This is a genomic window from Thioalkalivibrio sp. AKL17, assembly GCF_000377885.1.
GTDB classification, from domain to species: Bacteria; Pseudomonadota; Gammaproteobacteria; order Ectothiorhodospirales; family Ectothiorhodospiraceae; genus Thioalkalivibrio; species Thioalkalivibrio halophilus.
Map to the genome: position 1 here is coordinate 57424 of NZ_KB898767.1, position 57207 is coordinate 114630.

The 57207-nt window shown below is 68.1% G+C and carries 50 protein-coding genes and 1 tRNA gene (1 of these 51 only partly in view); 29 read left to right on the forward strand and 22 right to left on the reverse strand.

Translation table 11 applies throughout. The features are described 5' to 3' along the window. The 4 genes from ccoO to D577_RS0108560 all read right to left on the reverse strand — a co-directional run. Positions 1-704: the 5' portion of a cytochrome-c oxidase, cbb3-type subunit II gene (gene ccoO / locus D577_RS0108545; protein WP_018947084.1), read on the reverse strand. It extends 31 nt beyond the left edge of the window; 704 of the gene's 735 nt are visible here — the first part of the coding sequence; its start codon is at positions 702-704; its stop codon lies off the left edge, out of view. Positions 705-723: 19 nt separating this feature from the next. After that, positions 724-2211 carry a cytochrome-c oxidase, cbb3-type subunit I gene (ccoN, locus tag D577_RS0108550; RefSeq protein ID WP_018947085.1) on the reverse strand — a complete coding sequence of 496 codons (1488 nt, stop codon included), beginning with the start codon at positions 2209-2211 and terminating at the stop codon, positions 724-726. A gap of 269 nt (positions 2212-2480) precedes the next feature. Further along, on the reverse strand, positions 2481-3359 hold the full coding sequence (bioC, locus tag D577_RS0108555) for a malonyl-ACP O-methyltransferase BioC (RefSeq protein WP_018947086.1): 879 nt from the start codon (positions 3357-3359) through the stop codon (positions 2481-2483). Beyond that, positions 3356-4117: an alpha/beta fold hydrolase gene (locus D577_RS0108560; RefSeq protein WP_018947087.1), complete on the reverse strand. Its 762-nt coding sequence runs from the start codon at positions 4115-4117 to the stop codon at positions 3356-3358. The genes bioC and D577_RS0108560 overlap by 4 nt, the downstream gene beginning before the upstream one ends. Positions 4118-4189: 72 nt before the next feature. Here D577_RS0108560 and plsY point away from each other — a divergent pair, with 72 nt between their 5' ends. Then, positions 4190-4834, forward strand: a complete 645-nt coding sequence (plsY, locus tag D577_RS0108565; protein ID WP_018947088.1) for a glycerol-3-phosphate 1-O-acyltransferase PlsY — start codon at positions 4190-4192, stop codon at positions 4832-4834. 18 nt (positions 4835-4852) lie between these two features. Here the strand turns inward: plsY and tsaD are convergent, their stop codons facing one another. Together tsaD and D577_RS0108575 are read right to left on the reverse strand one after the other, a co-directional pair. Continuing rightward, positions 4853-5872, reverse strand: coding sequence for a tRNA (adenosine(37)-N6)-threonylcarbamoyltransferase complex transferase subunit TsaD (gene tsaD / locus D577_RS0108570; RefSeq protein ID WP_018947089.1), 1020 nt, complete (start codon positions 5870-5872; stop codon positions 4853-4855). A 61-nt stretch (positions 5873-5933) separates the two neighbouring features. Then, positions 5934-7142, reverse strand: a complete 1209-nt coding sequence (locus D577_RS0108575; protein WP_026288988.1) for a class I SAM-dependent methyltransferase — start codon at positions 7140-7142, stop codon at positions 5934-5936. A gap of 93 nt (positions 7143-7235) precedes the next feature. Between D577_RS0108575 and D577_RS0108580 the strand changes: the two genes are divergently transcribed. The 3 genes from D577_RS0108580 to D577_RS0108590 all read left to right on the forward strand — a co-directional run bounded on the left by D577_RS0108580 (position 7236) and on the right by D577_RS0108590 (position 9878). Then, positions 7236-7958, forward strand: a complete 723-nt coding sequence (locus tag D577_RS0108580) for a pteridine reductase (protein ID WP_038036225.1) — start codon at positions 7236-7238, stop codon at positions 7956-7958. Between the two features lie 48 nt (positions 7959-8006). After that, entirely contained in the window at positions 8007-8276 is a 270-nt protein-coding gene (locus D577_RS0108585; protein ID WP_018869073.1) for an accessory factor UbiK family protein, read from the forward strand. Between the two features lie 90 nt (positions 8277-8366). Beyond that, entirely contained in the window at positions 8367-9878 is a 1512-nt protein-coding gene (locus D577_RS0108590; protein ID WP_018947092.1) for a YifB family Mg chelatase-like AAA ATPase, read from the forward strand. Positions 9879-9943: 65 nt separating this feature from the next. On the opposite strand, the gene D577_RS0108595 is transcribed toward D577_RS0108590, so the two are convergent. After that, on the reverse strand, positions 9944-10834 hold the full coding sequence (locus tag D577_RS0108595) for a c-type cytochrome (RefSeq protein WP_018947093.1): 891 nt from the start codon (positions 10832-10834) through the stop codon (positions 9944-9946). 203 nt (positions 10835-11037) lie between these two features. Between D577_RS0108595 and D577_RS0108600 the strand changes: the two genes are divergently transcribed. From D577_RS0108600 to D577_RS14500, 6 genes are all read left to right on the forward strand, one after another. Next, positions 11038-11114: transfer RNA gene (locus D577_RS0108600), tRNA-Arg, on the forward strand. A 219-nt stretch (positions 11115-11333) separates the two neighbouring features. Further along, on the forward strand, positions 11334-14912 hold the full coding sequence (locus D577_RS0108605) for an EAL domain-containing protein (protein ID WP_018947094.1): 3579 nt from the start codon (positions 11334-11336) through the stop codon (positions 14910-14912). Between the two features lie 7 nt (positions 14913-14919). Continuing rightward, the gene (locus D577_RS0108610; RefSeq protein ID WP_018947095.1) at positions 14920-15891 is read left to right on the forward strand and encodes an ABC transporter substrate-binding protein; all 972 of its coding nucleotides are present in this window, start codon (positions 14920-14922) and stop codon (positions 15889-15891) included. Continuing rightward, positions 15888-19760: a PAS domain-containing protein gene (locus tag D577_RS0108615; RefSeq protein WP_018947096.1), complete on the forward strand. Its 3873-nt coding sequence runs from the start codon at positions 15888-15890 to the stop codon at positions 19758-19760. The genes D577_RS0108610 and D577_RS0108615 overlap by 4 nt, the downstream gene beginning before the upstream one ends. A gap of 22 nt (positions 19761-19782) precedes the next feature. After that, complete coding sequence (locus D577_RS0108620; protein WP_018947097.1) at positions 19783-21645, forward strand: diguanylate cyclase domain-containing protein; 1863 nt, start codon at positions 19783-19785, stop codon at positions 21643-21645. A gap of 75 nt (positions 21646-21720) precedes the next feature. Further along, positions 21721-21855 (forward strand): hypothetical protein, encoded by a 135-nt coding sequence (locus D577_RS14500; RefSeq protein WP_018869066.1) that lies wholly within the window; start codon positions 21721-21723, stop codon positions 21853-21855. A 117-nt stretch (positions 21856-21972) separates the two neighbouring features. Here the strand turns inward: D577_RS14500 and D577_RS0108630 are convergent, their stop codons facing one another. The 3 genes from D577_RS0108630 to D577_RS0108640 all read right to left on the reverse strand — a co-directional run bounded on the left by D577_RS0108630 (position 21973) and on the right by D577_RS0108640 (position 26616). Next, positions 21973-22911 (reverse strand): DmsC/YnfH family molybdoenzyme membrane anchor subunit, encoded by a 939-nt coding sequence (locus D577_RS0108630; protein ID WP_018947098.1) that lies wholly within the window; start codon positions 22909-22911, stop codon positions 21973-21975. A gap of 26 nt (positions 22912-22937) precedes the next feature. Next, a complete protein-coding gene (locus tag D577_RS0108635) occupies positions 22938-23633 on the reverse strand; it encodes a 4Fe-4S dicluster domain-containing protein (RefSeq protein WP_018869064.1) in 696 nt (231 codons plus the stop codon). A gap of 73 nt (positions 23634-23706) precedes the next feature. After that, positions 23707-26616 (reverse strand): molybdopterin oxidoreductase family protein, encoded by a 2910-nt coding sequence (locus D577_RS0108640; RefSeq protein ID WP_018947100.1) that lies wholly within the window; start codon positions 26614-26616, stop codon positions 23707-23709. Between the two features lie 224 nt (positions 26617-26840). On the opposite strand from D577_RS0108640, the gene moaA reads away from it, so the two are divergent. Next, complete coding sequence (gene moaA / locus D577_RS0108645) at positions 26841-27830, forward strand: GTP 3',8-cyclase MoaA (RefSeq protein ID WP_018947101.1); 990 nt, start codon at positions 26841-26843, stop codon at positions 27828-27830. A 1-nt stretch (position 27831) separates the two neighbouring features. On the opposite strand, the gene D577_RS0108650 is transcribed toward moaA, so the two are convergent. Continuing rightward, positions 27832-29199, reverse strand: a complete 1368-nt coding sequence (locus D577_RS0108650) for an NAD-dependent succinate-semialdehyde dehydrogenase (protein WP_018947102.1) — start codon at positions 29197-29199, stop codon at positions 27832-27834. Positions 29200-29315: 116 nt separating this feature from the next. Between D577_RS0108650 and D577_RS0108655 the strand changes: the two genes are divergently transcribed. The 12 genes from D577_RS0108655 to D577_RS0108710 all read left to right on the forward strand — a co-directional run bounded on the left by D577_RS0108655 (position 29316) and on the right by D577_RS0108710 (position 42927). Beyond that, the gene (locus tag D577_RS0108655; RefSeq protein WP_018947103.1) at positions 29316-30269 is read left to right on the forward strand and encodes a complex I NDUFA9 subunit family protein; all 954 of its coding nucleotides are present in this window, start codon (positions 29316-29318) and stop codon (positions 30267-30269) included. Positions 30270-30285: 16 nt separating this feature from the next. Next, complete coding sequence (locus tag D577_RS0108660) at positions 30286-31509, forward strand: multifunctional CCA addition/repair protein (RefSeq protein ID WP_018947104.1); 1224 nt, start codon at positions 30286-30288, stop codon at positions 31507-31509. Positions 31510-31582: 73 nt separating this feature from the next. Next, entirely contained in the window at positions 31583-32239 is a 657-nt protein-coding gene (locus D577_RS0108665; protein ID WP_018947105.1) for a protein-L-isoaspartate O-methyltransferase, read from the forward strand. Positions 32240-32331: 92 nt separating this feature from the next. Further along, positions 32332-33729 carry a TolC family outer membrane protein gene (locus D577_RS0108670; protein WP_018947106.1) on the forward strand — a complete coding sequence of 466 codons (1398 nt, stop codon included), beginning with the start codon at positions 32332-32334 and terminating at the stop codon, positions 33727-33729. Further along, positions 33729-34310: an isochorismatase family protein gene (locus D577_RS0108675; protein WP_018947107.1), complete on the forward strand. Its 582-nt coding sequence runs from the start codon at positions 33729-33731 to the stop codon at positions 34308-34310. The genes D577_RS0108670 and D577_RS0108675 overlap by 1 nt, the downstream gene beginning before the upstream one ends. Before the next feature lie 3 nt (positions 34311-34313). After that, a complete protein-coding gene (locus D577_RS14360; RefSeq protein WP_018947108.1) occupies positions 34314-34460 on the forward strand; it encodes a hypothetical protein in 147 nt (48 codons plus the stop codon). A 15-nt stretch (positions 34461-34475) separates the two neighbouring features. Next, positions 34476-35327 carry a hypothetical protein gene (locus tag D577_RS0108685; protein ID WP_018869054.1) on the forward strand — a complete coding sequence of 284 codons (852 nt, stop codon included), beginning with the start codon at positions 34476-34478 and terminating at the stop codon, positions 35325-35327. After that, on the forward strand, positions 35327-36397 hold the full coding sequence (locus tag D577_RS0108690) for a homoserine O-succinyltransferase (protein ID WP_018947109.1): 1071 nt from the start codon (positions 35327-35329) through the stop codon (positions 36395-36397). The genes D577_RS0108685 and D577_RS0108690 overlap by 1 nt, the downstream gene beginning before the upstream one ends. A gap of 163 nt (positions 36398-36560) precedes the next feature. Beyond that, complete coding sequence (locus D577_RS0108695; protein ID WP_018947110.1) at positions 36561-37895, forward strand: MFS transporter; 1335 nt, start codon at positions 36561-36563, stop codon at positions 37893-37895. Positions 37896-37914: 19 nt separating this feature from the next. Beyond that, the gene (locus D577_RS0108700) at positions 37915-39834 is read left to right on the forward strand and encodes an ATP-binding cassette domain-containing protein (RefSeq protein WP_018947111.1); all 1920 of its coding nucleotides are present in this window, start codon (positions 37915-37917) and stop codon (positions 39832-39834) included. Positions 39835-40046: 212 nt separating this feature from the next. After that, positions 40047-42062, forward strand: a complete 2016-nt coding sequence (locus D577_RS0108705; RefSeq protein ID WP_018947112.1) for a methyl-accepting chemotaxis protein — start codon at positions 40047-40049, stop codon at positions 42060-42062. 112 nt (positions 42063-42174) lie between these two features. Continuing rightward, positions 42175-42927 carry a rhomboid family intramembrane serine protease gene (locus tag D577_RS0108710; RefSeq protein ID WP_018947113.1) on the forward strand — a complete coding sequence of 251 codons (753 nt, stop codon included), beginning with the start codon at positions 42175-42177 and terminating at the stop codon, positions 42925-42927. On the opposite strand, the gene D577_RS0108715 is transcribed toward D577_RS0108710, so the two are convergent. Beyond that, complete coding sequence (locus D577_RS0108715; protein ID WP_244263445.1) at positions 42924-45044, reverse strand: TonB-dependent receptor; 2121 nt, start codon at positions 45042-45044, stop codon at positions 42924-42926. The two genes, D577_RS0108710 and D577_RS0108715, sit on opposite strands and share 4 nt — an antisense overlap. A 113-nt stretch (positions 45045-45157) precedes the next feature. Beyond that, entirely contained in the window at positions 45158-46027 is an 870-nt protein-coding gene (locus tag D577_RS0108720; RefSeq protein ID WP_018947115.1) for a dienelactone hydrolase family protein, read from the reverse strand. A gap of 173 nt (positions 46028-46200) precedes the next feature. Here D577_RS0108720 and rpmB point away from each other — a divergent pair, with 173 nt between their 5' ends. Then, a complete protein-coding gene (rpmB, locus tag D577_RS0108725) occupies positions 46201-46437 on the forward strand; it encodes a 50S ribosomal protein L28 (RefSeq protein WP_024329587.1) in 237 nt (78 codons plus the stop codon). A gap of 12 nt (positions 46438-46449) precedes the next feature. Beyond that, positions 46450-46623 carry a 50S ribosomal protein L33 gene (gene rpmG / locus D577_RS0108730; RefSeq protein WP_018869042.1) on the forward strand — a complete coding sequence of 58 codons (174 nt, stop codon included), beginning with the start codon at positions 46450-46452 and terminating at the stop codon, positions 46621-46623. A 77-nt stretch (positions 46624-46700) separates the two neighbouring features. On the opposite strand, the gene D577_RS0108735 is transcribed toward rpmG, so the two are convergent. Next, positions 46701-46907, reverse strand: a complete 207-nt coding sequence (locus tag D577_RS0108735) for a hypothetical protein (RefSeq protein WP_018947116.1) — start codon at positions 46905-46907, stop codon at positions 46701-46703. A 71-nt stretch (positions 46908-46978) separates the two neighbouring features. Between D577_RS0108735 and D577_RS0108740 the strand changes: the two genes are divergently transcribed. From D577_RS0108740 to mutM, 3 genes are read left to right on the forward strand one after another with little or no spacing between them, the layout of a single operon-like run. Beyond that, positions 46979-48202 (forward strand): EAL and HDOD domain-containing protein, encoded by a 1224-nt coding sequence (locus D577_RS0108740; RefSeq protein WP_018947117.1) that lies wholly within the window; start codon positions 46979-46981, stop codon positions 48200-48202. Next, positions 48199-49155: a hypothetical protein gene (locus D577_RS0108745; RefSeq protein ID WP_018947118.1), complete on the forward strand. Its 957-nt coding sequence runs from the start codon at positions 48199-48201 to the stop codon at positions 49153-49155. Before D577_RS0108740 ends, D577_RS0108745 begins: the two co-directional genes overlap by 4 nt. Continuing rightward, on the forward strand, positions 49148-49975 hold the full coding sequence (mutM, locus tag D577_RS0108750) for a bifunctional DNA-formamidopyrimidine glycosylase/DNA-(apurinic or apyrimidinic site) lyase (RefSeq protein WP_018947119.1): 828 nt from the start codon (positions 49148-49150) through the stop codon (positions 49973-49975). The genes D577_RS0108745 and mutM overlap by 8 nt, the downstream gene beginning before the upstream one ends. A 14-nt stretch (positions 49976-49989) precedes the next feature. Here mutM and ggt read toward each other — a convergent pair whose 3' ends face one another. Genes ggt through coaD form a run of 3 tightly spaced genes read right to left on the reverse strand, consistent with a single transcriptional unit; the run spans position 49990 to position 52513 of the window. Further along, positions 49990-51720 carry a gamma-glutamyltransferase gene (gene ggt / locus D577_RS0108755; protein WP_018947120.1) on the reverse strand — a complete coding sequence of 577 codons (1731 nt, stop codon included), beginning with the start codon at positions 51718-51720 and terminating at the stop codon, positions 49990-49992. 15 nt (positions 51721-51735) lie between these two features. After that, positions 51736-51987: a YfhL family 4Fe-4S dicluster ferredoxin gene (locus D577_RS0108760; RefSeq protein WP_018936946.1), complete on the reverse strand. Its 252-nt coding sequence runs from the start codon at positions 51985-51987 to the stop codon at positions 51736-51738. 37 nt (positions 51988-52024) lie between these two features. Next, positions 52025-52513: a pantetheine-phosphate adenylyltransferase gene (coaD, locus tag D577_RS0108765; protein WP_018869035.1), complete on the reverse strand. Its 489-nt coding sequence runs from the start codon at positions 52511-52513 to the stop codon at positions 52025-52027. A gap of 148 nt (positions 52514-52661) precedes the next feature. On the opposite strand from coaD, the gene D577_RS0108770 reads away from it, so the two are divergent. Further along, a complete protein-coding gene (locus D577_RS0108770; protein WP_018947121.1) occupies positions 52662-52889 on the forward strand; it encodes a hypothetical protein in 228 nt (75 codons plus the stop codon). Positions 52890-53003: 114 nt separating this feature from the next. Here D577_RS0108770 and D577_RS0108775 read toward each other — a convergent pair whose 3' ends face one another. Genes D577_RS0108775 through D577_RS0108795 form a run of 5 tightly spaced genes read right to left on the reverse strand, consistent with a single transcriptional unit; the run spans position 53004 to position 57194 of the window. Beyond that, a complete protein-coding gene (locus D577_RS0108775; protein ID WP_018947122.1) occupies positions 53004-53753 on the reverse strand; it encodes a ThiF family adenylyltransferase in 750 nt (249 codons plus the stop codon). Beyond that, a complete protein-coding gene (locus D577_RS0108780; RefSeq protein ID WP_018947123.1) occupies positions 53740-54531 on the reverse strand; it encodes a TatD family hydrolase in 792 nt (263 codons plus the stop codon). The genes D577_RS0108775 and D577_RS0108780 overlap by 14 nt, the downstream gene beginning before the upstream one ends. Positions 54532-54546: 15 nt before the next feature. Further along, complete coding sequence (locus D577_RS0108785; RefSeq protein ID WP_019590540.1) at positions 54547-55578, reverse strand: NADP(H)-dependent aldo-keto reductase; 1032 nt, start codon at positions 55576-55578, stop codon at positions 54547-54549. 21 nt (positions 55579-55599) lie between these two features. Further along, on the reverse strand, positions 55600-56736 hold the full coding sequence (locus D577_RS0108790; protein WP_018947125.1) for an FIST C-terminal domain-containing protein: 1137 nt from the start codon (positions 56734-56736) through the stop codon (positions 55600-55602). After that, positions 56733-57194 (reverse strand): hypothetical protein, encoded by a 462-nt coding sequence (locus D577_RS0108795; RefSeq protein WP_018947126.1) that lies wholly within the window; start codon positions 57192-57194, stop codon positions 56733-56735. Before D577_RS0108795 ends, D577_RS0108790 begins: the two co-directional genes overlap by 4 nt. Positions 57195-57207 lie beyond the last annotated feature (13 nt).

Genomic DNA, 57207 nt, shown 5'->3' on the forward strand with positions numbered 1-57207 from the left:
TATTCACTGAAATCGACCATGGTTCCCAGAACCTGCATGTAGGCAACGATGGCGTCCATTTCGGTAATGGTGGCGCTGTTGCCGTCAAAGTTCTCGGCCTGGGCCTGTTCGATCAGGTTTTCCTCCGCCCGGTTGATGTCGAACATGCGGGCGTGTTCTTCGCCGTACTTCTCGACGTTACGCTCGTACTCCTCTTCCGTAAGGGAGTAAGGAACGCCCACGCGCTTCAGGGCAATCATCCGGTCCTCGAGATCGGACATGTCCAGAGGCGTCTCCGCCAGCCACGGGTAACCCGGCATGATGGATTCCGGCACCAGCGACTGCGGGTCGATCAGGTGCTGGACCTGCCACTCGTTGGAGTACTTGCCGCCCACCCGGGCAAGGTCCGGACCGGTCCGCTTGGAACCCCACTGGAACGGGTAGTCGTACTGCGACTCGGCCGCCAGCGAGTAATTGCCGTAACGCAGCATCTCGTCACGGAAGGGCCGCACCATCTGCGAATGGCAGGCGTAGCAGCCTTCCCGGATGTAGATGTCACGTCCCCGCTGTTCCAGCGGGGTATAGGGCCGGACGCCATCCACCTCTTCGACGGTATCGTCGATGTAGAACAGCGGGACGATCTCGACCAGGCCGCCGACACTGATGACGGCCAGAGTCAGAACGATCAGGAGTCCGGCGTTAGTCTCTACGCTTTCGTGCTTCATGATTCCTCTTCTCCCCTGATCAGGCCGTGCGGGCTTCGGCTTCGATGGCTTCCTGACGGGCACGGGCTTCCGCCTTGATGCCCGAGCGGACCGTCATGAAGATGTTGAACGCCATGATCACCATGCCCAGGAGGAACAGACCGCCGCCGATGGCACGCACCACATACGGCTGATGCAGGAACACCACGGACTCGGTGAAGGTATAGGCCAGGTTCCCGTACTGGTCGAAGGCGCGCAGCATCAGGCCCTGACCGATACCGGCCACCCACATCGCGGTGATGTAGAGCACGATGCCGACAGTGGCGAGGAAGAAGTGCACGTACACCAGCTTCAGGCTGAAGAGGTTCACGTTCCACAGGCGCGGGATCAGGTGATAGAGCGAACCGAAGCTGATCATCGCCACCCACCCCAGGGCACCGGAGTGCACGTGGCCCACCGTCCAGTCGGTGTAGTGGGACAGCGCATTCACGCTCTTCAGCGACATCATCGGACCTTCGAAGGTCGACATGCCGTAGAACGCCAGTGCGGTGATCAGGAACAGCATGATCGGGTCGGTGCGCAGTTTGTCCCAGGCGCCCGACAGGGTCATGATCCCGTTGATCATGCCGCCCCAGGACGGCAGCAGCAGCAGGATGGAGAAGGTCGCCGCCAGGGTCGAAACCCAGTCCGGCAGGGCCGTCCAGTGCAGGTGGTGCGCACCCACCCACATGTACAGGAAGATCAGCGCCCAGAAGTGGATGATCGACAGCTTGTACGAGTAGATCGGACGACCGGCCTGCTTCGGTACGAAGTAGTACATCATCCCGAGGAAAGCCGCGGTCAGGAAGAAGCCCACCGCGTTATGGCCGTACCACCACTGACGCATCGCGTCCTGCACGCCGGAGAACATCGGGTAGGACTGCGGGTTGAACAGGCCCACCGGCACTTCGATGTTATTGAAGATGTGCAGCAACGCGGTCGCGAGGATGAACGACATGAAGAACCAGTTCGCCACATAGATGTGCGGCTGGTTGCGGCGCAGCAGGGTCATGGTGAAGACCAGGAAGTACACCACCCAGGTCACCAGGATGATCAGGTCGATCTGCCAGTTGAACTCGGCGTATTCGCGACCCTGCGTAATCCCGGCCATGTAGCTGATCACGCCCAGAATGAGGGCGAGGTTCCAGCCATAGAACGTGAAGCTGGCCAGGGAGTCGTTCCAGAGGCGCGTATGACAGGTGCGCTGAACGACGTAATAGGAGGTGGCGAACAGGGCATTACCCCCGAAGCCGAAGATCACCGCCGTGGTGTGCACCGGACGGAAGCGCCCGAAGGTGATCTGCGCGATGTCGAAGTTCAGGAACGGCCACGCGAGCTGCGAGGCAATCCAGACCCCGGCGGCCATGCCGAACACGCCCCAGAGGACGGCGGCAACCGCGAACTTCTTGACGATCGCGTAGTTGTACTGCTCGGTTGAAGCGACTGACGCTGCGGGTGCGGCACCCGCGGTAGTGGCTGCTTGTGACATGACTTTTCCACCTTGCTGCGGGGAACACGAAGGTCCCGATGGATCGGGGGCTCAGAACTCTACCCCATTACCGGTCGACAAAAAAAACCAAGACCACCCCCTGCAGTCGGACATTCGTTCGAGAGCAGGGGAACTTTCTGGCCGCTGAAGGATACACCGGCGGATACCCCTGACGCGAGAGTGCACCGAGTGATTCCACTCGGTGTTGAGGCAAATCACGCACCCGCGATTTTGTCGCGGGATTTTCGGGGGAGTGCGAGCGGCAGGCGTCAGGAGACCGGCCGAATCGGGATGGTGCGGCCTTCCGGCGCACGCGGCGGGGGCGCGTCCGGCACCCAGGCGTGCCCGTACACCACCTCCCAGGTAGCCGGCAGACGGCCTTCCACGCCGAATCGCTCGGCGTAGGCTTCGGCCACGGCCACCAGGCGCCGCGGCCCCATCAGCCCGCGGCCGCGCCCCGACAGGGCATTGCGGACACCCACGCCTCGCAGATCCCGCACCAGGCGGGTCAGATCGGGGTAGGTCAGCGTCAGGCTTTCCTGGTCCATCACCGGGTCGGCGAAGCCTGCGCGTACCAGGGCATCGCCGATGTCATGCATATCGATGAAGGCATTCACGTGGGCGGCCGCGCCGCCGTCCACCGCGGCGAACGCCTCACGCAGCTCGCTCAGGGTGGCCGGGCCGAAGGTGGTGAACATCCACAGGCCACCGGGCGCCAGGATCCGGCGGACCTCGGCAAACGCGCGATCCAGACTGCTGCACCACTGCAGTGCGGCGCTGGAGATCGCCAGATCCTGCGAGGCGTCGGCCAGCGGCAGGGCCTCCATGTCGGCACACAGCACCCGCGGGCGCCGCAGCCAGCGCCCGCGCCGGCGGGCTCGCTGCAGCATGGCCGGCGCGAAGTCGACCCCGGTCAGGCGGGCGCTGCGGTAACGGCGGGCCAGGTCGTCGAACGATTCGCCGATCCCGCAGCCCAGATCGATCACGCGTTCCGGCTGCATGCGGATCAGGTCCAGGCGTTCGAGCAGGCGCCCCTGAACCTCGCGCTGCACTGCCGCGTGCGTTTCGTAGTCGGCAGCGGCGCGGGCAAAGCCTTCACGCACCCGTGCCTTGTCGAGTTCGAAGCCGGAAGGGTCGATGTCGCTCATGCGGGGATCTCCGCCAGCGTTGCATGGATGAATTCGGCGACCGTATCGGGCGCCGCCAGCGGCAGGGCGTGCGGACCGGGCACCCGCCGGATGCGCGCCCCGGGCACCCGGGTCGCCAGATGCCGTTCCAGACCCGGCGGGATCAGGGCGTCGTCTTCGGCCAGCAGCGCGGCCAGCGGCGACCCGGCGCCCAGATCGCCACGCCGGTCCGCGTCACGCAGCGCGGCGAGCCCCGCCGCCAGGGCCTCGGGTCGCGCCGCCGCCGCTTCCAGCCCGCCGCGCAGGGAACGCGCGAGCGCGGCGGGCTCCTGCGCGCCCCGCGCGCACAGCGCAGCAAACTGGCGGCGCAGGCGCCCGGTGTCGCTGCCGAGCAGGCGGGCAAAGCCCTCCAGCTCGCGGGGATCCATTGCCTCCGGCCAGTCCGCCGCGCACACGAAGCGCGGACTCCCCGCCACCAGGATGCGTCCCCGCGCGTCTGCTCCCCGGATGGCCAGCGCGGGCAGTGCGCCCAGCGACCAGCCGGCCCACACGGGACTCTCGAGATCGTCGGGCAACCCCGCCACCAGCTGCGCGGCGACGGCATCCGGATCGGCCAGCTCGTCACCGCCGCCGGCGGCGCCATGGCCGGGCAGGTCCGGGGCATGGATCCTCCCCGCGTACCCCCGCGCCCGCAGCGCACGGATCACGGGCTCCCAGACAGCGCCCGAGAATCCCCAGCCATGCAGCAGAACCAGCGCGGGGGCGCTGCCGTCGCTCACGAGCGCCCCCTGCCCCGGCCACGCCCCGTTGCGTATGATGGGCCCGCATTCGCCAACCGGAACCGCTCCACCATGCTCAGCGCCATTGCCATCGTCCTCGCCTATCTGCTCGGGTCCGTATCCAGCGCGATCCTGGTCAGCCATGCGCTGCGGCTGCCCGACCCGCGCACCAGCGGCTCGCGCAACCCCGGGGCCACCAACGTGCTGCGTACCGGCGGACGCACGGCGGCCCTGATCACCCTGCTGGGCGACGTGGCCAAAGGCTGGCTGCCGGTATTCATCGTCCTGCAGTGGACGGACCTGCCGGGCTGGGCCGCGGGTGCCGTCGGCCTGGCGGCCTTCCTCGGCCACGTCCTGCCAGTGTACTACCGCTTTCAGGGCGGCAAGGGTGTCGCCACCGCGCTGGGCGTCCTGCTGGCGCTGAACCCGCTGGTCGCCCTGCTGAGCGCGCTGACCTGGCTGGCGGTCGCTGCGATCTGGCGCTATTCCTCGCTGGCGGCGCTGGTGGCCGCCGGCGCGGCGCCGCTGTACCTGGCCTTCGCCCCGGGCGAGCCGGATTTCTGGATCGTCACGCTGGTCGCGGTGATGGCCCTGATCCTGTTCATCCGCCATGACGAAAACATCCGGCGGCTTATGCGCGGCGAGGAATCCCGCATCGGCGAGAAGAAAAAGCCCGCCTCCGGGGAAGACGACGCCGGAGGAGACGGCTCCGCGTAGCGCGGCTGCGGCACGGCTTCAGGCGGTCAGCTCCGCCAGCGGCCAGCGCGCCCGGGCATGGATGACCGGAGCGCCGGCGTCGTCCACCGCGTCGGCGGCGCGCCCGGTCTGCAGCCGGCGCAGGCCGGCCAGCGCGATCATCGCCCCGTTGTCGGTGCAGAATTCCGCCCGCGGGAAATGCACCGGCACGCCGCTCTCGCGCGCCATCCGTTCCAGACCCGCGCGCAGGGTCGCGTTCGCGGCCACCCCGCCGGCCACCACCAGCGCCGGCGCACGGCTCTGCTTCAGCGCACGCCGGGTCTTCTCCACCAGGGTCTCGCTGACCGCCTCCTCGAACGCCCGCGCGACATCCGCCGGGGCGTGTCCGCCCTTGCGCACGGCCGTCAGCACCGCGGTTTTCAGCCCGGAGAAGCTCATGTCCAGACCGGGGCGGTCGAGCATCGGCCGCGGCAGGCGCAGCGCATCCGCCTGTCCGTCGGCCGCCAGCCGCGCCAGCGCCGGCCCGCCCGGATAGCCCAGACCCAGGAGCTTGGCGGTCTTGTCAAAGGCCTCGCCGGCGGCATCATCGATGCTCTCGCCCAGCAGCTCGTAGTCGCCCAGGGCTCGCGCGTGGATCAGCTGGGTGTGCCCGCCGGACACCAGCAGCACCAGAAACGGGAAATCGAACTCGCCCTCCAGCATCGGCGCCAGCAGATGCCCCTCGAGGTGATGCACCGGCAGGGCCGGGACTCCCCAGCCCCAGGCGAGCGAACGCGCCACTGCGGCACCGGTGAGCAGCGCGCCCAGCAGCCCCGGCCCGCCGGTGTAGGCGATGGCATCCAGATCTTCCCCGCGCATGCCCGCCTCGTCCAGCACTGCGCGCACCAGCGGCAGCAGGCGCCGGACATGGTCGCGCGAGGCCAGCTCGGGCACCACGCCGCCGTAGACCGCGTGCAGATCGGTCTGGCTGTAGAGCCGGTGCGCGAGCAGCCCCTCGCGCTCGCTGATCAGCGCCACGCCGGTCTCGTCGCAGGAGGTTTCGATGCCGAGTACGTTCATCCGGGAATCATGCCCCGCGGCGCCCCGGCGGGAAAGTGCCCGCACCGCCCCCGTGTCTCCATCACAGGCGCCCCCGGCGGTCGGGAAGGCCGGCCCGCGGCAGCGACGGGCAGTCGCGGGTCAGGACCATCACCTGAAAGCGCTCGCCCATCTCCCCCGGCAGCGTGAGCATGCGCACCGCCTGCGCCGCGCGCAGGGTGGTCTCGGCGTCACTGGCGTCGCCCACCCGCGCATCGAAGCGCGCGGGAAGGCCGGCCGCCAGCAGGAACTCGCCCTGCGCGGCGTACACCGCGACCTCCAGCCCGGCGGCATCCGCGGCCTCCGCGACCGCGGTAAAATCCACGCTGGCGGTCAGATCCATCAGCCCCGGCTGCGCCAGCGGATCCAGCACCATCTGCTGACGGTGGTAACCCACCAGCGTCCCCTGATGCCGCTCCGGGGCATAGAAGGCGTCGCGCGGGAAGCCGTAGTCGACGATCACCACCGCGCCGCGCTCCAGATGCTCCGCCGCGGCCGCGACCCAGGCGTTCTGGGCCGGACGCCACTCCGAGGTGTAACCCTCGGGCCACGGCCCGCAGCGCGCGTGCAGCTCATACACCGCGCTGCGCAGCGGCTCCGGCGCCGGGCGTTCGGCCAGCACCAGGGTGCCCTCGTCCTCGTCCTCGGACACGCCCATCTGCCCCACCGCCCCGTCACGCCAGCGGAACAGCTCCACCGGCAGGGCATCCAGCACCTCGTTGGCCAGCACCACGCCGCGCCAGGGCTCGCCCGGCAGGGCATCCAGCCAGGTCACCCGCGCGAAGTCTTCCGCCGGCAGCACCGCCTGCAGATACTCGCGCTGGCGCTCGCGCAGATCCGGACTGACCTCCAGGATCCAGTAGCCCGCCCACGGCACTCCCGCCTCGCGCAGGGTCGCCAGCACGTCGCCTGCCAGCCGCCCGGTGCCACCACCGAACTCGAGGATCACCCCCTCACCGTCCAGGTCCTGCTGCAGCACGGGCGCCAGCCATGCCGCCAGGGTCTCGCCGAACAACGGCGAGATCTCCGGCGCGGTCACGAAATCCCCGCCCGCACCCAGCTTGTGCGCCCCGTTCACGTAATATCCCAGACCCGGCGCATAAAGCGCCCGGTCCATATATTCGACGAAGGGCAGGAACCCTCCGGCCTCGCGGATGCTCTGTTGCAGGGAGCCCACCAGGCGGGCGGAAAGGGCCGCACCCGGATCCCCGGAGTCGCTGCTGGATCCTGTGCTAGATTCTGCCGGCGGCATTGGTCATTCGTTCCATGCAGGGAGTTGGCAGTGGCAGAGAGTGCCCCAGGCAAGGATTCACCGAAACCCCCGGAGCACGGCGGCGAACGCCGCGTGGTCCTGATCACCGGTGGCGCGCGGCGCATCGGCGCGGCCATCGCGCGCGAACTGCACGCCGCCGGACTGGACGTCATCGTGCACTGTCGGCGCTCGCGCGCCGATGCCGAAGCGCTGACCGACGAACTGAACGCCCGGCGTCCCGACAGTGCCCGGCCGCTGCAGGCCGACCTGCTCGACCCGCAGGCCCCTGAGGCCCTGGCCCGGGAAGCGCATGACTGGCGCGGCCGGCTGGACTTTCTGGTCAACAACGCCTCCACCTTCTACCCCACGCCGGTGGGCGAGATCACCATGGCGCAATGGGACGACCTGATGGGCTCCAACGTGCGCGCTCCGCTGTTCCTGACCCAGGCCTGCACCCCCGCCCTGCGGGCGAGCAGCGGCGCGGTGGTGAACATCGTCGACATCCACGCCCTGCGACCGCTGAGCGGCTATCCGGTGTATTCGGCGGCCAAGGCCGGGCTGCATGCCCTGACCCAGTCGCTGGCACGCGAGCTGGGTCCGGAGGTGCGCGTCAACGGCGTGGCACCGGGGGCCATCCTCACTCCCGAAGACCCGGCCAACGTCGCCCCCCACGAGGCAATGGTGGAGCGCACGGCCCTCAAGCGGCCCGGCGAGCCGGCGGATATCGCCCGCACCGTGCGCTTCCTGCTGCTGGAATCCCCCTACATCACCGGCCAGGTGATCCCGGTGGATGGCGGCCGCTCGGCCTCGCAATGACACCGGAACGCGTTAGACTGGAAGAACCGAAACCCGGAGACCGCAGGCATGCTTGACCCGAAACATTTCGATGACCTCGCCCGACGCATTACCGAAAGCCTGCCGGAATCGGTGCGCAGCGTGCAGGAAGACGTCCACCGCCAGGTGCGCAGCTCGCTGCAGGCCGGGCTGGAGCGCATGGATGTGGTGACCCGCGAGGACTTCGACGTCCAGGTCGCCCTGCTGGAGCGCACCCGCGAGCGCCTCGCCGAACTGGAGGCCCGGGTGGAAGCCCTCGAGCAGGCCGCCCGGCCGCAGGACACCGATTCCGACAACTGATCGCCGCATGTGGCGCCGCCCGCGGCCGCGCCATCACCAACCAGTTGCCGCCGGGCCCGGAACGCCCGGCCCGAACAGGGAGAGGCAGGGATGCCCATCGCCATTGTTACCGCGCGCGCGACCGACGGGATCCGCGCACCGGCCGTCACCATCGAGACCCACCTGGCCAACGGCCTGCCGGCCTTCCAGATCGTCGGCCTGCCCGAGGCCGCGGTGCGCGAAAGCCGCGACCGCGTGCGCGCGGCCATCCAGACCGCAGGCTTCGAGTTTCCGCGTCGGCGCATCACCGTCAACCTGGCGCCCGCCGACCTGCCCAAGGAGGGCGGGCGCTTCGATCTGGGGATTGCACTGGGGATCCTGGCGGCCAGTGAACAGGTCCCGCAGAGCGCCCTGGATACCCGCGAATTCCTCGGCGAACTGAGCCTCGACGGGCACATCCGTCCGGTGGGCGGCGCCCTGCCGGCCGGACTGGCCGCCGGCGAGGCGGGGCACCAGCTGGTCCTGAACCCCGATGACGGTCGCGAGGCCGCCCTGACCGGGCGTGCCGACATCGTCACCGCGCGCCACCTGGGCGAGGTCTGCGCGGCCCTCAACGGGGGCCCCGCCCTGCCCGCCGCCGAACCTCCGGCGGCGTGTCCGCCGGCCTACCCCGACCTGGCCGACGTACGCGGCCAGCATCGCGCACGCCGCGCGCTGGAGATCGCCGCCGCCGGCGGGCATCACCTGCTGATGGTCGGACCGCCGGGCAGCGGCAAGTCCATGCTCGCCGCCCGCATGCCCGGGCTCCTGCCGCCCATGGATGACGCCGAAGCCCTGGAAACCGCCGCGATCCACAGCCTGCGCGGCACCCGGCACCTGCACGAGGACTGGCGCAGCCGCCCGTTCCGCCAGCCGCACCACACAGCCTCGGGCGTGGCCCTGGTGGGGGGCGGCGGGACGCCCCGCCCGGGAGAGATCTCGCTGGCCCACAATGGAGTGCTGTTCCTGGACGAGCTGACCGAGTTCGACCGGCGAGTGCTGGACGTGCTGCGCGAGCCCCTGGAGACCGGCGTCATCCACATCTCCCGCGCCGCCCACCAGGCCGAATTCCCGGCGCATTTCCAGCTGGTCGGCGCCATGAATCCCTGCCCGCAGGGCTTCGATTGTGACCTGGGGAACGCGTGCCAGTGCACCCCGGAGCAGCGCGGGCGCCATCGCAAGCGGCTGTCGGCGCCGCTGCTGGACCGGATCGACCTCGCGATCGACGTACCGCGCATTCCGCCGGCGGAACTCGGCCGCGACACCCCCGACCCGGACGCCGAGGACAGCACCACGGTTGCCCGCCGCGTAGCCGCGGCGCGCCGGCTCCAGCTGGAACGCCAGGGCTGTCTGAACCGGATGCTGGAAGGCCGTGCCCTGCAGCAGCACGCCAGCCTGCCCGAGGAAGAACGGGCGCTGCTGGATGCCGCCGCGGAACGTTTTCGCCTGTCGGCCCGGGCCTACCACCGGATCCTGCGCGTCGCCCGCAGCCTCGCCGACCTGGCCGGGGCACCGACGATCGGCCGCGCCCAGCTGACCGAGGCCCTCAGCTTCCGCGCCCTGGACCACTGGCGCGTGGAGTAGACACAAAAAAGCCCCGCCACGACGCGTTCGTGGCGGGGCTTTGCGGGGCTTTTCGCAGCCCGGCTTCAGGACTCGTCGAACGTCGCGATATAGGCAGACAGGTCGGCGATATCCTGATCCGACAGATTGCGCGCGTTCGGCGCCATCAGGTGGGTGTCATCCCCCACGGTCTCGCCGGCGCGGTACGCCACCAGGCGTCCGGCAATGAACTCCGCCGTATTCCCGGCGATGGCCGGGAAGATGCCCACGCCCTGGCCCCGGGCGCCGTGGCAGGCGACGCACGTGCCGTAGAGCTGGTTTTCGGCGCGCGTGGCGTCACCCGCAGCCAGATCGATGCCGTTGACGGTTTCACCATTGCCATTCGTGGCGGCTTCCTCCGCAGCGGCCTCCTCCTCGGCGGCGGCCTCTTCTTCCTCGCTCGCGGCTTCCTCACCGTTGCCGTTCTCCGCGGCACCGTTGTCCGGCGACCAGCCGTGATCCACGTCCGCCTGATCCAGCATGTAGGCGACCGCCTGGCGAACCTCGTCGTCGCTCAGGCTCGGGTCCCCGCCCTTCGCCGGCATCGCATTGAAGCCGTTGATGGAGTGATCAAAGAGGGTATCCATGCCCTTGTCACTGAAGCGCGACGACCATTCGTCGGTGTCGTCCACGATGGGCGCACCCGAAGCCCCCGTGTCGTGACACGCCGCGCAGACATTCTGGTAGATATCCCCCGGACTCAGATCGGCCGCTTCCTCGTCCGCCACGTCCACCGGACCGGCCTCGACCCGTCCCGCCGGAGTCAGGCGTTCCGTCAGCTGTTCCTCGGTAATGGTGGTGCGTTCCGCCGTGCCCATCTGGCCGAGCCAGTTCACCAGCTGGGCCACCAGGAAAATGACCGCGCCCGCCAGCGCGATTGCCGAGACGAACAGCAGCACCTTGTTCCCGGCATCCATCTTGATCGGTTGATTCGCCACTTCTCTCCCTCCGAGATCCGGCCGAATGCGGCCTTGATTTTGGTTTCCCCTGGAATCCGGGCGCGGCCCTGAAAGCTGCGGCGCACGGGCGCGCACGAGGGGCGGAAGTATAGGGCATCCGGCGCAACCAGACCACAAACCAAGTACAGCACTCAAAAATCACTGGACGAAAAAGGCCGCGCGGCGTACCATTTCGCTCCGTAGCGCCCGTAGCTCAGCTGGATAGAGCGCCACCCTCCGGAGGTGGAAGTCAGAGGTTCGAATCCTCTCGGGCGCGCCACTATCCACGATGCCGGCCCGCCCCGTGATTTCCTTCCTCCACACGGAACAGTCTGCGGTTCAGCATTTACGCCTACGGCCACCCCGATTCGCCCGACTGCCGGCGATTCACACGCCGCCCCGGGGACATATCGGGCTCGACACCGATCATGCGTTATCTTGGCCAGCATCTCCGCCATAATCGGTAGCGCATGATGTCCGGCAACCGACACTACCCGCGATGCAGTCCCGCCACCCGCTGCCCGGGCGCACACGGGTGTACCGCGTTCGGGGGCGCATGAGGCGTTCGGGCGCGACCCGGTGGCTGCGGGCCGCCTGGCTGCTGGTGCTGCTGAGCCTGGCGGCCCCCGGGAGCCCGGCGCTCGCCGGGGCGCCCGAGTTCGAGGAGGTCTTCGATCAGCACGGGGTGGTGATGCTGTGGATCGAGCCGGAGTCCGGCGAGATCGTCGATGCCAACCCCGCCGCGGCGTCCTTCTACGGCTATTCGCGGGAAGAACTGCGCGGCATGCCGATCCAGCAGATCAACACCTTCACCCCGGAGCAGGTCGCCGAGGAGCGCGAGCTGGCTGCACTCGAGGGGCGCAACTATTTCATCTTCCGCCACCGCCTGGCCGATGGCGAGATCCGCACCGTTGAAGTGCATTCCCACCCGTTCCCCTTCAACGACCAGACCCTGCTGCTCTCGGTGATTCAGGACATCACCCCCGGCCGCAACCTCGAGCAGGGCCTCTGGCATTATCAGGAACGCCTGGAGGAAATGGTCGAGCTGCAGTCCGCCGAGATCGTGGCACGGGAGCGCCAGTTGCGGTACTGGCTGATCGGCGGCCTGGTGGTGCTGTCCGTCCTGGTCCTGGCCCTGGCGCTGAACATCCGCCGGCGCCGCCATAGTGAAGAGCGCCTGCGCACCTTCAGCGAGGACTTTCACACCTTCCTCGACCAGACCACCGATTTCATCTATTTCAAGGACGCGCAAAGCCGCATCCGCTTCTGCAGCCAGCCTCTGGCACGCATTACCGGGCACGATGACTGGCGCGAGATGGTGGGCAAGCATGATCGCGAAATCTTCCCCGCGGATACCGCGCGGATCTACGAGGAGGAAGAGCAAGCCATCTTTGCCGAGGGCCGGCCGATACTCAACCGGGTCGACCCGTTCTACGACGCCGATGGCCGCCGAGGATATGTACAAACCCACAAGTGGCCGCTGTTCGACGCCCTGGGGCGGGTACGCGGCGTGTTCGGCATCAGCCGCGACATCACCGAGCACAAGCTCATCGAGCAGACCCTCTCCACACTCAACGGCGAACTGGCCCGGATGGGCGGCGAGGAGTTCTTCCAGCGTGCCTGCCGCCTGCTGTGCGAATCGCTTGGGACCGAAATCGCCTTTATCGGCCGCCTGGAGGAGGAACAGCACCGGGTGGATGCGTTTGCCGGCTGGGCCGACGGCCAACCACTGACACCCTTTCGTTACGATCTGACGGGCACCCCCTGTGCCAACCTGACCAAAGACGGTACCGCCTGTTACCCGGAGAACATCCGGAGCCTGTTCCCGCAGGACCACCTGCTCGAGGAGATGGGCATCGAGGCCTATGTCGGACACAACCTGATCGACCGGCAGGGCAGCCCTCTGGGGATTCTGGTGACCCTGAGTCGCCAGCCACTGAAGGAACGCCTGCACGAACTGGCCCCCGCGATGCTCGGGCTGTTCGTTGACCGCGTCGCCTCCGAGATGCAGCGCAGCGAGGCCGAAGACAGGCTGATGCAGGCCGCCAGCGTCTTCCATCATGCCAACGAGGGGATCCTGATCACGGATCCGCAGGGCCGCATCCTCGACGTGAATGCCGCCTTCTCGCGCATCACCGGCTACCGGCGCGAGGAGGTGCTGGGCCGCAATCCGAGCATGCTGCAGTCCGGCAAGCACGACGAGGCCTTCTACGCGGACCTGTGGCAGACCCTCCGGGCCGAGGGAAGCTGGTCGGGCGAGGTGTGGAACCGGCGCAAGGACGGCGAACTGTACGCCGAGATGCTGACCATCAGCGCGGTTCGCGATGGCGAGGGCGCGATCCAGCGCTATGTCGGGCTGTTCTCCGACATCACCCCGCTGAAGGAACAGCAGCGTCAGCTGGAATACATGGCTCATTTCGACGCGCTCACCGAGCTGCCCAACCGGGTGCTGCTGGCGGATCGTCTGCATCAGGCCATGGCTCAGGTGGCGCGGCGCGAACGGCAGCTGGCGCTGGTCTATCTCGATCTGGACCGTTTCAAGGAGATCAACGACGACCACGGTCACGAGGTGGGCGACCGCATGCTGGTCGCGCTGGCGGAGCGGCTGAAGGGGTGCCTGCGTGAAGGGGATACGCTGGCGCGGCTGGGCGGTGACGAGTTCGTCGCGGTGCTGCCGGACCTGCCGGACGTGGAATCCGCCCAGCCGCTGCTGCAGCGCCTGCGCGAGACCGCATCCCGCCCGGTGCACGACGGCCGGCACCACCTGCAGGTCACCGCCAGCCTCGGGGTCAGCCTGTATCCCCAGGCCGAACCCGTGGACGCCGACCAGCTGCTGCGCCAGGCAGACCAGGCGATGTATCAGGCCAAGCTGGCCGGCGGGGACCGCTACCACCTGTTCGATGTGGCATCCGACCGCAACCTGCGCGATCAGAACGAGGCCCTGGAGGCTATCCGCCAGGGCCTGGCGAACGACGAGTTCGTGCTCTTCTACCAGCCCAAGGTGTCGATGCGCAGTGGCGAACTGGTGGGGGCCGAAGCCCTGATCCGGTGGCAGCATCCGGAGCACGGCCTGCGGCCCCCGGGCGCATTCCTTCCGCAGCTGGAAGGCCATCCGCTGATGGTGGAGCTGGGCAACCGGGTAATCGAGATGGCGCTCGCGCAGATCGAACAGTGGCGCGAACAGGGCCGCCCGCTGACGGTCAGCGTCAACGTGGATGCCCTGCAGCTGAGCGACCCCGATTTCATCGCCGGGCTGCGCGCTGCCCTCGCCCGCCACCCCCGGGCACAGCCCGGGGACCTGGAACTGGAAGTGGTCGAGACCAGCGCCCTGCAGGACATCACCCACGTTTCGTCACTGATCGAAGAGTGTCGGGAGCTGGGCGTGCGTTTCTCGCTGGACGATTTCGGTACCGGCTATTCCTCGCTGTCCTATCTCAAGCGCCTTCCGGTCGAGACCCTCAAGATCGACCAGTCCTTCGTGCGCGACATGCTGTACGACCCGGACGATCTGTCCATCCTGCACGGGATCATCGGCCTGGCCGGGAGCTTCCAGCGCGAGGTGCTCGCCGAGGGAGTGGAGACCGAACTGCACGGCGAGATGCTGCTGCAGCTGGGCTGCGAGATGGCCCAGGGTTATGCCATCGCCCGCCCCATGCCTGCCGACCAGCTGCTGTCCTGGCAGGCACAATGGCAGCCGCACGCCAGCTGGACGCAGGCCACCCCGGTCGCAAACGAGCTGCGGCCGATGCTGTTCGGCATCGTCACCCACCAGGCCTGGGTGAGCTCGCTGCAGGAGTTCCTGCAGGACCGGGCGGCACAACCGCCCGAGCCGGATCCGCGACGGTGTCCGTTCGGTCGCTGGCTGCATGCCCATGACCCCGACGGCGACCGAATGCCGTCGATCCACGCCCTGCACGATCAGGTCCATCAGCTGGGCGATGAACTGGTCCGGCTCAAAAACGGGGGTCAAGCCGCACGGGCCCTTGCCCGGTTTGGCGAGATGGAGGCGCTGAGCCACCAGATGACCGGTGCGATCCGTGGCCTGATCGGCGCGCGGGCGTCCCGGCCGGAAGAATGAAGCGGACATGCACATGGATCGACGCAGCTTTCTGGTCGCCGCCGGCGCCACCCTCCCCGCCCTGCTGGGGGCCTGTGGCCGCCCGGAGCCGCCACTGGAGATTGCCGGCCACGTATGGCCGGGCTACGAGCCGATGTTCCTGGCGCGGGCCATGGGCTGGCTGGACCCCGAGCGGGTCCGGCTGCGCGAGACCGCTTCCGCCAGCGAATCCATGCGCCGGCTGGCCGCCGGCGAGGTCCATGGTGCGGCGCTGACCCTGGACGAGGTGCTGCGGGTGCGCGCCCGGGGGACAGATCTTCGCATCGTACTGGTCTTCAACATCTCCGCAGGGGCCGACATGGTGCTGGCGCGCCCCGCGATCGAAAGCCTGGAAGATCTGGCCGGGCGCCGGGTCGGCGTGGAAGACTCGGCTCTGGGGGCTCTGATGCTCCACCACACCCTGGACGCCGCGGGCCTTGCCCGCGACGAGGTGCAAACGGTGTCGCTGACCATCAACGAGCAGGAGGCCGCCTGGGAACGGGATGCAGTGGATGCCGTGGTGACCTATCAGCCCGTCGCCGAGCGCCTGCTGGACGACGGCGCGCATGTCCTGTTCGACAGCCGGGCGATGCCCGACACGATCTTCGATGTCCTCGCGATCGAGGCCGGTCACCTGGAGCGTCTCGAACGATCGACCCGCCACCTGATCGCGGCGCATTTCCGTGCCCTGCATCACCTGCGCGCCAATCCGGTGGACGCCGGCTACCGCATGGCGGAACGCCTCGGGGTCCCCGGCCACCGGGCCATGGAAACCTTCCGCGGACTGGTGCTGCCGGAACCGGCCAGCAACCGCCGCCTGCTGGCCGGTTCCGACTGCCGGGTCCTGCAGGCGGCACGGGAAATCGCCGGCCTGATGGAAGATGCGGACGCGCCGCTGGACCGCAACTTCGGGGATGAACTTGTACGCCCCGATCTGCTGCCGCGCGAGGAGCCCCGATGAGATACGCGATCGGGATCGCAGTACCCCTGCTGGTCGCCGTGCTGATGCTTGCAGCGACGCCGGCGGTGGCCGAGCGCAGCGTGACCGTGGGGATCCTGGCCTTTGAGCCGGAGGATGTGGCCCGGGAGCGCTGGGGCCCGCTGATCCAGCACCTGGACGCGGAACTGGATGACGTGACGGTGGACGCGGTGATCGCCGAATACTCGGCGCTGGATCAGGAGCTTCGCAACAACCGGCTGGATTTCCTGCTGACCAATCCCACCCACTTCATCCGCATCCGCAGCGACAATCACCTGTCGGGTGCCCTGGCAACCCTGGTCCCCATGCACCACGGGACACCGCTACGCGGGTTCGGCGGGGTCGCCTTTACCCGCGCCGACCACGATCACATCCAGGACTGGGAAGACGTCGCCGGGCAGCGAATCGCGGCCGTAGTGCCCGAATCACTGGGCGGCTACCAGGCCCAGGCGCGGGAACTGCGCGAACGCGGCGCGACACCGCGTGATGCAGACGTCGAATTCACCGGAATGCCGCACGACCGGGTGGTGGAACGGGTCCTGGACGGCGAAGCGGACGTGGGGTTCGTGCGCATCGGGATCCTGGAGCGCCTGCAGGATGCCGGTCGGATCGACCCGGAGGAGGTCCGCGTCATCGCCCGCCAGGACATGGCGGATTTCCCGCTGGCGCTGTCCACCCGGCTGTATCCGGAATGGCCGTTCATCGCGATTGGCCACGTACCCCGCGAGCTCAGCCACCGCATGCTGGTCGCCCTGCTGGAACTGGACCGCCAGTCGGCACCCGCGCAGGGCGCGGGTATCGACGGCTTTGCGGTACCCATGGACTACGAACCGGTAGAGGAGCTGGCACGCGAACTCCGACTGCCGCCCTTCGATGCCCTCCCGCAGCTTACCCTGCGGGAATTCATGCAGGTCTACGGCCAGCAGGTCACCCTGACGCTGCTGGTCGGCAGTCTCATGCTCGCATTGATCCTCGGCCTGGTGCTGGTGAACCGTCGCCTGACCACAGTGCGCCGGGAACTGGAAGAAAAGGCGGCGGCGCTGGAGCGCAGCGAGGCCCACGCGCGCGCACTGATGCGGGCCCTGCCGGACAGCCTGTTCCGGATGGACCGCGACGGCACCTTCATCGAATGCGAGGCCGTCTCGGAAGAGATGCTGCTGATGCCACCCGAGGAGTTTCTCGGGCGGCGCCTGGACGAGCTGTTCCCGCCCGCCTATGCGGAACAGGGGACGCGGGCGATCCGCGAGGCACTGGACAGCGGCGAGGTCCGCGACTTCGAATACGACACGACTGCACTGGGCATGCCCGGCCATTTCGAGGCGCGGGTGGTCCCGCTGAACGACCGCGAAGTGCTGATGATCGTGCGCGACGTCAGCCAGCGATTCACGATGGAGGTTGCGCGCAGCGAGGAACGCCGCTTCCGCGAGAACCTGCTGGCCAGCCTGGGCGAAGGCGTGTTCGGCATCGACCGGGAGGGTCGTTTCAGCTTCATCAACCCCACCGGTTGTCGCCTGCTGGGCTTCGCCGACCAGACCGAGGCCCTGGGGCGGGATTCTCACGCCACGACACATCACAGCCATCCGGACGGCTCGCATTATCCCGCGCAAGAATGCCCGATCCACGGGGTCCTGCTCAGTGGCGAGACGGTGGAGGCCTGGGAAGATCATTTCTGGCGCCAGGACGGTGAGGCCTTCCCGGTCCTGGTCTACGCCTCGCCCACGCGCGACGACACCGGCGAACTGACCGGCGTGGTGGTGTCCTTCCAGGACATCTCGGTGCGCAAGGTGATGGAACGGGCCCTGGCCGACAGCGAGGCCCGCTTCCGCCTGGCCCAGGAGGCCGCGCGCTTCGGCATCTGGGAATGGGATGTCCCGGAAGACCGGATCCACTGGGATGATCAGTGCTGGCGCATGCTGGGCGAGGACCCGGGGGAGGGCCGGTTGCTGGCCTACGAGGACTGGCGCAACCGGATCCACCCGGAGGATCTCGTCCAGGCGGAAGCGGAAGTACAGCGCCAGCTGGCGGAGGGCGGGAAATTCTCCATCGAATTCCGGTATCGCCTGGCCGACGGTGGATGGTTGTGGACGCTGGGTCGGGGACGCGTGGTCGAGTGGGGCCCGGAGGGCGAGCCGCGGCGAATGACGGGCATCCACGTGGATATCCAGCGGCTCAAGGAGGTCGAGGCCGAGCTGCGCGAACGCGAGAACGAGCTCGCGGAGGCCCAGCGCATCGCGCACATGGGCAACTGGATATCCGATTTCCGCTCCGGCGAGATCCGGTGGTCGGAGGAGGTCTACCGCATCTTCGGACTGGACCACGACCAATGGGGCGCGACCGAGGCGGCCTTCATTGAACGGGTCCACCCGGACGACCGCGACACGGTTCGCGCGGCCATCGATGCCTCGGTGAGCGGCCCGGGTGTGCCCTATCAAGTGGAACACCGGATCCTGCGCCCGGACGGCGAGATCCGCACGGTCTACCAGCAGGGCGAGGTCGAATTCGACGACGAGGGCACGCCTCTGTGGATGCTGGGGACGGTGCTCGACATCACCGAACGCAAGGCCACGGAAGAAGCCCTGGCCCGGCGCCAGGCCGCCGACCGCGCGACCTCCGACATCGCTACGCGTCTGGTGACCCGACGCGACGTGGACCGGGCGATCGAGGAATCGCTGGAGGTGCTGGGGGAACTGCTGGGGGCCAGCCGGTCCGCGGTTCTTCTGTTGCGGCGCGACGGGTCGCTGATGGACAACACCCACGAATGGGCGGCCCCGGGCATCCCGCGGAAAAAGGAGGAACTGCAGGCGCTGAACCTGGACGATCTGCCGGCCTGGCGGCAACGGATGGAGCAGGGACAGCTGATGCAAATGCCGGGTGACGCTCACACCGGCGAGAGCTCCTCCGCCGAACACGAGCTCATGCGGGCTCTGGGCGTCCAGGCAATGATGGCCGCTCCCCTGCAGGCCGCCGGCGAACCCCTGGGGCTGCTGGGTGTAGCGGACGTACACGGCACGGCATCCTGGGGGCTGGAGGACGCCGAGACCCTGCGGCACGTGGCCGACCTGCTGGGCAACGTACTGGAACGCCACCGGGTGCAACAGGCCCTGGAAGGGCTGAATCTGGAGCTGCGCCGCTCCAACGAGGAGCTGGAGCAGTTCGCCTACGGGGTATCCCACGATCTGCGCCAGCCGCTGCGCATGGTCAGCAGCTACCTGCAGCTGCTGGAGCGCAGCCTGGGCGAACAGCTGGATGCCGACCAGCAGCGTTTCCTCGGTTACGCCACCGAGGGCGCCCGACGCATGGACCGCATGATCGTGGGCCTGCTGGAATACTCCCGAGTGGGACGCAAGACCGACCCCATGGCTCCGCTGGACACCCGCGAGGTCCTGGACACCGCTCTGGCGTTCCTGCAGCCGGCAGTGACCGAAACATCGGCGCGCATCGACGTCGAAGGCGACTGGCCGCGCCTGGTTGCCAGCCAGGACGAGCTGGTACGCCTGCTGCAGAACCTGATCGACAATGCGCTGAAGTACGTGCCGGGCGACACGCGCCCCGAGGTCCGCATCGACGGACGCATCGACGGCGACCACTGGGAGGTCCGCGTGCGCGACAACGGGGTTGGCATCCCGCAGGATCAGGAGGATCGACTGTTCCGGGTCTTCTCGCGTCTGCACGGTCACGGGGAATATGAAGGCAGCGGCATCGGTCTGGCGCTGTGCCGCCGGATCGTGGAACATCACGGCGGCCGCATCGGCGCCGAATCGGACGGACCGGGACACGGCAGCACCTTCTGGTTCCGGATACCCCGCCGGACTCCGGAAAACGAGCGAACTGAAGACAACGCAGGCGCATGAAGGGTCCCGTGGAGATTACCCGATGAACGAGACCGCCGAGCCGGTCACCGACGTCCTGCTGGTGGAAGACGAACCGGCGGACGTCCACCTGACGCGCATGGCCTTCGAGGAAGCCGGGGTCACCGCGCGCCTGCATCACGTGAACGACGGGCGCGAGGCCCTGCGGTTTCTGGCGGGTGAGGCGCCCTACGACCATGCCCCGCAGCCGGGGCTGATCCTGCTGGACCTGAACATGCCGCACATGGGCGGGCTGGAGTTCCTGCAGCGCCTGCGCGGGACTGATCAGGCCGAGGAAGTCCCCGTGGTGGTGTTGTCCACTTCCGACCTGGAACGCGACATTCAGGCCAGTCACCGGAACGGCGCGGCCGACTATCTGGTGAAGCCGCTGGACATGGAACAGTTCTGCGACCGGGTACAGCGACTGGCGCGGGACTGGAATCTGCCGCTGGCGGAGCACGCCCCGTCTCCGACTCCCGCCCCTTCCCCGACCGAGCGTCGCGACGCCTCGCCGGAAGCGCCCCGGAAAGGCGGAGACCATGCAACGGCCCCGGAGGACACCCGCAGGGAGGGCGTGCCGGTGCTACTGGTGGAAGACGAGCCGGGAGACGCCGACCTGGTGCGCTTCGGCCTGCGGGGCTCCGCCCGCGATCGCTTCGACGTCACCTGGGTCGACCGTTTGTCGGCGGTGCCGCAGGTCCTGGACAAGGTGTCGCCCGCCGTCGTTCTGCTCGACCTGTCACTGCCTGACAGCACCGGGCTGTACACCGTACGCGCCGCACGCGAGTGGTTCCGGGAGACGCCGATCATCGTGCTGACCGGTTACGACGACGAGGATTTCGCTCTCAGGACACTGGAGGCCGGGGCGGCGGACTACCTGGTCAAGGGTCGTATCGAGACCTCCACCCTGGTGCGCGCGATCCGCTATGCCCGCAGCCGCGCGAGTCTGGAGGGACGGGTCCGCGAATCGGAGGCGCGCATGGCCGCCGCACTCGAAGGGGCCCACCTGGGTCTGTGGGACTGGCGGGTCGATCAGGATTCGATGTATGTCGACCGCCGCTGGGGCGAGCTCACAGGCCTGGCGGAGGCGGAAGGAATCGGGCCCATAACGCTGTGGGAGCAGGTCCTGCATCCGGATGATCGCGAGCGCCGGGACACCGCGCTGCAGCGACACCTCGCGGGCGAAACCTTGCGCTATTCCGCGGAATTCCGGGTGCGCCACCCCTCCGGGTCCGAGGCCTGGCTGCTGGATGCAGGGCAAGTGATCGAGCGCGACCGTGATCAGCACGCCCGGCGCATGGTGGGCGTGGTCCAGGACATCACCGAACACAAACGAATGGAGCAGCGCCTGGAAACGCTGGCGCGCACCGACCCGCTGACCGGGCTGGCCAACCGCCGGCTGTTCATGGACGAACTGGAGCGCGAATACGCGCGCATGCGCCGGGAACCGGGCTACACCGCCGGCCTGCTGATGCTGGACATCGACCACTTCAAGCGGTTCAACGACCGTTACGGTCACGAGATCGGCGATCAGGTGCTGGTCGAGTTCGCCGACTGTATCGCATCCGCGCTGCGGGCCGGCGACCGCGCCGCACGCCTGGGCGGCGAGGAATTCGCGATCCTCCTCCACGGCACCTCGCCGGAAGGCGCCGAGCACACCGCGGAGCGCGTACGGGCCCGTGTGGAGGCGATGGAGCCGCAGCCCGAACGCCCGAACACCACCGGGGTGACGACCAGCATCGGGGTGACCATCCTTCGCGCGGACGACAGGGGCGCCGACGATGCGCTGCGGCGGGCCGATGATGCCCTCTACGCGGCCAAATCCCGGGGACGCAACTGTGTGGTCGTCAACGGCAGCGCCAGAGAGGAAGAGCCGCCGAAAGATTGAGACAGGTCATGGCAGCCCCGCGAGGAACAGGTCTATTTTCGTAGCAGGTGCGGCATATACCACAGGGAGAGCGCCATGATTACCGAAATCCTGTTTCAGTCCCCGATCGGCATCCTGACCATTGCGACCCTGCTCGGCATCGTTGTCTTCCTCGGCTGGGTGGGCTATGTGGTCGTGCACAACGTGCGCGAGGCCGGCAAGAACAAGTAACCCGGCATCCCCGAACGACCCGACGGGCATCTGCGTCGGGTTCCCCTGAACGAAAAGACCCCGCACCCGGGAACCCGGTTGCGGGGTCTTTTGCTGCGGCACTACGGCCGCGTCGGGTCAGGTGTGCTGGGCACCGTGATACAGGCGGACCACGTGCTTGGCCTCGGCGAAGAACAGCCAGCGCTCCATGCCGACCCCGATCAGGGTAGACACCAGGGCCAGCCAGCCGATCGCTGCGGGGGCGCCGGTCAGCACCGCCGCGAACACCAGCGCGGGGACGATAAAGCCCAGCAGGAACACCGCCATCTTCAGGATGTCCGTGGTGTTCTTGCCCGGGTCGTAACCAAACTCGTCGGTCAGGAACGTACCGGCGGTGTGGCCGGTATCCAGCAGCCGCACCGTGGCACGGTTGAAGGTGGTGGCCGTGTTGATCGTCGGGCCGGTCACGCGCGAGATCCAGAAATAGTAGATCCCCTTGAGGACCGCGGCGATCAGCAGCATCACGATGGCCACGCCGGCGTGCATCGCGGTGGCGTTGCCAAAGGCGCTGGCAATGGCCGCATAGGCGACCGCGCCGGTGGCCACGCCCAGCATGATGTAGTTGGCCGGGGTCAGTGCGGTGTTCCACTGACGGATGGTCTTCAGGCAGCCGTAGATCATGCCCGTCGAGAACAGCGTGATCACGGCGAGGATCGCGGCCACCAGGCCGGCCACCATGCCCAGCGGGCCGATCTCCGGACCGAACAGCAACACGCAGAGGCCATAGACCAGCGCAAACGGATAGAACAGCACGGCAAACACCGCCTCGCGCGAGAGCCAGGAGGTCTTGAAGCGCATGAACGAACGCCAGGCGTTCTTCTTGTTCGCCAGGTGGCCGGTGGAAAGGAGCAGGCCGAAGGTAATCAGGCCCAGCGCGGCAACGCCGTGGGCGATCAGTTCACCGTGGCTCATCGCCGGACCGATGCCGGCCAGGTGGAAGATCACCAGCAGGACGAACAGACCATAGCCGGCGCCCGAAGTGACCGTGAACAGGATGACGGAAAGTGCAGGATGCATGGTGTTTTCTCCCCGGATGCGGCGTTTTAGCGCGCCACCATCTTGTTGACCCAGTCCTTCACCGAGCTGATCAGCGTATTGGCACGCACATCGTCGGTGGGAATGGGGCGGGTGACTCGCGGCGGCAGATACGTATTGACCGGCTTGTAGCCCAGCTCGGGCATCTGCTTCACCCCGCCGCGTTCGCGCACCAGACGGCTGACCTCGGATTCTTCGTCGTCGAAGTCACCGAAGAAGCGCGCATGCGCCGGGCAGGTGATCACGCAGGCCGGCTGGCGCTCTTCCGGCGGCAGGGCCTCGTCGTAGATGCGGTCCACGCACAGGGTGCACTTCTTCATCACGCCGTCTTCGCGGTCCAGCTCGCGGGCGCCGTAGGGGCAGGCCCAGGCGCAGTAGTTGCAGCCCATGCACTTGTCCTGGTCGACCAGCACGATGCCGTCTTCCGGGCGCTTGTAGGAGGCGCCGGTCGGGCAGACGTTCACGCAGTCGGCATGCTCGCAGTGCATGCAGGACATCGGGATGTTGACGGTCTTGTTGTTGGGGTAGTCCCCGACCTCATAGTGGCGAATGCGGTTGAACCACACGCCACTGGGGTCTTCCCCGTAGGGCTGATAGTCGGTCAGCGGTCCGGTGGTGCCGCTGGTGTTCCACTGCTTGCAGGCCACCGCGCAGGCATGGCAGCCCACGCAGGTATCCATGTCGATTACGAGTCCAAGACGCATGGTTGGTACTCCCTCAGATCGTTCGTGCGGGCGAGCCCCGTGACGGCGCCGGGCCGCCACGGGGCGGGCCGGCTCAGTTCTTGTCGTCGTCCAGCGAGCCGCGGGTCAGCACGTCGCGGATGTCGCGGTTCAGGTGCACGGGCTTGTGCGCGTGGTAGCGCAGCTGGTCCGGCGATTCGGACATGCCCGGCGTGGCCTTGACCTTGTCGAACTGCGGCCAGGAGCCCCTTTCCTCCGGCTCGGCCGGCGTGATCTTGACCTTCAGGTCATACCACGCGGCCTGGCCGGTGACCGGGTCGGAGTTGGTGATATCGTCCACCGGGTCGCCCTTCTTCGGCAGCAGCTCGCTGATGAGGTGATTCATCAGGAAGCCCTTCTGCGACTCGTTGGCGTCGTCCTTCAGGCCCCAGGCGCCCTTCTGCTTACCGATCGCGTTCCAGGTCCAGACGGTATTGGGCTCGCAGCCCTCGATCAGCTTCACCTGCACGCGGATCTTGCCGTTGTGCGATTCCAGCCACACCCAGGACAGGTCCTCGATGCCCATGGACTCGGCCTTCTGGCGGTTCATGTACAGGTAGTTCTGGGCACAGATCTGGCGCAGCCAGGCGTTCTGCGAATCCCAGGAGTGATACATGAACATCGGGCGCTGGTTGACCGCGTAGAACGGGTACTCGTCCTCGTCGATGCGGGTCTGCTCCAGCGGCTTGTGCCAGATCGGCAGCGGATCGAAGAACTCGGTCAGGCGATCCTTGTGCTCCTGTTTCGTCGGCTGCGGACCGTCATACAGGCCCTGGCCGGCCAGCTTGAAGCGCTGCTGGGTCTCGGAGTAGAGCTCGATGGTGATCGGGTCGGTCTTGCCCACCCAGCCGGCGTGCTTCGCCAGCTCCAGATACTCCTGGTTGGCGTAGCGGTAGAACTGCTGGCTCTCCGGCAGGTGATACATGAAGAACCCCTGGTTCTCGATGTACGCCTCCCACTGCTTCGGGTTCGGCTCGCCGCGCAGGTGGCTCTGGCCATCCTTGCCACGATAACCCGACAGAAAGCCGATGCCCGGCTCCTTCTCGAAGTTGACGATGAAGTCCTTGTAGTCGGCAAACTTGCGGCTGCCGTCGTCCTTCGTGAATGCCGGGAACTTCAGGCGGCTGGCCAGCTCGACCATCACCTCCTGCCACGGGCGCACGTCGCGATCCGGCTCGAGAATCGGATGGCGGATGGAGTCGGCCGCCGCGGCCGGCTCGGAGATCGGGCGGTCGAGCATGGAGATGGTGTCGTAGCGTTCCAGATAGGTGGTATCCGGCAGCACCAGGTCGGCAAAGCTGACCATCTCGGAGTTGAACGCGTCCGAGACCACCAGGTACGGGATCTTGTACTCGCCGTTCTCGTCCCTGGCCCGCAGCATGTCCATCACTTCGGCGGTGTTCATCGTGGAGTTCCACGACATGTTCGCCATGAAGAAGATGAGCGTGTCGATCGGGTACGGGTCACCCTTGACCGCGTTGGTCACGACCATGTGCATCATGCCGTGGTTGGAGATCGGCGCATCCCAGGAATAGGCCTTGTCGATGCGCAGCGGGTTGCCGTCGTCATCGATGACCAGGTCTTCCGGCGCGGTCGGGAACCCCAGCGGCGGGCTCTTCAGCGGGGTGTTCGGCGCGCATTCCTTCGCCGGCTTGATGCCCGGCGGGACGTGCTTGGGATACGGCGGCTTGGCCAGGTGACCGCCGGGGCAGTCCACCGAACCCAGCATGATCTGCAGGAAGTGGATCGCGCGGCAGGTCTGGAAGCCGTTGGAGTGCGCGGAAATGCCGCGCATCGCGTGCATGGACACCGGGCGGCCGAACACCTTGTCGTGCTTGCGGCCCCAGGAGTCGGTCCACTCGATATCGAGCTCGATGGTCTCCTTGAACGCGACGTGGGCCATCTCCAGCGCCAGGCGCTCGGTCTGCTCGGCCGGCACGCCGGTGATCTCGGCAGTGTTCTCCGGGGAGTACTCGTCATCCAGATAGCGCTCGGCCAGCAGGGTCATCACGGTCTTGACCGGGCGGCCGTCCGGGGCGGTGTATTCGCCGAACAGCGCCGGCTTGATGTCCACCTGACTGCCGTCAACGAAGTCTTCCTTCTCCAGCTCCCAGACCAGCGGGTTGCCGTTGTCGCCGCGCAGGATCAGGCCGTCGCCCTGCTGCCCCGGGGTCTGCACCACCAGCTGGGTGGCGTTGGTGTAGCGCACCAGGAAGTCCCAGTCGAACTGGCTGTTCTTCAGCAGTACGTGCAGCATCGACAGCGCGAACAGGCCGTCGGTGCCGGGCTTGATGCCCACCCATTCGTCGGCGATCGCCTGGTAGCCGGTGCGCACCGGGTTGATGGCCACGAACTTGCCGCCGTTGCGCTTGAGCTTCTCCAGCCCGATCTTGATCGGGTTGGAGGCATGGTCCTCGGCCACGCCCCACAGCATGTGGTACTTGGTGCGGTCCCAGTCGGGATCACCGAATTCCCAGAAGGCGAAGCCGGTGGTGTACAGGCCGCCGGCGGCCATGTTCACCGAACAGAAGCCGCCGTGGGCCGCCCAGTTGTAGGTGCCGAACTGGGTCGCCCACAGGCCGGTCAGGGCCTGCATCTGGTCACGGCCGGTAAAGAACGCCAGCTTGCGCGGATCGGTCTCGCGGATCTTTTTCAGGCGTTCGGACAGGGTATCGATGGCCTCGTCCCAGGAGATCGGCTCGAACTCGCCGGCGCCGCGCTCGGTGCCCGGCTTGCGGCGCATCGGCTGGTGCAGGCGGGCCGGGGACTGCTGCTTCATGATCCCGGCGTTGCCCTTGGCACAGAGCACGCCCTTGTTGATCGGATGATGCCGGTTCCCCTGGATGTAGCGGACCTTGTTGTCCTCCACGGTGACCTTGATGCCACAGCGACAGGCACACATGTAACAGGTGGTGTACTTGATCTCCTGCTTGCCGTGATCTTCGAATTCGGGCAGGGCACTCATGGGCGCGACCTCGTTGACTGTCGGTTCAGTTGTCCACTGCGTATTGTGGATGCCCGGCGAGCCGGGTGCCAACGAGACTTTTCTATGCACGCATAGACTGGAGTTATTCGCGAAAGAATTTATTTATTCTTGCGCCGGAACTGTGCGATTTCCGACATGCTGACACGCATGACCTACGATATGTCCTGCCAAACATATCGCCTCGCCCGAGGCCGGGAGCTTCGATGAACGATCGCGGACTTGTGGATCCCTTTGGCCGTACGATCGAATACGTACGCGTGTCGGTCACCGACCGCTGCGACCTGCGCTGCTTTTACTGCATGCCGGAGGGCTTTCGCGATTTCGAAGTGCCCGAGCACTGGCTGACCTTCGACGAGATCGAGCGGGTGATGGCGGCCTTCGGGCGCCTCGGCACCCGACGCGTGCGCCTGACCGGCGGCGAGCCGCTGGTGCGCCACAAAATCCCGGACCTGGCCGCACGCCTGAACGCCCTGCCGGGCATCGACGACATCTCGCTGTCCACCAATGCGGTGCGTCTGGCGAAGCACGCCGACGCGCTGGCCGCGGGCGGGGTCGGGCGCATCAACGTGAGCCTGGACACCCTGCGCGCGGAGGTCTTCAAGGACGTGACCGGCGGCAAGCTGGAGAAGGTGATCGACGGGCTGATGGCAGCGAAGCGCGCCGGGCTGGACCCGATCAAGATCAACATGGTGGTGATGGGCGGCATCAACGATACTGAGGTCGGCCACATGGTCGACTTCTGCATCGAGCACGGTTTCACCCTGCGCTTCATCGAGACCATGCCGGTGGGCGACACCGGGCGCGCGGCAAACGAAGGCCACTACGTGAACCTGCAGGACGTGCGCCGCGACCTGGAGCAGCGTTTCGAGCTGATCCCCGGGGTGATGCCCGGCGGCGGCCCGGCGCGCTATGTGCAGGTGGCGGGCACGGACATCCGCATCGGCTTCATCACGCCGATCTCGCAGCACTTCTGCGACACCTGCAACCGCGTGCGGCTGTCGGTGGACGGCACCATCCATACCTGTCTGGGCAACGAGCACAGCCTGGCGCTGCGCCCGCGGCTGCGTGACGGCTGCAGCGATGCCGAGCTGGAAGAGGCAATCCTCGAGGCGATCGCGCTGAAGCCCGAGCGCCACGAATTCAACGAGCGCCCGGAGAAGGTCATGCGCTTCATGTCCATGACCGGGGGGTGAATCAGACCACCCAGATCGTCTTGGCATTCACGAACTCGCGGATCCCCAGATCGGCCAGTTCGCGCCCGTAGCCGGAATCCTTTACCCCGCCGAAGGGCAGGCGCGGGTCGCTCTTCACCACCGCGTTGACGAACGCACAACCGCATTCCAGCTGGCGCGCCATCGCCTCGCCGCGGGCGCGGTCGGCGGTCCACACCGACCCGCCAAGGCCAAAGCGCGAACGGTTCGCCAGCTCCACCGCCGCCGCGGCATCCGCGGCCCGCGTGATCGCCGCTACCGGACCGAAGGTCTCCTCGTCGAAGGCCGCCATGCCCGGCTCGACGTGATCCAGCACGGTCGGTGCGTAGTAGAAGCCTTCGCCCTCCAGCGGCTCACCCCCGGTGCGGCACACCGCGCCGGCAGCGACACTGCGCTGCACCTGATCGTGCAGCTCGTCGCGCAGATCGCCGCGCGCAAGCGGGCCCAGATCCGTCCCGTCTTCCATCGGATCACCCGTGCAAAGGTCCGTCACCGCCCGGCTCAGGCGGTCCGCAAAGGCCTCGGCGATCGAATCCTCGACGATGAACCGCTTGGCCGCGATGCAGGTCTCGCCGTTGTTCTGGAACCGCCCGCGCAGGGCCTCGCGCACCACGGTGTCCAGGTCCGCGTCATGCAGGACGATGAAGGCGTCCGAACCGCCCAGCTCCAGCACCGAGGTCTTCAGGGCCTTGCCCGCGGCCGCACCCACCGCACGCCCGGCACGCTCCGAACCCGTCAGACTCACGCCCTGCACCCGCGGATCGGCGATCAGATCCTCGACCGCATCGGAGCCCACCGGCAGATTGCGGAAGCCCCCCTCGGGGAACCCCGCTGCACGGAACACCTCCTCCAGCGCCTGTGCGCAGCCGGGCACATTGGAGGCATGCTTGAGCAGCACGGTGTTGCCGGCCAGGGTCGCCGGAATGGCCTGGCGGAAGGCCTGCCAGTAAGGAAAATTCCAGGGCATGACCAGCAGCACGGTGCCCAGCGGCTGCCAGGCCACGTACGAGCGGGCCGCCTCGGTGGCCACCGGCACGTCCAGGAGGAAGCCCGGCCCGTGCTCGGCGTAGTATTCGCAGGCCACCGCGCACTTCTCCACCTCGGCCAGAGCCTCGACCCGCCGCTTGCCCATCTCGCGGGTCGCGGTCACCGCCAGCTCCTCCTGGCGCCCGCGCAGGACAGCGGCCAGCTGGCGCAGCAGGGCGGCCCGTTCATGCACCGGCTTCAGAGCCCAGGCCGTGCGCGCGTCCACCGCGCCCTGCAGCGCGGCTTCCACGCCGGCGGCATCCATCCGCGGGTAATTCGCCAGCACCTTGCCGGTGGCCGGATTGATGGCAGTCAGTTCAGTCATCTTCGGGCCTCTCTCTCGGGACTCGCCGGGCCAGCGCCCGCCCGGGTGGATTGATCACGCGCCCACAGCCGAGTATAAGACGCACACATCCGTATTCGGTAAGGGCCTTCGCAATCATGTCGAATCTCTCGATCCGCAATGTCTGCCTGCTGGGCGGAACGGGCTTCGTCGGGCACCACATCGTGGCGCGGCTAATCGACCGTGGACTGAATGTACGCGTGGTCACGCGCCATCCGCACCGTCACCGCGAGCTCATGGTGAACCCCGAGGTGGACCTGATCGCCGGCAATATCCACGAGCCGGAAGAACTCGACCGCGTCCTGCGCGACCAGGATGCCGTGATCAACCTGGTCGGGATCCTCAACGAGCGGGGGCATGACGGTTCCGGTTTCCGCCGCGCCCATGTCGAACTGACGGAAAAGGCCCTGGCCGCCGCCGAACGCCAGGGCGTGCGCCGCTTTCTGCAGATGAGCGCGCTGAAGGCCGACATGCCGGACCCGCCCAGCCACTACCTGCGGACCAAGGGCGAAGCCGAACAGGCGGTGTTCGCAACCACGGCATTCCCGGTCACGGTGTTCCGCCCGTCGGTGATCTTCGGCCCGGAGGACAGCTTCCTCAACCGCTTCGCCACGCTGCTGCGCTTCTCGCCGGTGATGCCGCTGGCCCGCGCCGAAGCACGCTTCGCCCCGGTGTTCGTGGGCGACGTGGCCGACCACTTCGCCGAGGCACTGAACGATCCGAAGACCTTCGGCCAGGGATTCGAGCTGTGCGGCCCAAGGGAGTACAGCCTGGGCGAACTGGTGCGCTACGTCGGCCGGGTCTCCGGTCACCGGCGTCCGGTCATTGGCCTGCCGGACTGGGCGGGCCGCCTGCAGGCGAACGTGCTGGAGCACGTGCCGGGCAAGCCGCTGTCGCGCGACAACCTCGCCTCGCTGTCGATCGACAGCGTATGCACCGGGCAGACCCTGCACTGTCCCACCCGGCTGGAGAGCATCGCACCCACCTATCTGGGCAAGGGCGGCCGCGAGGCGCGCATGCAGAAACTGCGCACCAGCTACGAGCGCGACTGAGGCGCCCGCCACCGGGATGCACATCTATCTGGTCGGTGGCGCGGTCCGCGACCGGCTCCTGGGCCGCCCGGTCAACGAACGCGATTACGTAGTGGTCGGCGCCACGCCCGAGGCCATGGAAGCGGCCGGCTATCGCGCCGTGGGGCGCGACTTTCCGGTGTTCCTCCATCCGCGGACCCAGGAGGAATACGCCCTCGCCCGGACCGAGCGCAAGACCGCGCGCGGCTACCACGGCTTCCAGTTCAACGCCGCCCCCGATGTCCCGCTGGAACAGGACCTGGAACGGCGCGACCTCACCATCAACGCCATGGCCGAGGACGACGGCGGCGAGGTGATCGACCCCTTCGGCGGCCGCGATGACCTGGAAAACCGCACCCTGCGGCACGTCTCCCCGGCGTTCGCCGAAGACCCGGTACGCCTGCTGCGTCTGGCACGCTTCGCCGCCCAGCTGGCCCCCTGGGGGTTCGAGATCGCCGACGAGACCCGCGCCCTGCTGCGCGAGCTGGTCGCCTCGGGGGAAGTCGACGCCCTGGTTCCGGAACGCGTCTGGGCCGAGTGCGAAAAAGCCCTGGCCAGCCCCGCTCCGCGCCGGTTCATCGAGGTGCTGCGCGAATGCGGGGCACTGACGGTGCTGCTGCCGGAACTGGAACACCTGTTCGGCGTACCGCAGCCGGCGAAATACCACCCCGAGATCGACACCGGCGTACACACCCTGATGGTGCTGGACCAGGCCACGCGCCTGAGCGACGCGCCCGAGGTCCGCTTCGCGGCGCTGACCCATGATCTGGGCAAGGCGGACACCCCGGAGGACATCCTGCCCGCGCACCACGGGCACGAGGAACGCAGCGTCACCCACATCAAGGCGCTCGCCGAACGCCTGCGCATTCCCCGGCGCTACCGCGACCTCGCGATCCGCGTAGCGCGTCATCACGGCCTCGCGCATCGCCTGTTCGAACTGCGCCCGAAGACCGTGATGAAACTGATCGAGGGCCTGGATGCCCTGCGCCGCCCGGAGAACGTCGAGCCCTTCCTGCTGGCGGTCGAGGCCGACTTCCGCGGGCGCACCGGCTGGGAGGAGCGCCCCTACCCCCAGCCCGACGCCCTGCGCCGCGCCGTGGAGGCCGCCGCGGCCGTCAGCCCGCAACCCCTGATCGAGGCCGGATACCAGGGCCCGCAGCTGGGCGAGGCCCTGCGCCGCGAGCGCATCCGCGCGATCGCCGAAGCCCTGGAAGGGCACTGAACCCGGCCCCACTTGCCTGCAACGCGCAGCGGCCGTACTCTTCACGGTTCGTTGCCGCACAGAGGATCCCGCAATGGATTTCGCCAAGGCCCGGATGAACATGGTGGAACAGCAGGTACGCCCCTGGGACGTACTCGACATGCGCGTACTGGGGGTCATGGAGACGCTGCCGCGCGAGCGCTTCATGCCCGAACCCTACCAGGCCCTGGCCTATGCCGACACGGAGATCCCCCTCGGTCACGGCGAGGAAACCCTGCCGCCGCGCGTGATCGGGCGCATGCTGCAGGCCGTGGCGGCCAGGCCCACCGATACCGTGCTGGAGATCGGCACCGGGTCCGGCTATGCCACCGCCTGCCTGGCGCGCATGGGCGCCCATGTCGACAGCGTGGAACGCCACGACGACCTGCGCCTGGCCGCGCGCAACCGCCTGCACGACCTGAACATCACCAACGCGGCGCCGCGCACCGGGACGGTGACCCCCGAATGGCGTCCGCCGCGGGAGCGCTATGACGTCATCGCCGTCAACGGCGCCATGACCGAATACAACGACTTCCTGGAACAATTCCTGGCGCTGGGCGGCCGCCTGTTCGTGGTGACCGGGGAGCCTCCGATCATGGAGGCGCTGCTGGTGACCCGGACCACCGAGGACAACACCCTCCACGAGCAGCTGTTCGAGACCCGCGTGCCGCCGCTGGCCGGCTTCGAACCGCAACCGGCCTTCGAATTCTAGGCCACCGAAAGCCCTGTCCGTCCCGAGCCCGTCCGCCACTGGCGGCGGGCTTTGCTAGTATGTAAAGCCTCGCCTGTCCGGATCGAATCGCCATGAAACGACTGCACCCCCTGCTCGCCGCCGCCGGTCTCGCCCTGTTCACGGCCGCCCCCGCCCAGGGCGCGAGTCTGATGGAAGTCTACGAACAGGCCGCGCGCGAGGATGCCGAACTGCAGATCGCCGAGGCGGAATACCGCAGTGCCCTGCAGAACCGTCCGATGGCGCGCTCGGCTCTGCTCCCGCAGCTGACCGGCGAGATCGAGGGCGGGGCCTTCTACAACAACCCGGACGGGCGCGACAGCATCGACGGGCGGCAGAGCAGTTTCGCCCTGCGTCTGGAACAGAGCCTCTACGACCGGCGCAACTACATCGAGCTGAGTCAGGCGGACCTGGAAATCGCCCGGGCCGAAGCCGAACTCGACGGCGCCCGCCAGGACCTGATGCTGCGGGTGTCCGAGGCCTATTTTGACGTGCTCGTGGCCCAGGAAGGCCTGGAATTCAGCATCGCCGAACTGGAGGCCATCGAGCGCCAGCTGGAGCAGACCGAACGCCGCTTCGACGTCGGCCTGATCGCCAGCACCGACGTAAAGGAAGCCCGCGCCCAGCGCGACCTGGCCGAGGCCCAGCGCATCGCCGCCGAAAACGAACTGGACGTGGCCCGCGAACAGCTGGCCTTGATCACCAACCGCTACTGGGACGAACTCGATACCCTCACCCCCGAGGCCGAACTCCAGCTGCCGCAGCCGCGGGATGCCGAGGCGTGGGTGCAGCGTGCCCTGGAAAACAACCTGGAGCTGGCCGCCCAGCGCCTCGCCACCGAGACCGCACGCGAACAGATCCAGCGCCAGCGGGCCGAAGGGCAGCCGCGCGTGGGCCTCAGCGCCTCGGTCTCGGAAAACCGCTACCACGGCATAGACGGCAGTGGTGACACGGATATCGACTTCACTGCGGCCGGATTCAACGCCCAACAGGCACGGGCGCTCGAAGGCCTGGCCGGCGCCGGCGGCAGCCAGTTCGAGGATGGCCGGGAGGCGCAGATCGGCATCCGTCTGGAGATCCCGCTGTACACCGGCGGCCGGGTGACCGCCCTGACCCGTCAGGCGCGCGAGGACTTCCAGGCCGCGCAGCAGGGGCAGACGCAGGTCGAGCGCATGACCCGGCGCGACACCCGCAACGCCTATCTCGCCTCGGTGGCCACCGAATCCCGCGTGCGCGCACTGAACCAGGCACTGGAATCGACCCAGGCGGCGTTCGAGGCCGCCGAGGCCGGGTTCGAGGTCGGAACCCGCACCCAGGTGGACGTGCTCCTCGCCCTGCGCGAGGTATTCGGCGCCGAGCGCGACTTCGCCGAGGCGCGTTACGACTTCCTCGCCAACACCCTGCGCCTGGAACGGGCGGCGGGACAGCTCACCGAGGAAGACCTGGAATCCATCGACGCCATGCTGGACTGATGAGCACCGCCGCGCGGGCCCGCTGCGAGCGCTCCGACCGCTCGCCGCTGCTGCTGGTCGACCTGCAGGAGCGGCTGATGGCGGCGATGCCGGAAACCGATCGTGAACGCACCGTGCGCAACGCCGGCCGGCTGGTGGAAGCCGCGCGCCAGCTGGGTATTCCGGTGGAGGTGTCGCGCCAGTATCCGCAGGGGCTGGGCGACACCGTTGAACCACTGCACTCCGCGCTCGAGGATCTCGGCGATCTGGCCACGGTGACCGACAAGACCGCCTTCTCCTGCTGCGGCGAGGCGGCCCTGGAACAGCGCCTGGCGGGTTGCCACAGCGTGGTCATCGGCGGCGCCGAGACCCACGTGTGCGTGACCCAGACCGCGCTGGACCTGCTGGATGCCGGGGTCACGGTGTTCGTGGCGAGCGACACGGTCTGCTCGCGCAACCCCGAGCTGCGCGTCAACGGCCTCGAGCGTCTGCGCGCGGCGGGGGCGATCATCACCAACCACGAGTCCGTGCTGTTCGAATGGCTCGGCGATGCCCGCGCCGCCGAGTTCAAGTCGGTCAGCCAGTTGCTGCGGGAGGTCTGAGACATGCGCGTCGTCGGCAATCTCCTGCTGGGGATCTGGCTGGTCCTGTATGGCCTGCGCGGCCTGCTCGGCCTGCAGTTTCAGTACGATCACTACGTCATGAGCGCCCTGGCACTGATCGCCGGCGTGCTCTTCATCCTGCGCCGATAGAGAGACTCCGATCGCATGCGCCTGACACCGGACGAATACCGCGAACTGGACGGCCGCCGCATCACCCTGCTGGGGATGTCGGGTGTCGGCAAGACGCGGCTGTCCAACATGCTGCGCCAGGAGGACTGGTTTCATTACTCCGGCGACTATCGCATCGGCACGCGCTACCTGAACGAACCGATCCTGGACAACATCAAGTCCCAGGCGATGCAGGTCCCGTTCCTGCGCGAGCTGCTGCGTTCGGACTCCATCCAGATCATCAACAACATCACGGTCGACAACCTGCATCCGGTCTCCAGCTTCCTCGGAAAGCTGGGCAACCCGGAGCTGGGCGGGCTGCCGCTGACCGAGTTCAAGCGCCGGCAGGCCCTGCACCACGAGGCCGAGGTGCAGGCAATGCTGGACGTGCCGGACTTCATCCACAAGGCGCGCACCCTGTTCGGTTACCCGCATTTCGTGAACGATGCCGGCGGATCGGTGTGCGAGCTGGACAGCCCCGGCGTGCTCGAGACCCTGGCCGAACACACCATCATCCTCTATATCCAGGCCACGGACGAGGACGAGCGGGAGCTGATCGAACGCGCCGAGGCCAACCCCAAGCCGCTGTACTACCGCGAGGCCTTCCTCGACCAGCAGCTGGCCGAATACATGCGCATCGAGGAACTGGAGTACGTCGCCCAGATCGACCCCAATGCCTTCGTGCGCTGGGTCTTCTCGCGCCTGTTCCGGGCGCGGCTGCCGCGCTACGAGCAGATCGCCGAAACCTGGGGCTATACCGTCAGCACCACCGAGGTGGCCCGGGTGCGCAACGCGGCCGACTTTGACGAGCTGGTCTGCATGGCCCTGGAACGCGAGAGGCGACTGTAATGCCCCTGGTTGCACATTCCGGACTCCCCACCTTCGAACGCCTGCGCAGCGAGGGCGAATCCGTTCTGCCGAACGATTTCGCCCGCCAGCAGGAGATTCGCGCGCTGCACATCGGGCTGCTGAACATGATGCCGGATGCCGCGCTGGCGGCCACCGAGCGTCAGTTCTTTCGCCTGATCGGCGAGAGCAACCAGATCGCGCAGTTCTACATCCATCCGTTCACGTTGCCGCAGCTCAAGCGCGGCCGGAAGGGGCGCGAGCACGTCGAGAACTACTACGAGGATTTCGAGCAGCTCAAGGAAGAAGGCCTGGACGCGCTGATCATCACCGGGGCCAATGTGACCCAGCCCGATCTGGCCCTGGAGCCGTTCTGGGAGCCGCTCGCCGAGGTCGTGGACTGGGCCTGGGACAACGTGACCTCCACGCTCTGCTCCTGTCTGGCGACCCATGCGGTGCTGCAGTCGCACTACGGCGAGCACCGCCAGCACATGGGCGAGAAGCTCTGGGGGGTGTTCCCGCACCGGGTGGTCGACCGCAGACACCCGCTGGTGACCGGGGTGAACACCCGCTTCGACGTACCGCATTCGCGCTACAACAAGGTCACCCGCGATCAGTTCGAGCACCACGGGCTGCGCGTTCTGGTCGAGAGCGAAGAAGCCGGCATCCACCTGGGCGCCTCGCCGGACGGCTTCCGCATGGTCTTCTTTCAGGGCCACCCGGAGTACGACTCGATCAGCCTGCTCAAGGAATACAAGCGCGAAGTGGTGCGCTACATCGAGGGCGACCGCAAGGCCTATCCGCCACTGCCGGAGAACTACCTGATGCCGCAGGCGGCCGCGATCCTCGATGAACACCGCGAGCACGTGGAGGCGGCGCTGGAACACTGCACCGAGATCCCGGCCCTGCCCGAGGCCCTGCTGCTGGACCGCCTGGACAACACCTGGCACGACACCGCGCTGGCGGTCATCAACAACTGGCTGGGCAATGTCTACCAGCTGACCAACCTCGACCGCCGCAAGCCCTTCCGCGACAGCGTCGACCCCGACGACCCGCTGGCCGGGCGGCGCTGAGCGCGGACACCGCCCGGGAGATTGCCGGGGGATTGCCGCAGGAGGCCAGCCCTCTGGCCGATTTCCCTGGGCCATCCCCCGGGCCATCCCTCCGGCCGATTCCCCCGGGACCAACGCCGGCATGCCCGACATCCGGGAGGGTTGATACAAGACAGGAGGCCCGATGGCCGAAACCGATCGCGCGAAACGCCGGCGTCCCCTCGTCAGCCTGTACGAGACTATCGCCGGGGACGAGGATGCCCGTGCCTGCAAGGACATCCCCGAGGGGGCCTGCCGCGCGCAGCCACGCAATTTCGTCGTCCATCTGGTCGCCAACACGCTGTCCAAGATCGGCGACGAGCTGGCCTCCGCGCGCCTGGTCCTGGCATGGCTGCTGAGCGCGCTGGGGGCACCGGCCACGTTTGCCGGCTTCCTGGTCCCCATCCGCGAATCGGGCTCCCTGCTGCCACAGCTGTTCGTGGCCGCCTCGATCCGCCGCCGCGCCATCCGCAAGGGGTTCTGGGTGCTGGGCAGCGCGCTCTCCGGTATCGCGGTCGCGGGCATGGCCATCACCGCCCTGACCCTGGAAGGAGCAGCCGCGGGCTGGGCGATCATCGCGCTGCTCATCGTGTTCGCCCTGTCGCGCGGGATCAACTCGGTGGCATCCAAGGACGTGCTGGGCAAGACCATCGCCAAACAGCGCCGCGGCACGGTGATGGGCTACGCCGCCTCGGCGGCCGGCTTCTTCACCCTCGCCCTGGGCGGGTACCTGACACTGGCCAGCCTGGACGATGCCGGTGCCGGCCTGTTCGTGGCCCTGCTGGCGGCGTCAGCGGGCGCCTGGTGGATCGCGGCGGCGGTGTTCGCCCGCCTGCACGAGGATCCGGGTGCCACCGAAGGGGGCGTCAACGGGTTCGGCGAGGCGCTGCGCTCGCTGCGCCTGCTGTGGGCCGATCGTGCCTTTGGTCACTTCGTGCTGACCCGGGCGCTGCTGATGAGCACCGCGCTGGCGCTGCCGTTCTACGTGCTGCTGGCCGAGGCGGCGACCGAGGGGGCGCTGGCGACCCTTGGCCTGCTGATCCTCGCCAGCGGGCTCGCCTCCGCGCTCAGCGCGCCGGTGTGGGGCCGGATGTCCGACCGTTCCGCCCGCGGAGTACTGGTGGTGGCCGGACTGCTGGCGACGCTGCTGGGCTTCGTGGTCGCCCTGGGCAGCTGGTTCGCCCCGGCCGCCTCCGGCCTGCTGGACATGGGCTGGGTGCATGCGGTGCTGTTCTTCCTGCTGGGCATCAGCCACGCGGGCGTGCGTCTGGGGCGCAAGACCTATCTGGTCGACATGGCCACGCAGGAGACCCGCGCGGCCTTCACCGCGGTCAGCAACACGGTCATTGGCGTGCTGCTGCTGGTCGGGGGCCTGTTCGGCCTGCTGGCCCAGCTGGCCGGCACCGAATTCGCCATCTTCGTACTGGCGCTGATGAGTCTGGCCGGGGCCCTGAGCGCCTGGCGCATGAAAGAGGTCTGAACATGAGAGACGCTGAACCATGGCCCTGATCACCCTGCGCGACATCCACCTGGCCTATGGCATGGCCTCGCTGCTGGACGGCACCGGCCTGAGCCTGGAGCCGGGCGAGCGGGTGGCGATCGCCGGACGCAATGGCGAGGGCAAGTCGACCCTGCTGCGCATCCTCGCCGGCGAGGTGGAACCGGATGCCGGCGACATCACCCGCCGCGACGGGCTGACCGTCGCCTGGCTGACCCAGGAGCTGCCGCCGGGCATCGAGGGGAGCGTGTTCGACGTGGTCGCCGAAGGCCTGGGCGAGTCCGGGCGGCTGCTGGAACGCTTTCACCACCTGAGCCAGGCGGCCGCCAGCGGCGACGCCGAGGCCCTGGAGAAGATGGGACCGGTGCAGGCGCAGCTCGACGCGATCGACGGCTGGAGCCTGCAGAACCGGGTCGAAACGACCCTGTCGCGGCTGGAGCTGGACCCCGAGGCGGAATTCGCCACCCTGTCCGGCGGGCTCCGGCGCCGGGTCTGGCTGGCCCGCGAACTGGTGCGCGACCCCGACATCCTGCTGCTGGACGAGCCCACCAACCATCTGGACGTGGCCGCGATCCGCTGGCTCGAGGGCTTTCTGACCGGCAGCCGCATGACCGTGGTGTTCATCAGCCACGACCGCCAGTTCATGGAGAACGTGGCCACCCGCATCCTCGAACTGGACCGCGGCCAGCTGCACGAGCACCCGCCGTCCATCGCCGCATTCCGCGAGCGTCAGGCCGAACGCCTGGAGGTGGAGGCCCGGCATCAGGCGGAGTTCGACCGCAAGCTGGCGCAGGAAGAGGCCTGGATCCGCCAGGGCATCAAGGCCCGGCGCACACGCAACGAGGGCCGCGTGCGCGCATTGCAGCAGCTGCGTCAGAAACGCGCCGAACGCCGCGAACGCGCCGGGCAGGTACGCATGCAGCTGAGCCCGGAACAGCGCTCCGGCAAACGGGTGATCGAGGCCGAACACGCCAGTTTCGGGCACTCCGGCACGCCGGTGCTGCGCGACGTGAACCTGCTGCTGCAGCGCGGCGACACCCTGGGCGTGATCGGCCCCAACGGGGCCGGCAAGACCACCCTGCTGCGCGGCCTGCTGGGCGATCTTCCGCCACTGTCGGGCACGGTCAAGCTGGGGACCCAGCTGACCATCGCCTATTTCGACCAGACCCGCGCCCACCTGGATGAACAGACCACGGTGCAGGATGCCGTGGGCGAGGGCCGCGAACAGGTGACGGTCAACGGCGAAACGCGCCATGTGCTGAGCTATCTGGGGGATTTCCTGTTCCCGCCGGCACGCGCCCGCCAGCCCGTCTCCGCGCTGTCCGGCGGCGAACGCAACCGCCTGTTGCTGGCGAAGCTGTTCCTGCGCCCGGCCAACCTGCTGGTGCTCGACGAACCCACCAACGATCTCGACGTGGAGACCCTGGAGCTGCTGGAGTCGCTGCTGATCGAATACAAGGGCAGCGCCATCGTGGTCACCCACGACCGCGCGTTTCTCGACAACGTGGCCACCAGCACCCTGGTGGTGCCCGGCGATGGCAGCATCGAGGAGTTCGTCGGCGGCTGGTCGGATCTGCCGGAACGCGTGACGCGGCGTCTGATCGAGGGTGACCCGGCGCCGGACTCCGGGACCGCCGCGGACGCGGCAACCCGGGCCACGACCCGAGCCGCCCCGGCGCCCGAGCCCGCCGCTGCGGGCACGGGCTCGGGCAAGCTCTCCTACAAGGACGCCCGCGAACTGGAGGCCCTCCCGGGCCGCATCGAGGCGCTGGAGACGGAGCAGGACTCGATCAATCAGGCCCTCTGCGACCCCGGGACCCAGCGTGACGGCGAACGCGTGCGCGAACTGCAGGCACGCCTGGCCGAAGTGGAACGCGAACTGGAGGAAGCCTACCAGCGCTGGGAACAGCTGGAATCCTGAAGCCTTCGCCCGCGTCTTTCCTCCCTGAGCGCCGGGCCGAGGCATTCGCTGCCCGGCCCCGGCAACCGATGCCCGCCAACAAAATACTCAACTCAGGGGCACCTTTGCCGTAACAGCAGGAGAAACGACACGACCCGCGGGTCACCCTTTTCGTGTACGCCCGTACGCGATGGTAGCAAGCGCCCGCAGAGGCGCCGGCGGAGGAGCAACTCATGCTGGACAAGTTTTCGATCCGCGGACTGCTGACGGCCGGCTTCGGCCTGGTGGTCCTGATCCTCGTCATCAACTCGGTCATGGCCCTGCATGCGCTGCAGACCGGCGCCCGGGACGTACAGAACCTGACCGGAGAAGACTACCCGGCCGTCGCCCGGGTCAACGAAGTCCAGCAGCGGCTGCAGGAAAGCGCGGCCTTCCTGGGCTTCTACCTGATGAGCGACGAGCAGGGCCACCATGACGCCTGGCTGGAATCCATGGACGCCCTGCAGACCGCGGCACGGGAGCTCAACAACGACCCGGTGGTGGCGGCCGACCGCGACATGGCCCGCTCGGCCGAAGCGGTCCGCGAACACGTCGACCGCTTTCACGGCCACGTCGACCGTCTGACCGAACTGGCCACCGACGACGCCGCCAACATGCCCGCGCTGGACATCGCCAACCAGCGGGCCAATCCCGCGACCCGCGCCATGGCGCAGCAGGCGTCCACGATGATCGACGCCGAGAACAACCTGCCGGAGTTCCAGCGTTCCTGGGAGCGTCTGGACCAGTTCCACGACCTGCGCATGAACGCGCTGCAAATCACTTCGAACCTGCGCGGTTTCCTCGCCTTCCGCGAAGACGCCTTCGTGCAGAACGTGAATCTCTATCGCGGCCAGCTCGAAAGCATCGTGGAGGATCTCGAAGGGCAATCCGCCACCCTGGACTTCGAACAGGAAATCGCGCTGGAAGATTTCGCCGGATCGCTGGAGACCCTGCGGGGCGCACTGGACGACATCTTCGAGGTCCACGGCTCGCCCGAGGCATTCCAGGATGCCGACATGATCCGCACCGAAATCGGCCCGCTGCTGATGGAAGCCCGCGGGGAACTGGAAGGGCTCAGCGAGGCCATCACCCGGCGTGCGGAGACCCGGGCCGGCGAACTGACCACCACCATGCGCAACACGCAGGTGGCGCAGATGGTGCTGGCCATCGCCGGCATCATCCTCGGACTGGCCGGCGCGGCCACCATCATCATCACCATCCGCCGGGCCATGAACCGCTCGTCCACCGCGCTGGAGGAGATCGCCGACGGCGACGGCGATCTGACCCGCCGGCTGGAGGAGCACGGGCTGAAGGAGACCGCCGCCCTGGGGCGCGCGTTCAACCGCTTCACCGACAAGATCGCCGGGGCCGTGGGCAAGGCCCGCAACAGTACCGAGACCCTGCGGACGGCGACCGAGAACCTGGGCCAGGAAGCCTACGGCGCCCGCGAAGCGGTGTCGCGCCAGCGCGACGAGACCGAACGCGTGGCCACGGCCATCAACGAGCTGCAGAGCAGCGCCGAGGAGATCGCCCGCAACACCGACGCCACCTCGAAGTCGGGTCAGGAGGCCGGTGACGCCGTCCACCAGGGCATGCAAGTCATGGAGCGCAACGTGGCCTCGATGTCCTCCCTGCTGGGCACCGTGGAACAGGCTGCCGACACGGTCTCGAACCTGGGCGAGGATTCGCGCCAGATCGGCACCATCCTCGAGGTGATCCGCGGAGTGGCCGAGCAGACCAACCTGCTGGCGCTGAACGCCGCGATCGAGGCGGCCCGCGCCGGCGAACATGGCCGCGGCTTCGCGGTGGTCGCCGACGAGGTGCGCAAGCTCGCCACCCGTACCCAGGAGTCCACCGACGAGATCGAGGGCATGATCTCGCGGCTGCAGAGCGCCACCAATAACGCGGTCTCGGTGATGAAGAAGGGCCAGGAAGAGGCCGAGACCACCATGGAGCACACCGCCGAAGTGAACGGCGCGCTGCAGCAGATCCGCCAGTCGGTGGACAACATCTCGGAGATGACGGATCAGATCGCCGTCGCGGCGCGCGAGCAGACCACGGTGGTCGAGGACATCAACCGCACCATCGTGCAGATCTCCGACGGCGCCGACCAGTCCGCCGAGACCGCCGACCGCGTCAGCGCGGCCTCCGACGAGCTCAAGCAGGTGGAAAGCGAGATCCAGCGCGCCCTGGCGCAGTTCCGTCTCTGAACGCCGGCCCCGGGGTAGCCGGGTCCGCCGCCGGGGCTGCCCGCGCGGACCCGAAACCGCTGCCCCGGGCGGTGCATTGTTCCCCGTCACGCCCCCGTGGCAGTCTTGTTCGATGCTGAACCTGCGACGCCCGGCACCCCCGACGGATCCCGCGGCCGATCGCGAACGCTTCCGGCGCGCGCTGCTGTGGCCCTTCGTCGGGGTGATGGCCCTGGTCCTGATCCACGCCCTGCAGGAACTGCTGGGCGCGGATTTCTCGCGTCTGGGCATCCTGCCGCGCGACGGCGTCGGCGCGCTGGGGATCTTCACCTCGCCCCTGATCCACGGATCCTGGGGGCACCTGATGGCCAACGCCCCCACCCTGTGGGTGCTGGGCATCCTCACGCTCTACGGCTTCCCGCAGGCCACGCGCACCGCGGTCCCGCTGATCTGGATCATGGGCGGGCTGGGGGTCTGGCTGTTCGCCCGCGAGGGCCTGCACATCGGCGCCAGCGGCCTGACCCACGGCCTGATGTTCTTTGCCGTGGTCATCGGCATCCGCCGCCGCGATGCGCTGTCCATCGCGCTGACGATCATCGTGCTGTTCCTCTACGGCAGCATGTTCTGGGGGGTGTTCCCGACCACCCCCGGGGTGTCGTTCGAGGCGCACCTGTTCGGCGGCACCGTGGGTGCGGTCTGCGGGTGGTTCCTTTATCGCCGTGACGCGTTCCCGGCGGTGCAGCGCTATGCCTGGGAAGAAGACCCCGACGACCCCACCGACGCGGAGACCCTGCGCAAGATCGAGCAGGGCCGCCTGGACGAGATCGAACCGCCCCGTCCCCGCGACGAGCACGGCCCCGACGACCCGCCCGACCGTCGGGATTAATCCCCGAAGGTCACCCGCAGACCCGCGCGCAGGGTCAGCCCCGGGGCGGGTTCGTAATGCCGTCCGAAGTTTGCGTTGATACGCACGTTGTCGATGTTGTCGGCATCCAGAAGGTTGTCCGCACCGACGAAGGTCTCGATGTTCGCGCCGTTGCGCGTCCACTCGCGCCCGGCCCGCAGGTTGACCGTGGTCTGCGAGCCGACACGCTCGTCGTTGGCGTCGTCGGCGTAACGCGCCCCGGCGTGCAGCGCATCCACGGTGACGAACCAGGGACCCTCGCGCCAGTCGGCCTCCAGGAACAGCTGTTCGCGCGGCAGTCCGGGCAGCCGATTGCCGTCGTGGCGCACGCCGTCGACGTCTTCGTATTTTCGAAAGCGGAAATGATTGAGGGTGAAGGCGCTGCTCAGGGTCCATTGCGGCGTCGCCTGCCAGTCCAGCGCCAGCTCCAGCCCGTCGCGCGCGGTGCGACCGGCATTGGTGTAGAAGTCCCGGTCCCCTTCGCCCTCGATCTGGAAGGGCGTGATCTCGTCGCGCACCCGCGTGCTCCAGAGCACCGCCTCCCAGCCGAACGCACCCTGTTCCCCGCGCCAGCCCAGTTCCAGGCTGCGAGCCTTCTGCGGCTCGAGGTCCGGGTTGAAGCCGCCTCCGCCCCCGGGATTGGCAAATTCCGTGAAGGTCGGGGTCTCGAAATTGGTGGCCACGTTCACCCACGCCCGCTGTCCCGGGCGGAAATGCCACACCAGCCCCGCCATCAGGCTCTCCTCGCGGAAGGTGCGCCCATCCGAACGATCCGGCTCGCCGACCTCCTCGGAAAAGTCATCATCGATGCTGAAACGAATACGATCGTGGCGCGCCCCCAGCACCAGGTTCCAGTCCTCGCCCAGCAGGGTATCGGTATGCAGGAAGGCGCCACGCGTACGGGCACGTTCGGTCTGTTCCAGGGCAAGGTTGGTGACGGGATCATTCGGGTCCGCGGAACAACCGGGAGCCTCGTCATCTTCCTCGGGATCACGGTCGAACAGCTGTCCGGCGGAACAGCGTCGCGTCCGCTCGTCGCGCTGTTCCTCCAGATCCACGCCCGCCAGCCAGCGCGTCGGCCCGAGATCGCCCTCCAGCTGGGCATTCAGCCCGTAGAAGTCCCGCTCGTAGGCCACCCGGCTCGACCCCGGGAACGGCAGCTGCTGGTCGTAGTCGCGCTGCGTCCAGAATCCGCCGACGCGCAGATCCAGCTCACCCACCGGCTGCTCCCAGCGCAGCCCGGCGGTCAGCTGTTCGGCCTCCTGGGTCGCATCCAGCGACTCGGCGTTCGGGGCGGCCTGGCGCCGGTTCGCGCGCAGCTCGTCGCGGGTCAGCCCGCCCGGGTCGTCGGTGCGCGGGGCGTCCAGGTAGCGCAGGTGGGCACGCAGCGTGCCGTCGCCCAGTTCGCTTGCCGTATGCAGGCGCAGATAGCGCTTTTCCGCCCGCGACTGGTCCCGATAACCATCCATGCGGAAATCGTGCGCGGTCAGCGAGTAGCGGTGTTCGCCGAGATCCGCCTCGCTGGTCGCCTCCAGCCGGCGGAAACCGTGCGAGCCCGCCAGCACCCCGCCGCCATGCCCGCGGGGCTCGCTGCCGTCACGGGTGCGGATCGAGATCACCCCGCCCGAGGCATTGCCGTACAGCGCCGCGCTTGGCCCGCGCAGCACCTCGATGTCGCGGATGTTCAGCAGGTCGATCGCATCCACCTGCGACTGCCCGTCCGGCGTGGTCTCGGGGATCCCGTCCTGCAGGATGCGCAGCCCGCGCACGCCGAACGGAGCGCGGGAACCGAACCCGCGGATGGAGATGCGCACATCCTGCGCGAAGTTGTGGCGGTTCTGCGCGAACACCCCCGGAACGCGATTCAGGGCCTCGTCCAGCTGCAGCCCCTGGCGCCCCTCGGTGGCCTGACGCCCGTCCACCCGGCTGACCGAGGCCGGCAGCTCCGCCAGCGGCGTCGTCAGCCGCGGCGCCGACACCTCCACCGGATCCAGCACCGGCACATCGTCGCCGGCCGCGGCCGCCGGGACCGCCAGACCGGACACACCCAGGGCCGGCAACATCAGAAAAAACAAACGCGCCATCGGGCCGGCCCCCATGACTTCGGCGAGGCCCCGCACCGTGCTCTCCGTCATCGCCGCGCCTCCAGAATCACGCGTCAGCCACACCGACCCGGAACGCCTCTCACGGAGCAGGACATTCCCCGCTGCGCTCACTCTTTGCGCAGGTGCTCGTTGACGAAGCGGGTCACGCGGACCATGGCATCGCGCGCAGCCAGGTCATCGGCAAAGGTGCGGTTGTCGCCGTTGCGGAAGTCGAAGCCGCGACCCACACCCGGGTATTCGATCCACGTGACGTCGCCACCACGATCCTTGAGCCCGTCGGCGGCCATCTTCGCCGTACGGTGGCGCTGGTACTGCTCCTCGTCGCCGATCAGGATCATCACCGGGATCTCCAGCTGATTGAATTCGCTGGCATAGCGATACACCTGGTGGGGTTCGCCCAGGTTGGGGTCCTGCACATGCGGGTAATAGCCCGCCCAGCAGGCCACGTCGTCCACCTGGCGTTCATGGGTCACCGCGACCTTGAGGGTCTTGTACCCGCCCCGGGTGATCGACACCAGGCAGGCGCGGTCGCCGAGGATGTCTTCCCGCGCGAGCAGCTCGTCCAGACCGCGGTCCAGATCCCCTTCCAGTTCGTAGTCGTGATCCAGCGGGTGGGTCTCGATGAAACGACCGGTATAGAGGTCCGGCGCCAGCACCACGAATCCGCGTGCGGCGAGGCGTTTCACGTGCAGCTCGGCCAGATGGTCCAGCCCGCGCCGCCCGTGCGACCACAGGATGGCCGGATAGTCCTCGCCGTCGGCCGGGCGCGCGACCATCGCCGGAACGATCACGTCGTCACGCTCGTATTCCAGGCGTTCGACCTCGACCTCGTGGTTCTCGATGTCGGGATTCAGCTGGCCTTCCTGCCACCAGCCATCGTCCCACCACCACTGGCCGTCGCCGGTCTGCGCCTCGTCGGCCGCGAGCGGCCCCGCCATCATGCCGGCCAGAAACGCGCCCGCGATACCCCGTACCATCGCTCCCTTCATGCTCTTCCCCCGCTGGTTGCAGCTCATGGTTCACTTTGCATCGAAAGATAGACGCAACGGACCGCCTTCGCCGTCCATGACGCCCGACCCTTGCGCCCGGGCCCGGTATCCGCTAGTATCCGCGATCTTTCGTCCCGACCCGAACATCTGGAGTAGCCCCGATGTCCCGAGTATGTCAGGTGACGGGCAAGCGCCCGGCTACCGGTAACAATGTCTCGCATTCCCAGCGGAAGACGCGGCGTCGCTTCCTGCCGAACCTGCACACCCATCGTTTCTGGGTGGAAAGCGAAAAGCGGTTCGTGAAGCTGCGCCTGAGCAGCAAGGGCATGCGCATCATCGACAAGCGCGGCATCGAGGCAGTCCTGGCCGACTGCCGGGCCCGCGGCGAAAAGGTCTAAGGAGGCAGCACGATGGCAGCCAAGAATCAGGGGCGCGAAAAGATCCGGCTGGTCTCCAGCGCCGGCACGGGTCACTTCTACACCACGTCCAAGAACAAGCGGAACATGCCCGAAAAGATGGAGATCAAGAAGTTCGATCCCGTCATCCGCCAGCACGTGATGTACAAGGAAGCCAAGATCAAGTAAGCGCGGCCCGTCGCGCGCGCATGAAAAAGCCCGGCCATGCCGGGCTTTTTTGTGGCCGGACTTCGGCCGGGGCGGTGTCAGCTGCCGTCGCCCTGCGCCTCCACCACGTCTTCGGCCCAGCGGGTCATCAGCTTGCCCCAGCGATGGGCCGTGGCCGGATCCAGTTCGATCTTGGTGTAGCGTTCGCCATCGCGGATAATGACCCGCAACAGGGGCATCCCGGAGTCGTGCAGGATCTGGCGCAGCTCCACGATCTCCCCGAACGGCGCGTTGATGGAATCCATGTCGCGTTTCCTCTTGTTGCGGCCCGTGTCCCGCAGGAAGGACCGATCCACATCGTTTGCAGACAATAAGCATGCAGCCAATATTTGTCGGACGGCAACCCATTTTCGATGGCGAGGAACGCATCATCGGGTTCGAACTGTTGTTCCGGGCCGGGGCCAACGCCAGCGAGGCAAACGTGGTGGACGGCGATCTGGCGACCTCCGACCTGCTGCACAGCGCCTTCATCGACATTGGCATGAAGAACCTTGTCGGGGACCATCTGGCCTTCGTCAATCTGCCGCGCGGATTTCTGGATCACGAGGTCCTGCTCAGCCTGCCGCCCGAACAGGTAGTGCTCGAGATCCTCGAGGACATCGTGGTGGACGACGAGGTGATCGCCGCGGTTCGCCGCCTGAAAGAACTCGGCTTTCGCATCGCCCTGGACGATTACCAGTTCCGCGAACAGGATTCGCCGCTGATCGAGCTGGCGGATATCGTGAAACTCGACCTGCTCGCCTTCGACGGTCCCGGCCTGCGCGCGGAGCTCGAGCGCCTGCGGCCGTTCGACGTGGAGCTGCTCGCCGAGAAGGTCGAGGATGCAGCCACCTACGAGACCTGCCGGGAACTCGGCTTCGTGTATTACCAGGGCTTTTTCCTGTCCTACCCCAACGTGGTGGAGGGCCAGCGCCTGGAGCAGCTGGAAGTCGGCCTGCTGCAACTGATCGAGAAACTGCAGGACCCGGAGATGTCGGCCGAGCAGCTGGCTGTGCAGATCAATGCCCACCCCGACCTGGCCATCCATGTGCTGCGCCAGGCCAACAGCCCGCTGCTGCGTCACCGCCGTCCGATCGAGACCCTGCGCGAGGCGATCATGCTGCTGGGGACCGACCGCGTGCGCTCGCTGGCGATGGTTGCCGCCCTGCGCACCAGCACCCCGCAGCGCCAGGGCCTGGAGCAGGTCATGATCCGGGCGCGCATGGCCGCACTGCTGGCCGCGCCCTCGGGCGTACCGAACGAGTCCGAGCGCTACTTCACCCTCGGCCTGCTGTCGGGGCTGGACCGGGTGCTGGGCATTCCGCTGCACCGGGTGCTCGGCGAACTCAACCTGAGCCCGGCGATGGAGGACGCTCTGCTGGAGCAAAGCGGCGAGCTGGGCGCCGTACCCCGGATCATCGAGACCTTCGAGGACCCGGACCGGCGGTTCCCGTTCGAGGTTTCACCGGTGTCGCCCCAGGTCGCCGGGCGACTGTACATGGAAGCGGTACGCTGGACGGAGAGCATGCTGGTGGAGATGCAGGGAGCGAGCAGCACATGACCATTGATCTGGATACACGCCTGATACCGGCGGATACCGCATCCGCAGAGCCCGCAGGCCTGAGCCTGCGGCCCGCGAACGATCCGGGTATCCGCTGCGCGGGAGCGAACGGCACGACCCTGGCGATCGACCCGGGGCTGGCCTCGCTGGATCCCGCCCCACCGGAGGAGCGCTGGTTCGCCGGGGCGGCGAGCAATGCCCCGTCCGGAGAAGGGGGCCTTTACCGGAGGGTCTGCGGCGACGTCCTGTTCATTGCGCGTGAAGGCCCCGACGACGACCTGCGCGAACGCACCCGGGACGTATACCGGGACCTGGTCGCGGCCTGCCGCGAGGCGGGTTATCCGTACCTGCTGCGCATGTGGAACTTCTTCGGCCGCATCCACGAGCCGGAGAAGGGGCTCGAACGCTATCAGGCCTTCTGCACCGGGCGCGCCGAGGCCCTGGAGGCCCTGGAGATCCCCCTGGGCGGCATGCCCGCCGCCACCGCGATCGGGTCCGACCACGCCGGCCTGTTCGTGCATGCGATCGCCGCGCGCGAACCCGGAACCCCGGTGGAGAACCCGCGCCAGGTCAGCGCGTACCACTATCCCGAACGCTACAGTCCGAAGAGCCCCAGCTTTGCCCGTGCCACCCGCATCGAGACGCCGCGCGGCCCGATGCTGCTGATCTCCGGCACCGCCAGCATCACCGGGCACGAGAGCCGGCATCCGGGTGATATCGCCGCGCAGACCCGCGAGACCCTGGCCAACCTGGACACCCTGCACGCCGAGGGCGGCGCCGATCTGCCCGGACTGCGCTGGCTGCGGGTCTACCTGCGCCACCCGGAGCATCGCGATGCCGTGGAGGCGATCCTGCGCGAGCACTACGGTGCCCGCACCCCGCCGGTGCAATGGGTACGCGGCGATGTCTGCCGCCAGGAGCTGCTGATCGAGATCGAAGGCGTGCATGCCTGAGCTGCCGGAGGTGGAGACCACCCGGTGCGGCCTCGAACCCCTGCTTCGCGAACGGCGCATCCTGCAACTCGAAGTTCGCGACGCGCGCCTGCGCTGGCCGGTCCCGGCGGATCTCCCGGCGCGGATCGCCGGCGCCACCGTGCGCGGCCTGCGGCGGCGGGCCAAATACCTGCTGCTGGATACCGATGCCACCGGGCTGCTGCTGCATCTGGGGATGTCCGGCAGCCTGCGCCACTGTACGCCGGACACGCCGCTACGGCGTCACGATCACCTGAGTCTGGTCCTCGACAGCGGCAGCGAGATCCGTCTGCATGATCCGCGGCGCTTCGGCTGCTGCCTGCCACTCGACCCCGCGCCGGACGGCGGCCCCGCCACCCATCCGCTGCTGGAGGGTCTGGGGCCGGAACCGCTGGAGGCGGACATGGACGGCGACTACCTGTTCCGGCGCAGCCGCGGCCGCCGTGGCGCGGTCAAGGCCTTTCTGATGGATCAGGCCACGGTGGTCGGCGTTGGCAACATCTACGCCACCGAGGCACTGTTTCTGGCGGGTGTGCGCCCCGGCCGCGCGGCCGGCCGCGTGACCCGCGCGGAATACCAGCGCCTGGCCGAACACGTAAAGGCCGTACTCGCCGCTGCCATCGAGCGTGGCGGCACGACCCTGCGCGATTTCCTGCGCGAGGATGGCAGCCACGGCTATTTCCGTCAGGAGCTGCAGGTCTACGGCCGCGCCGGGGAGCCCTGCCGGGTCTGCGGCACGCCGATCCGCACCCGCAGCGTGGGCCAGCGGGCCAGCGCCTACTGCCCGAGCTGCCAGCGCTGACCCGGCTCAGCGGCTCAGCGGCCGAAGACGCGCGCCTCGCCCTCGCCGCGCGGATCCGAAGCCGCCTCCAGCCGTCCGGCCTCGCGCTCCCACAGCACCGCCTGCATGTCGCCGAACGGGCGCACCTGCGGGGTCAGGCGATGGCCGCGCTGCACCAGCTTGCCGCGCAGCTCGGTGTCGAAGGCCCCGGTCTCGAATTCGACCCGGTCGGGCAGGTACTGGTGGTGCCAGCGCGGGGCCTCCACCACCTCGTCGATCGACTGACCGTCGACCACGCCGAGGATGCCGTGCAGCACCATGGTGATGATGCGGCTGCCCCCGGGCGTGCCGAGGATGGCCACGCGATCGCCCGTGTCCACGAAGGTGGGGCTCATGGACGACAGCGGCCGCCGCTGCGGGGCGATGGCATTGGCCTCGAAGCCGATCAGGCCGTAGGCGTTGGGCTCGCCCGGCTTGGCGGAGAAGTCATCCATCTCGTTGTTCAGCAGGACGCCGGTCCCCGGGACCACATAGCCGGAGCCGAACGGGTAGTTCAGTGTCAGGGTCGCGGCCACGCGGTTGCCCTCGGCGTCCATCACCGAGAAATGCGTGGTCTGCGGGCTCTCCGCCGCGCCATCGGTCCCGGGACGGTTCTCCGGCTCCACCACCGGCGGCAGGCTGTCGCTGGGGGTCGCCTGGTCGGGGTGGATACCGGCGCGCAGGCCGGCCGCGTAGTCGCGTGACAGCAGCCGCTGCAGCGGCATGTCGACATGATCCGGATCGCCCAGGTACTCGGCGCGGTCACGGTAGGCCCGGCGCATCGCCTCCAGGATCAGGTGGATGCGGGCGTCCTCCTCCATCGCGTCCAGATCGTGGAAGGACAGGATGTTGAGGATCTGGCCGATGGCCACACCCCCGGAGGACGGCGGCGCGGCGGTCACGATCTCGGTGCCGTTCCACTCCAGGCGCACCGGTTCGCGCTCCACCACCTCATAACCCGCGAGGTCCTCGGTGCTCCAGATCCCTCCGGCCTCGCGCACGCCCTCCACCAGGGTCTGCGCCAGCTCGCCGGTGTAGAAGCCGTCGCGGCCCTCGGCGGCGAGGCGCCGCAGGGTATCGGCCAGATCCGGCTGCACCAGCTCCGTGCCGGCCTCCGGCGGCCCGCCGTCGCGCAGGAAGATCCCTGCGGCATCGGCGCCGTCGCGCAGCGCCTGATGCCGGAACTCGGCCATCTGCTGATAACGCGGCCCGACGGTCACCCCTTTCTCCGCCAGGCGGATCGCCGGGGCCAGGCTGCGTTCCAGCGACAGCGCACCGTATTCCGTCGCCAGATGATCCATGCCCGCCGGCATCCCCGGGATACCCGCGGCCAGCACCCCGTCCAGCGACAGCCCGTCGATGACCTCGCCGTCCTCGTCCAGGTACATGTCGCGATCGGCCGCGGCGGGCGCGGTCTCGCGCGCGTCCAGCATCAGCGTGCGGTCGCGGTCCGCCTCGTACAGCAGAAAGAAGCCCCCGCCGCCCAGGCCGGAGCCATAGGGCTCCGCTACGCCCAGCGCCGCGGTGATCGCCACCGCCGCGTCGAACGCATTGCCGCCGTCGGCGAGGATCGCCTCGCCGGCCGCGGTGGCCTCGGGATGGGCGGTGGCGACGGCATGTTCGCCGGGCGTATCGGCAGACGTGTCGGCGGGCCCGGCAACAACCGGGGAGGCCAGCGGGGCCGCAAGCAGCCCGAACAGCGTGACGGTCAGGAGGTGGCGCCGCATGACAGGCCGCCCCGGCTATTTCGCCGCCATCAGGGCTTCGTATTTCGCCATCAGCTGCTCACGGGTCTCCTTGTGGTCCGGATCCAGGGGGATGCAGTCCACCGGGCAGACCTGCTGGCACTGCGGCTCGTCGTAGTGCCCCACGCACTCGGTGCACAGGTTGGGATCGATCTCGTAGATCTCGTCGCCCGGGTAGATGGCCTCGTTCGGGCACTCGGGTTCGCAGACGTCACAATTGATGCATTCGTCGGTGATCATCAGGGCCATGGCTTTTCCTCCTCGGGCCAGGAAGGGGTGCGAGCGGTCAGTCGGCCACCCCGGGATCCCGGGCCAGCATGCGCGCCACCCCGGGGCTCACGAATTTTGAGACATCGCCGCCCAGGCGCGCGATTTCCCGTACCAGACTGGACGAGACAAAGCTGTATTCCTCGGCGGGTGTCAGGAACAGAGTTTCGACCTCCGGCGCCAGCTGACGGTTCATGGCCGCCAGCTGGAATTCGTGCTCGAAGTCGGAGACCGCGCGCAGGCCGCGCAGGATCACCGTGGCCTGCTGTTCACGCACGAAATGGGCCAGCAGGGAGTCGAACCCGATCACCTCCACCCGCGGAACGTCCTTCAGCGCCTCGCGGGTCTGTTCCACGCGGGTCTCCAGCGGGAACGCCGGGCTCTTGCCGGGGTTCGCGGCCACCGCCACCACCACCCGGTCGAACAGGCAGGCGCCGCGACGCACGATGTCGGTGTGCCCGTGAGTAACGGGATCGAAGGTCCCGGGATAGATGGCGGTAATCGGCATGCGGCTCGCAGACAGTCCGGTTCGGGGGCGCCATTACACCGCAACCCGCCGCCCGAGGGAAACTCGCCGGTCGCCGGCGGGCCGACAGACGCCGGGCAAAGGGCTACACTGCGGCCCACATTCACGCCGGGCCGACCGGGAGACACGCATGACCGACGACTACCGCCCGCCGCTGGCCGACTACTGGGACGAACTGGAATCCCGTTACGGCGGCGGCTTCAACTTCCAGCAGATCAGCCGCGAGGAACTGGATCAGCTGATCGGGCACCTGCGCCAGGCCGTGAACCAGGATCCGCAGGTGACCGAGGTGGAAAAACAGAACCTCGCCCTGGTGCTCAAGCACGCCGAGGAAAGCCGCAAGCGGCGCAAGGGCTGAGCGCCCCGACCCCGAGGGTTCGCGTGCGAGCACGCTCCCACAGATGGATTGATGGGGCGACGGGGTGATGCAACCAGAAAGGTGGGAGCCTGCTTGCAGGCGAACGGGACAGGCTCAGCGGTCGATCAGACTGCGAATCACCTCGCCGGCTGCGGTCAGGCCGAACAGCGCCGGCAAATAGGAGATGGTGCCGTTCACCGAGCGCGGCCGCCCGCCCAGCGGCCCGTCCACCGGCCGGTGCTCGGTGCCCTTGCTCGGGTTCTCGATGGAGAACACCACCGGATAATCCAGCCGCGCATCCAGCCGGCGCAGGCGCTTGCGCATCTGCCGCGCCAGCGGGCACACCCGGGTGCCGTCCAGCGGCCCCACGCGCACCGCGCGCGGGTCGATACGGCCGCCGGCCCCCATGGCCGAGATCACCCGCACCCCGCGGGCCTGCGCGCCGGCCACCAGCGCCGCCTTGCAGGCGATGGAATCGATCGCGTCCAGCACGTAATCGGCATCCTCCGGGATCAGCTCCGCGACCGTGTCCGGGTTGAGGAATTCGCGCCGCACGGTCACCGCGATCCCCGGATCGATGTCGCGGATGCGTTCGGCCATCACGTCGGTCTTGGGATGCTGCACCGTGGAGCGCAGGGCCACTAGCTGGCGATTGAGATTGGACGGCGCGACCACATCGTGGTCGACCAGGGTCATGCGGCCGACCCCGGCACGGGCGACGGCCTCCGCGGCATAGCTGCCAACCCCGCCCAGCCCGGCAATGAAGACATGCCGGTCGCGCAGGCCGGCAGTGACATCCGCCCCCAGCAGGAGATCGGTGCGTTCGGTATAGGCGTCGTGTGGCAGTTCGTCAGTGCCGCTCATTGGTCCGGACCGTATCCAGCCGGAAAACCCGGCGTGCATTCCGGGTTGTGAGTATAGCGGTACTGACCGGATCCGTGTTGCGCAAACGCGCCACGGCCGCGTTGACCCCGGCGACCATCGCCGGTTCGTTGCGTTCGCCGCGATGCCCGGCCAGCGGCTGGTCCGGGGCGTCGGTCTCCAGCACCAGGGCCTCCTCCGGCAGGTCGCGCACGATCCGCTGCAGGCGCCGCGCACGATCGAAGGTCACCGGCCCGCCGAACCCCAGCACGCAGCCCAGATCCACCGCCTGACGCGCCTGCTGTTCGCTGCCGGAGAAGCTGTGCAGGATGGCGGTCACGCCCGGGTACTGGCGCAACCCCTTGAGGATCGCATCCACCGCGCGCCGGCAGTGCAGGATCACCGGCAGGTCGTGGTTATGCGCGATGGCCAGCTGCGCGGTGTAGAACCGCCACTGGGTGTCGAAGTCGAGCCCCGGCACGAAGCCGTCGAGCCCGGTCTCGCCGACCGCCACCGCGCGCGGGTCGGCGTCCAGCGCGGCGTCCAGTGCCTCCAGGTCGGCATCGGCGTGCTGTTCGAGAAACACCGGATGCAGGCCGCGGGCCACATACAGCCCCGGCTCGCGGCGAGCCAGGGCATCCATGTCCGCCCAGCGGTCACGGGTCACGCCGGGCAGGACCATCTGCGTGACCCCGGCGGCGCGGGCGCGATCCAGCACCGCCGGGCGGTCCGGATCAAACGGATCCAGATCGAGATGGACGTGGGTGTCGAACAGTTCCACGCCGCCGCCCCCGGGCTATGGGCTGGGGTAGGTGTAGCGGGCGTGGATGTCCTCGATGGCCTGCAGGATCTCGTCGGACAGGGCCACGTTCACCGAGTCGATGTTCTCCCGCAGCTGTTCCATGGTGGTCGCACCGATCAGGTTGCTGGTCACGAACGGCTGCCGGTTGACGAAGGCCAGCGCCAGCTGGGTCGGCGTCAGGCCATGGCTCTCGGCCAGCCGGGCGTATTCCTCGGTGGACGCCAGCGCCTGCGGGTTGCTGTAGCGCTGGAAGCGCTCGTACAGCGTCAGCCGCGCCCCCTCGGGCTTGCGCCCCTCGCGGTACTTGCCGGAGAGCATGCCGAAGGCCAGCGGGGAGTAGGCCAGCAGGCCCGCATCCTCGCGGATCGCCATCTCGGCGAGACCGGCCTCGAAGCTGCGGTTCAGCAGGCTGTAGGGGTTCTGGATGGAAACGATGCGCTCGGCCAGCCCGCGCTCGTGCTGGCGCAGCCATTCCATGAAACCCCAGGGCGTCTCGTTGGAGATGCCGATGTAGCGCACCCGCCCGCTGGCGACCACGTCCTTCAGCGCGGCGGCGGTCTCCTCGATCGGCGTGGCCCGGTCGTCCGGATCGTGGACGTAGCCCAGCTTGCCGAAGAAATTGGTCGAGCGCGCCGGCCAGTGCACCTGATAGAGGTCGATGCAGTCGGTCTGCAGGCGTTCGAGGCTGGCATCCACCGCCTGTTCGACGTGCTCGCGGGTCAGCTGCGTGCCGCCGCGCAGATAGTCCATGCCCGGCCCGGCGACCTTGGAGGCCAGCACCACGCGGTCGCGGCAGCCGCGCGAGCGCAGCCAGTTGCCGATGTAGCGCTCGGTCAGCCCCTGGGTCTCGGCCCGCGGCGGCACCGGGTACATCTCCGCCGCGTCAATCAGGTTGATGCCGCGCTCCAGCGCATAGTCCAGCTGCTCGAAGGCTTCAGCCTCGGTGTTCTGCTCGCCCCAGGTCATGGTGCCCAGGCCGATCAGGCTCACGTCGATGCCGGTGCGTCCCAGCTTGCGGTATTCCATGACCATCCCCCTGCGACGGATTCAAGTAAACAGTGTCAGCACGCCTGTATAGGCGTACAGACGGTTGGAAAAGATTTCACCGTTGGCGAAGAAGCCCACCAGCGGCACGCCCCCCAGGGCCCGCTGCACGGTGCCCAGCTCGACGTCCGCGTGCACGAACTGATGCCGTCCGCGCCCCAGACAGGACACGTAGATCGCCCCGCGGATCCCTTCCGGGCACTGCTCACGGATCTGCTGCAGCATGCGCTCCAGGTCCTCGTGCGCCGACTGGCCGTCGCGGCGCACGAACAGCACCCGTGACCCCTGCTCCAGGGTCTCGCCCACGGCCAGTAGCTCCTGGTCCATATCGACGCCGGTGATATTGCGCACGCGATAGTCCCCGGTATCCGATCCGGGGATGGGGAACCCGATCTGGATGTACCCCAGGGCCCGCTTCAGATCGCGCGAAAGCACGTCGCCGATGATCCGCCGGAACGCCGGCAGTGCCGGTTCGCCATTAAGGCGGACGATGATGTTGCGCCAGGTCTCGGTCAGTTCGTGCTGCCCGGGCAGCGGCGTGCAGCCCTGGGTGTGGCGGGCCACCAGCGGCACGTCGTCGCGCAGCACGAGGCCGGTGATGCCCGAGCTCATCACGCCATCGGCGATCTGGACCGCGTCGTCCGCGCCGGAGTTGATCCCGCCGGTCGCGAACCATGCGGTCTCTTCGCCGATACGGGTCAGGATCCCCTCGACGTCTTCCAGGCGCGGATCGGCGTTGAGAATCAGTCGCGCCGGCGTGGCCGGATCGACAAAGCCCTCAAGGGCCCGGGTCAGTTCATCGAAGGAGCGCACCGGATGCCGGATCAGGCGCACGGAGTCCGCCGGCAACTCCCCGACCATCAGGGTGACGGCGGGATCGTCGTAATACTCGTGCTCGCGGCCCATGACCGCGATCCCCATGCCGCCGACGAAGTGATCGATGGGGGCCTTCTTGCGCAGCTCGCGCAGCAGCAGCCGGGCGTTACGCGCGATCTCGTCGGAGATGCAGATGAAACCCACGCGCACGCGGCCGTCCGGGGCCGGCGACAGCTCGCCAAGCTGACCGGCGAGTTCGGCGGCCAGTGTCCGGGGCTCGTCGCCTGTGGCACTGGCACAGAGGAAAGGTTCGGTCGCGCTCATAGTCCGAGATGCTCCAGCATGCTGAGGGCCTCGTTGTCCTCGACCGGAATACCGACCTCCGCCCGCATGTCTTCGTTCCCGACAAACTCCAGACGTGCATGATGACGCTCGTCCAGCTCCTCCAGGAACCAGGCGATCTCCGAGGGATGGACCACATGTTCGCCACGCACCAGATGCCGCGCCAGCACCACGTCCTCGCGAATGTCCAGGAACAGCGGCTGCGGCAGGTCCAGCGGCAGGATATGGGTCTGCACCAGCCATTCCACCGGAGTCGGCCGCTGGCCGGCCGGCAGGCGACGGCTGTCGATGCGGAAATGCCCGCCTCCTCCGGGCTGCTTGAGCAGCTCCTCCAGCCAGTCGCCGGAAAATCCCCGGTGCACGATCAGCGAGCGCCCGGTGTAGCGGGCGCGGAAACGCTCCATCTGGCGCGCCGGACGCGGGCCGAACAATCCGAACACGGCAACTCCGTAA

Bases quoted from the DNA above. Each gene is read 5' to 3' on its own strand.
- D577_RS0108720 (WP_018947115.1), bottom strand. From the start codon at position 46,027: ATGGTACGGGGTATCGCGGGCGCGTTTCTGGCCGGCATGATGGCGGGG.
- D577_RS0108785 (WP_019590540.1), bottom strand. From the start codon at position 55,578: ATGGAATACCGCAAGCTGGGACGCACCGGCATCGACGTGAGCCTGATC.
- D577_RS0108630 (WP_018947098.1), bottom strand. From the start codon at position 22,911: ATGCATCCTGCACTTTCCGTCATCCTGTTCACGGTCACTTCGGGCGCC.
- rpmG (WP_018869042.1), top strand. From the start codon at position 46,450: ATGGCAGCCAAGAATCAGGGGCGCGAAAAGATCCGGCTGGTCTCCAGC.
- D577_RS0108585 (WP_018869073.1), top strand. From the start codon at position 8,007: ATGCTTGACCCGAAACATTTCGATGACCTCGCCCGACGCATTACCGAA.
- D577_RS0108705 (WP_018947112.1), top strand. From the start codon at position 40,047: ATGCTGGACAAGTTTTCGATCCGCGGACTGCTGACGGCCGGCTTCGGC.
- D577_RS0108690 (WP_018947109.1), top strand. From the start codon at position 35,327: ATGCCCCTGGTTGCACATTCCGGACTCCCCACCTTCGAACGCCTGCGC.
- D577_RS0108760 (WP_018936946.1), bottom strand. From the start codon at position 51,987: ATGGCCCTGATGATCACCGACGAATGCATCAATTGTGACGTCTGCGAA.
- D577_RS0108605 (WP_018947094.1), top strand. From the start codon at position 11,334: ATGCAGTCCCGCCACCCGCTGCCCGGGCGCACACGGGTGTACCGCGTT.
- D577_RS0108675 (WP_018947107.1), top strand. From the start codon at position 33,729: ATGAGCACCGCCGCGCGGGCCCGCTGCGAGCGCTCCGACCGCTCGCCG.
- tsaD (WP_018947089.1), bottom strand. From the start codon at position 5,872: ATGAACGTACTCGGCATCGAAACCTCCTGCGACGAGACCGGCGTGGCG.
- D577_RS0108685 (WP_018869054.1), top strand. From the start codon at position 34,476: ATGCGCCTGACACCGGACGAATACCGCGAACTGGACGGCCGCCGCATC.
- ggt (WP_018947120.1), bottom strand. From the start codon at position 51,720: ATGCGGCGCCACCTCCTGACCGTCACGCTGTTCGGGCTGCTTGCGGCC.
- bioC (WP_018947086.1), bottom strand. From the start codon at position 3,359: ATGAGCGACATCGACCCTTCCGGCTTCGAACTCGACAAGGCACGGGTG.
- D577_RS0108740 (WP_018947117.1), top strand. From the start codon at position 46,979: ATGCAGCCAATATTTGTCGGACGGCAACCCATTTTCGATGGCGAGGAA.
- moaA (WP_018947101.1), top strand. From the start codon at position 26,841: ATGAACGATCGCGGACTTGTGGATCCCTTTGGCCGTACGATCGAATAC.
- D577_RS14360 (WP_018947108.1), top strand. From the start codon at position 34,314: ATGCGCGTCGTCGGCAATCTCCTGCTGGGGATCTGGCTGGTCCTGTAT.
- D577_RS0108770 (WP_018947121.1), top strand. From the start codon at position 52,662: ATGACCGACGACTACCGCCCGCCGCTGGCCGACTACTGGGACGAACTG.
- ccoN (WP_018947085.1), bottom strand. From the start codon at position 2,211: ATGTCACAAGCAGCCACTACCGCGGGTGCCGCACCCGCAGCGTCAGTC.
- D577_RS0108620 (WP_018947097.1), top strand. From the start codon at position 19,783: ATGAACGAGACCGCCGAGCCGGTCACCGACGTCCTGCTGGTGGAAGAC.
- D577_RS0108715 (WP_244263445.1), bottom strand. From the start codon at position 45,044: ATGGGGGCCGGCCCGATGGCGCGTTTGTTTTTTCTGATGTTGCCGGCC.
- D577_RS0108640 (WP_018947100.1), bottom strand. From the start codon at position 26,616: ATGAGTGCCCTGCCCGAATTCGAAGATCACGGCAAGCAGGAGATCAAG.
- D577_RS0108635 (WP_018869064.1), bottom strand. From the start codon at position 23,633: ATGCGTCTTGGACTCGTAATCGACATGGATACCTGCGTGGGCTGCCAT.
- D577_RS0108790 (WP_018947125.1), bottom strand. From the start codon at position 56,736: ATGAGCGCGACCGAACCTTTCCTCTGTGCCAGTGCCACAGGCGACGAG.
- D577_RS14500 (WP_018869066.1), top strand. From the start codon at position 21,721: ATGATTACCGAAATCCTGTTTCAGTCCCCGATCGGCATCCTGACCATT.
- mutM (WP_018947119.1), top strand. From the start codon at position 49,148: ATGCCTGAGCTGCCGGAGGTGGAGACCACCCGGTGCGGCCTCGAACCC.
- D577_RS0108655 (WP_018947103.1), top strand. From the start codon at position 29,316: ATGTCGAATCTCTCGATCCGCAATGTCTGCCTGCTGGGCGGAACGGGC.
- D577_RS0108575 (WP_026288988.1), bottom strand. From the start codon at position 7,142: ATGCCGCCGGCAGAATCTAGCACAGGATCCAGCAGCGACTCCGGGGAT.
- D577_RS0108660 (WP_018947104.1), top strand. From the start codon at position 30,286: ATGCACATCTATCTGGTCGGTGGCGCGGTCCGCGACCGGCTCCTGGGC.
- D577_RS0108695 (WP_018947110.1), top strand. From the start codon at position 36,561: ATGGCCGAAACCGATCGCGCGAAACGCCGGCGTCCCCTCGTCAGCCTG.
- D577_RS0108745 (WP_018947118.1), top strand. From the start codon at position 48,199: ATGACCATTGATCTGGATACACGCCTGATACCGGCGGATACCGCATCC.
- D577_RS0108610 (WP_018947095.1), top strand. From the start codon at position 14,920: ATGCACATGGATCGACGCAGCTTTCTGGTCGCCGCCGGCGCCACCCTC.
- D577_RS0108650 (WP_018947102.1), bottom strand. From the start codon at position 29,199: ATGACTGAACTGACTGCCATCAATCCGGCCACCGGCAAGGTGCTGGCG.
- D577_RS0108710 (WP_018947113.1), top strand. From the start codon at position 42,175: ATGCTGAACCTGCGACGCCCGGCACCCCCGACGGATCCCGCGGCCGAT.
- coaD (WP_018869035.1), bottom strand. From the start codon at position 52,513: ATGCCGATTACCGCCATCTATCCCGGGACCTTCGATCCCGTTACTCAC.
- D577_RS0108775 (WP_018947122.1), bottom strand. From the start codon at position 53,753: ATGAGCGGCACTGACGAACTGCCACACGACGCCTATACCGAACGCACC.
- rpmB (WP_024329587.1), top strand. From the start codon at position 46,201: ATGTCCCGAGTATGTCAGGTGACGGGCAAGCGCCCGGCTACCGGTAAC.
- D577_RS0108590 (WP_018947092.1), top strand. From the start codon at position 8,367: ATGCCCATCGCCATTGTTACCGCGCGCGCGACCGACGGGATCCGCGCA.
- D577_RS0108670 (WP_018947106.1), top strand. From the start codon at position 32,332: ATGAAACGACTGCACCCCCTGCTCGCCGCCGCCGGTCTCGCCCTGTTC.
- plsY (WP_018947088.1), top strand. From the start codon at position 4,190: ATGCTCAGCGCCATTGCCATCGTCCTCGCCTATCTGCTCGGGTCCGTA.
- D577_RS0108665 (WP_018947105.1), top strand. From the start codon at position 31,583: ATGGATTTCGCCAAGGCCCGGATGAACATGGTGGAACAGCAGGTACGC.
- D577_RS0108615 (WP_018947096.1), top strand. From the start codon at position 15,888: ATGAGATACGCGATCGGGATCGCAGTACCCCTGCTGGTCGCCGTGCTG.
- D577_RS0108700 (WP_018947111.1), top strand. From the start codon at position 37,915: ATGGCCCTGATCACCCTGCGCGACATCCACCTGGCCTATGGCATGGCC.
- D577_RS0108735 (WP_018947116.1), bottom strand. From the start codon at position 46,907: ATGGATTCCATCAACGCGCCGTTCGGGGAGATCGTGGAGCTGCGCCAG.